Raw genomic sequence first — 45,626 nt, forward strand, 5'->3', positions numbered from 1 at the left:
CCACCGGCGTTACGCCACGGTCGAGCAGCTCGTCGGTGAGCGAGCGGTGAAATTCGAGTCTCCGCTGTACGGCCGGTCCGCGCCCCCCCCCCCCCCCCCCCCCCCCCCCCCCCCCCCCCCCCCCCCCCCCCCCCCCCCCCCCCCCCCCCCCCCCTTCACGTACTGCCGGGGGTCAGCCGCCCCCGCCGTTGCCGTTGCCGCCGACGGCGATCAGCTTGACCGGCTGGCCCTCGGAGAGCTGCGCGCCCGCTCCGGGGTCGACCGAGATGACCATGGCGTTGTCGCCGACCGGGTTGCCGCCGGGACCGACCGCGGAGACCTGGAGGTTCAGGCCGAGCCCGTCGAGTTCGGCCTTTGCCTGACCCACGGTCTTGCCACCCAGATCCCCGGGCATCTGCTTCTGCGGGTCCTGCGTCTGCGGCGGGCCGGACGAGACCGTCAGGACGATCGAGGTGTCCAGGGCGATCGGGCCCGCGCCCGGGTCCGGGGTCTGGGCGGTGACGCTGCCCTTGGCGGTCGTGTCCGAGGGGACGTCCTGCGGCGCGCGGGTGATGTTGGTGAAGCCCTGCGCCTTGAGCTGGGCGACCGCGTTGTCGTACGGGACGCCCTTGACGTCCGTGGGCGCCTTCTTCTCGGGGGCCACCGCGACGGTCAGCGTGATCGTCGTGCCCTTGGGCTGCTTCGTACCGGCCTTCGGGGTCTGGTCGAGGACGGTGTCCGGGTCTTCCGTGGTGGTCGTCTTGTTCTTGCGGTCGACCTCGAAGCCCTTGGCGGTGAGCTGGCTCGCCGCCGAGTCGTACTTGTCGTTCTTGACGTCCGGGACCTCGATCGGCGCCTGGCCCTTGGACAGGACGACCGTGACCGTCTTGTCGTCCGGGATCGCGGCGTCGGCGGCCGGGGTCTGCTTGCAGACGAGGTTCTTGTCGATGCTGTCGCAGAACTCGGCCGGACCCTGGACGATCTTCAGATCGACGTTGGTGGCCTTGGCCTGCGCGTCGGTGAGGGACGCGCCGACCAGATTCGGCACGGTGCCGTTGTCCGCGGCGCCGCTGCCGCTGAACAGCGCCTTGCCCAGGAAGATCGCGCCGACCAGGACCAGGATGCCCGCGACGACCAGCAGCACCGTGGAGGTGTTGTTGCCGCCCTTCTTCTGCCGGCGGCGGTCCGGGCGGTCGTCGTAGCCGTAACCGCCGTCCTCCTCGCGCAGCGGCGGAAGCATGGACGTGTGCTGGTCGTTCTGCGACGGCATCGCCGTGGTGGCCTGGCTGTCCGGGTAGCCGTACCCGTAGCCGACCGAGCCCATCGCCGCCGTGGCGGCCACCGGCTGCCCGTCGAGGGCCGCCTCGATGTCGGCCCGCATCTCGTCGGCCGACTGGTAGCGGTAGTTCGGGTCCTTGGTCAGCGCCTTGAGGACGATCGCGTCCATCGCGGGCGTGACCTCGGGGTCGTACACCGACGGCGGCTGCGGCTCCTCGCGCACGTGCTGGTAGGCCACCGCGACCGGGGAGTCGCCGACGAAGGGCGGCCGCACGGTCAGCAGTTCGTAGAGCAGGCAGCCGGTCGAGTACAGGTCGGAGCGGGCGTCGACCTGCTCGCCCTTGGCCTGCTCGGGGGAGAGGTACTGCGCGGTGCCGATCACGGCCGCGGTCTGCGTCATGGTCATACCGGAGTCGCCCATGGCGCGGGCGATGCCGAAGTCCATGACCTTGACCTGGCCGGTCCTGGTGAGCATGACGTTGGCGGGCTTGATGTCGCGGTGCACGATGCCGGCCCGGTGGCTGTACTCCAGGGCCTGGAGGATGCCGACCGTCATCTCCATGGCGCGCTCGGGCAGCAGCTTGCGTCCGGAGTGCAGCAGCTCACGCAGGGTGGAGCCGTCCACGTACTCCATGACGATGTACGGGATCGAGACCCCGTCGACGTAGTCCTCGCCGGTGTCGTACACGGCGACGATCGACGGGTGGTTGAGCGAGGCGGCCGACTGGGCCTCTCGGCGGAACCGGGCCTGGAACGACGGGTCGCGGGCGAGGTCCACCCGCAGCGTCTTCACGGCGACAGTGCGGCCGAGCCGGGTGTCATGGGCGAGGTACACCTCGGCCATGCCACCACGGCCGAGCACTGAGCCCAGCTCGTACCGGCCGCCGAGGCGACGCGGCTCTTCCATAGCTCTGCCCTCTCCTCAAACCCGTTCTTGACCCAAAACCGGTAATGCCGTGCCCTGCGGATGCTCGGGCATACGCTACCGGGCGTTTCTGGTCCCTTCGCGCCCTGCCCGCCCGCCGATACCCGACCGGTACCTGTCCGGTACGTGCGCCGGTCCCGGGGGCGGTGTCCGGACCGTTTCCGGCGCCGGGACCGGGCCTGACACCGGGTTCGACGCCGGGCCCGGGACCGTGCCGGGGGACCGGGCCTGCCGGGCGGCCGGCCCTCACTTGTTGAGGACGGCCTCCATGACCTTCTTGGCGATCGGCGCGGCCAGACCGCCACCGCTGACGTCGTCGTGGTTGGCCGCACCGTCCTCGACGACGACCGCGACGGCGACCGGCGACCCCTGGTCGGTCATCGCGTACGAGACGAACCAGGCGTACGGCGTGCCCTCGTTGTTGATGCCGTTCTGCGCGGTGCCGGTCTTGCCGCCGACCTTGACGCCGGAGATCTTGGCGTTGGTGCCGGTGCCGGAGTTGACCACCGTCTCCATCATCGTCTGGAGCTTCTGCGCGTTCTCCGGCGACAGCGGCTGCGACATCTCGCTCGGGTTGGTCTGCGAGATGGTGCTCAGATTCGGCGCCACCAGCTTGTCGACCATGTACGGCTTCATCAGCTTGCCGTTGTTGGCGATGGCCGAGGCGACCATCGCCATCTGGAGCGGAGTGGCCGCGGTGTCGAACTGGCCGATGGAGGAGAGCGCGACCTGGTCCTTGGTCATCTTGGTGTCGAAGTTGCTGGCGTTCGCGCGGACCGGGACGAACTGCTCCTTGTTGAAGCCGAACTTCTCCGCCTCGTCGACCATCGCCTGGAGGCCCACCTTGTCCGCGCCCAGGTGGCCGAAGACGGTGTTGCACGAAACCCGCAGGGCGTCGATCAGCGACGCTTCCTTGCAGGGGATGTTGCCCTCGTTCTTCAGCGGGGTCGTGGTGCCGGGAAGGATGTAGGGCAGCGGGGTGTCGGTCTTCGCGTTGATGTCGGTCACCGCGCCGTTCTCCAGCGCCGCGGCGGCCGTCACCAGCTTGAACGTCGAACCCGGCGGGTACGTCTGGCGCAGCGCGCGGTTCTGCGTCGGGTCGTCGGGGTCGTTCTTCTTGTCGAGCGCGACCCAGTTCTTCTCGTCGGTCTTGGAGTTGCCCGCGATGGTCGACGGGTCGTACGACGGGGTGCTCGCCATGGCCAGGATCGCGCCGGTGCCGGGGTCGAGCGCGACGACCGCGCCCTTCTTGTTCCCCAGGCCCTGGAACGCGGCCTTCTGCGCCTTGGCGTTCAGCGTCGTGACGACGTTGCCGCCCTGCTTCTCCTTGCCGGTCAGCAGGTCGATGGTGCGGTTGAAGAACAGCCGGTCGTCGTTGCCGGTGAGGAACTTGTCCTCGACGCCTTCGAGGAAGGTGGTGCCGAACGCCTGCGAGGCGTGGCCGGTGACCGGCGCCCACATCGGGCCGTCGACGTAGGTCCGCTTGAACTTGAAGTCGCTGCCCGTGGTCTCGGTGTGACCGGTGATCGCCTTGCCGCCGTCGACGATGATGTCGCCGCGCGGCTGGGCGTACTGGTTGATGGCGACCCGGCGGTTGTGCACGTCGTTGGAGAGCTGGTCGGCCTGGACGAACTGCACGTAGTTCACGCGCAGCAGAAGGGCGAGGACGAGCAGACCGCAGAAGACCGCGACCCGTCGGAGAGGCTTGTTCACTGGGTGCGCACCACCTGGGTCGGTTCGGCATCGGGGGAGGGGGCCGGGCTCGGGGCCGGACGGCGGGCGGTGTCGCTGATCCGCAGCAGGATCGCGACCAGCGCCCAGTTGGCGATCACCGAGGAGCCGCCCTGCGCCAGGAACGGCATGGTCATACCGGTCAGCGGGATGAGCCCGGTGACGCCGCCCGCGACCACGAAGACCTGGAGCGCGAAGGCGCCCGACAGGCCGATCGCCAGCAGCTTGCCGAACGGGTCGCGGGCCGCGAGGGCCGTCCGCACACCGCGCTCGATCAGCAGGGCGTACAGCAGCAGGACGGCCATCAGGCCCGCCAGGCCCAGCTCCTCGCCGACGGTGGCGAGGATGTAGTCGCTCTTCGGCGCGATGCCGCCGATCAGCCGGGAGTAGCCCTGGCCGAGTCCCGAGCCGAAGATGCCGCCGGAGCCGAACGCGTACATCGTCTGCGCGGTCTCGGTGACACCGCCGTTGGACGCCAGTTGCAGGGGGTGCAGCCAGTTGTGGACGCGCTCCTTGACGTGCGGCTCGATCGAGGAGACGACGACCGCGCCGCCCGCGCTGAGCAGCAGGCCGAAGACGATCCAGCTGGTCCGCTCGGTGGCGACGTACAGCATGATCACGAACAGGCCGAAGAAGAGCAGCGAGGTGCCGAGGTCGGTCTCGAAGACCAGGATCAGCAGGCTGATGCCCCAGATCACCAGGATCGGGCCGAGGTCGCGGCCACGCGGCAGGTACAGGCCCATGAAGCGGCGGCTGGCCAGCGCCAGCGCGTCCCGCTTGACCATCAGGTATCCGGCGAAGAAGACGGTGATGACGATCTTCGCGAACTCACCGGGCTGGAGCGAGCCGATGCCCGGCAGCGTGATCCAGATCTTCGCGCCGTTCACCCCGGGGAAGAAGATCGGCGCGACCAGCAGGGCCAGCGCCACCATCATCGAGATGTACGTGTACCGCTGGAGGATGCGGTGGTCCTTGAGGAAGACCAGCACGCCGACGAAGAGCGCCACTCCGAGCGTGGACCACATGAGCTGGTTGGGCGCCATGGCCTTGCCCAGCGACGGCTCCTGGTCGAGCCGCCAGATGAGCACCAGGCCGAGGCCGTTGAGCAGCGTGGCGATCGGCAGCATCAGCGGGTCGGCGTACGGCGCGAATTTACGGACCAGCAGGTGCGCGATCCCCGCGAGCAGGCCGAGGCCGAGGCCGTAGCTGAGCAGCCCCGCCGGGACCGAGTCGTTCTTGGCGAGCCCGACGTTGGCGTAGGCGAAGACCGGGATGAGCACCGCGAAGACCAGCAGCGCCAGTTCGGTGTTGCGACGGTTGGGCGCGCCGATCGACGTGATGGTGGTGGTGTTGCTGGCGCTCATGACGAGCCGACTCCTCCTGCTGGTCCCGCCGCCGGCGCGCTCGCCGGTCCCCGCGGGGCTTCCGGTGCGCGACCAGCCGCTACTGCTGGCTCGTACCGCACTGCTGGGCCAGCTTCTTCTCGTCGGGCGTCAGCGGCGGCGTGGGGTCCGCCGTCGGGGTGGCGCTGCTCTTCTTCGCGCCCGGCGTGCCGGTGGTGCCCGCTGCGGGCATCTTGTCCTCGGCGGCCTTCGCCGCCGCCTTGGCCTGGTCGGCGAGGGTCTTGGCCGTCGCGACCTTCTTGCAGACACCGGCCTGCGTCGCCAGCTCGTCGGCCTTGTCGGTGGCCTGGCCGAGGCTGCTGAGCGCGATGGTGTCCTGGACCTGCTTCTGCTGGTAGGCCGGTAGGTACTTGAGTTCGATGTCGGGGCGGTCCTTGTGGACCTTCGACAGCTTGATCCAGGCCAGCTTCTGGTCGATGCCCTGGTACACGGCGACGTGGTCGCCCTTGGCGCCGACGTAGTACTGCGTCTGCGTCCACGCGTAACCGCCGTACAGACCGCCGGCGATGACGGCGAGCACGATGACGGTGATCGCCGTGCGCTTGGGCCACTTACGGGTCTTGGCGGGCTTGGTCTGGCCGTCGTCGTCGTACGACCCGAAGGTGCCCAGCGGCGCGGCGCCGGCCGCGCCGGGTTCGCCGCTGCCGGGCGGGCCGAAGGAGCCCGCGGGGCCCTGCTGCTGCGGCGGGGGCGTACGGCCGAGCTCGGAGGCGCGCCCCGCCGGGGTCTGGAGGTGCCGCGGGTCGCTCAGCGGGAGCTGGGTCTCGGCGACCGCGCCGACGACCACCGGGGTGTCGTTGAGCTGTGCCGCCAGCGTGTCGCCGTCGTCGGTGTCCAGCACGTCCGCGACGATGCAGGTGATGTTGTCGGGTCCGCCGCCGCGCAGCGCGAGCTGGATCAGCTCCTGCACGGTCTCGTGCGGCGCCTGGTACCCGGCGAGGGTGTCCTCCAGCGTCTGGTGGCTGACGACGCCGGACAGGCCGTCGGAGCAGATCAGATACCGGTCGCCGACCCGCACCTCGCGGATCGACAGGTCGGGCTCGACGTGTTCGCCACTGCCCAGCGCGCGCATCAGCAGGGAGCGCTGCGGGTGGGTGGTGGCCTCCTCCTCGGTGATCCGGCCCTCGTCGACCAGCCGCTGCACCCAGGTGTGGTCCTGGGTGATCTGGGTGAGGACGCCGTCCCGGAGGAGATACGCGCGGGAGTCGCCGACGTGCACCAGGCCGAGCCGCTGGCCCGTCCACAGCAGCGCGGTCAGCGTGGTGCCCATGCCTTCGAGCTGCGGGTCCTCCTGGACCATGTGCAGCAGTTGGTCATTGGCCCGCTGCACGGCGGTGCCGAGCGAGGTGAGGATGTCGGAGCCGGGGATGTCGTCGTCGAGCGTGACGATGGTGGAGATCACCTCGGACGAGGCGACCTCGCCGGCGGCCTGTCCGCCCATGCCGTCGGCAATCGCGAGCAGACGCGGACCGGCGTAGCCGGAGTCCTCGTTCCCCTCGCGGATCATGCCCTTGTGCGAACCGGCGGCGAAACGCAGGCTCAAAGACATGCGCACCTCCCCCGTCGGCTCCGGGTACATCCGCACGCTGCCCACCCTCTCGCTCGCGCGTCGTGGCTCCGCTCGCCCATAGTGCGACTACTTCCGCAGCTCGATGACGGTCTTGCCGATGCGGATCGGCGCACCCAGCGGGACAGGGGTCGGCGTGGTCAGCCGGTTCCGGTCCAGATAGGTGCCGTTCGTGGATCCGAGGTCCTCGACGATCCACTGGCCGTCGCGGTCCGGGTAGATCCTGGCATGCCGACTGGACGCGTAGTCGTCGTCGAGCACAATCGTCGAGTCATGTGCCCGGCCGAGGGTGATCGTCTGGCCCTGCAACGCGACCGTCGTCCCCGCGAGCGAGCCCTCGGCGACCACCAGTTTGGTGGGGGCGCCGCGGCGCTGGCGGTTGTTCTGCGGCTGCTGCCGCGGCTGGGCCTGCGCGGCGGCGGCCTGCTGCTGGCGCTGCTGCGGAGGGCGCGACTGGCCGTCCCCGCGGCGCGCCGCTCGCTGGGTCACCCGGGTACCGAAGAGGTCGCTGCGGATGACCTGCACCGCGACGATCACGAACAGCCACAGAACGGCGAGGAAACCCAACCGCATGACCGTCAGGGTCAGCTCTGACATTGCCCCCGCTTCACCCTTCGGCTTGCCTGTACACGATGGTGGTGCTCCCCACGACAATGCGGGAGCCGTCGCGGAGCGTAGCGCGCGTGGTGTGCTGTCCGTCCACCACAATGCCGTTTGTCGACCCGAGGTCCTGGACCACGGACGGCGTTCCGACCCGGATCTCGCAGTGTTTGCGCGATACGCCCGGGTCGTCCACCCGCACGTCGGCCTCCGTGGAACGGCCGAGAACGAGCGTCGAGCGGGAGATCTGGTGGCGGTTGCCGTTGATCTCGATCCAGCGGCGGGTGGCCGCGCCGGGGGCCCCCGCGGGAGCGCCGGTGCCGGGCAGCCGCGTGACGGGCGCCACACCGTGACGGGCGCCACCGCCGCCGGGGGGCGGGGCCGCGGGCATCGGCGGCGGACCCGAGGGCCGCTGCGGTCCGCCGGGCTGCGCGTACGTCGGACGCTGCGGCGCCTGCGGCTGGTGCTGCGGGCTCTGCTGGTACGAGGGGGCGGCCGGGGCCTGGTGGGCGGCCTGGTGGGCGGCTTGGGGCGCGCCGCCCTGGTGCTGCGACTCGCTGGAGGCCAGCGTGCGGCTGCGCACCCGGTAGAGCCCGGTGTCCAGGTCGTCGGCCCGCTCCAGGTGCACCTTGATGGTGCCCATGAACGTGTAGCGCTGCTGCTTGGCGTAGTCGCGGACCATCCCGGCCAGCTCGTCGCCGAGCTGCACCGCGTACGGGCTCAGCCGCTCGAAGTCGCCGGAGCTGAGCTCCACGATGAAGTCGTTGGGCACGACGGTGCGGTCGCGGTTCCAGATCGTGGCGTTGTTGTCGCACTCGCGCTGGAGCGCGCCCGCGATCTCGACGGGCTGCACCTCGCTCTTGAACACTTTGGCGAAGGTGCCGTTCACCAGGCCCTCCAGGCGCTGCTCAAAGCGCTTCAGTACTCCCACGGGGCACCTCCCTCCTCGCGACCTTCCGGCCCAACGATTTCCGATACTGCTTACTGATCGTATCCACGCGCGGGAAAAACCTGTGGTTCCCCGAATCCCCTGGACCGGGCAGTGTCAACCCTCACACCGCCCGCGCCTCCTCCGCCGTCCCCCACTGGGATGGTAGATGCGCGTTCTGTCCATGGTGCCCGGTTCGCCGTCGTTCACCGCCGCCCTGTCCCCTCCCAGTGTCCCGCACCGCCCCCGGGTCCCTCTCCCACCTGCCCCCGCCCGGCTCCCGGCACTCCCCGGGCCGCCCGAACGCATGTGATTCCACCCCGGACCTCGTGCTAATCTTCTGCATGTCGGGAGGCCCTCCCACACCACTCGGACCCACCGGTCCGGACCGTGTGTGAGAATCAAACGGCAACACCCATGCGCGGGTGGCGGAATAGGCAGACGCGCTGGATTCAGGTTCCAGTGCCCGAAAGGGCGTGGGGGTTCAACTCCCCCCTCGCGCACAAAGAGGTACCGACGACACGGGCCTCCGGAAGTGACGAAAGTCGCGGCCGGGGGTCCGTTTCTCATTGCTCGGCGGGCCGCCTCCGGCCGGCAGGTCGCCTTCCCCCCGCCGATCCCCGCGGAGCGGTCACGGTGGACGGCCCCGCGCGGCGCATCCCGGTGACGTACTGAAGGCCCGGGGGATCGAACGGCGGCGAACGGTGGCATCGGGGCGGGAACCGGTGCAGGGTGGTGTGCGTTGGAGTCATTGGGCAAAGGAATCGTCAAGTGGCGCGGCCCGCGCCGGATTGAGCAGGGAGATACACCATGGGTGTCAGCCTCTCCAAGGGCGGCAATGTCTCACTGACCAAGGAGGCCCCCGGACTCACGGCGGTCACTGTCGGCCTGGGCTGGGACGTGCGCACGACCACCGGTTCGGACTTCGACCTGGACGCGAGCGCGCTGCTGCTCGACGCCACGGGCAAGGTCCTGTCGGACAAGCACTTCATCTTCTTCAACAATCTCAAGAGCCCGGACGGCTCCGTCGAGCACACCGGTGACAACCTCACCGGTGAGGGCGAGGGCGACGACGAGGCGGTCAAGGTCAATCTGGCCACCGTGCCCGCCGAGGTCGACAAGATCGTCTTCCCGGTCTCGATCTACGAGGGCGAGAGCCGTCAGCAGAGCTTCGGCCAGGTGCGCAACGCGTTCATCCGCGTCGTCAACCAGGCCGGCGGCGCCGAGATCGCCCGCTACGACCTCACCGAGGACGCCTCCACGGAGACCGCGATGGTCTTCGGCGAGCTGTACCGCAACGGCGCCGAGTGGAAGTTCCGGGCCGTCGGCCAGGGCTACGCCTCCGGTCTGCGCGGTATCGCCCAGGACTTCGGCGTCAACCTCTGACGTGACGCCGTCGTTTTCGACGCGGCGCTTGACGTAGAGTCGGGCTCGTAGCGGCCCCGCCCGCGACCGTGCAGGTCGCGGGCGGGGCCGTTTTCGCTTGTAGGGCCCGTGCTTTACGAGGCTGCGCGTGACGGGCCCGTGCGTGACGGGCCCCTGTGCGACGGGACCTTGTGAGGGGGCCTTGAAGGACGGGCCCTTGACGGACGGGACCTCGTAGGACGGGGCCGCCCGCGGGTTACGGCAGCGGGTGCGCCGCCGCGTCCGCGTTGTAGCGGACCAGATACGCGGCGAAGCGCGCCAGATCCTCCGGGTCCCAGGCGGCCAGCCGCTCCTGGAAGATCTCCTTGCGGCTGACCCGCGCCGCGGCCAGCGTCTCGATCCCGTGCTGCGCGAGGTGCAGCACCTGCACGCGGTGGTCGGTGGCGTCCACCCGGCGCTCGATGTACCCGAGCCGTTCCAGCGCGGCCACCTGGCGGCTGACCGTGGACTTGTCGAGCAGATAGTGCGCGGCGAGGTCCGTCGCCCGGCAGCCCTGCTGCTCCTCCAGGTGCGCGAGGATGGTGAACGACACCAGCGACAGTTCGGGGTGCATGCGCGCGGCCGTGGCACGCGCCCGGCGCGCGAAGGCGGTCAACTCCCGCTGGATGCTCTCCACGGACGCCTCCCGTGCGGACATCGCGGCCACTCCATCCCGTCTCCACCTGCGCCGTTGTGGGACGCAACGGTATCAAGCGGGCAACGGAAGTTCGAACCAGACGACCTTCCCGACCGCCTTCCTGCTGGTGCCCCAGCGCCGCGACAGATTCGACACCAGCGCCAGCCCGCGCCCCTGCTCGTCGTCGGCGTCCGCGCGCTGCAACTGGGGCAGATTGTGGTTGTCGTCGCTGACCTCGACCAGCAGCTTCCCGACCCGCATCAGCCGTAGCTCGACCTCGTACGAGGCGGCCCGGATCGCGTTGGTGACCAGCTCGCTGACCAGCAACTCCGTGGTGTCGCTGAGGCGTTCGAGGCCCCACGCGGCGAGCTGGCGGCGGGTCAGGTCGCGGGCGGTGGCGACCTCGGCGTGGTCGAGCCGCAGCGTCCACTCGGCCACGTCCCGCGGTGCGATGCCCTCGAACCGGGCGACGAGCAGCGCCACGTCGTCCCTGCGGTCCTCCGAGTGCAGGCGCGCGAGGATCTGCGCGCAGACGTCCTCGGGGGTCTGCTCCGGCTCGATGACGGTGGCGCACAGCGCGGCGAGCCCCGCGTCTATGCCCTGGCCGCGCACCTCGACGAGGCCGTCCGTGCACAGCACCAGCCAACTGCCGTCGGGCACCGGGATCTCCACCGTCTCGAACGGCACCCCGCCGACGCCGATCGGCGCGCCGCCGGGGATCTCCAGCAGCTCGGCCCGCCCGTCGTAACCGACCAGGACCGGCGGGATGTGACCGGCGTTGGCGAGAGTGAGGCTGCGGTGGATCGGGTCGTAGACGGCGTAGACGCAGGTGGCGAGGTGTTCGGTGCCGAGCCGGTGCGCGAGGTTGTCCAGGTGCCGCAGCAACTGGGCGGGCGGCAGGTCCAGGGCGGCCATGGTGATGACCGCCGTACGGAACTGGCCCATCACGGCCGCGGCCTGAAGGCCGTGGCCCATCACGTCGCCGACGATCAACGCCACACGCCCGCCGGGCAGTTGGATGGCGTCGAACCAGTCGCCGCCGACCTGGGCCTGCCGGTCGCCCGGCATGTAGTGGTGTGCGATCCGGACACCGGGAATCCGCGGCGGCCGGGTGGGCATCATCGAGCGTTGCAGCGTGGCGGCGGCGCGCGATTCCTGGCGGTGCAGGCGGGCGTTGTCGATGTGGACGGCGCCGCGCGCGACGACCTCGGTGGCCGTGGCGGCGTCCCGCGCGTCGAACGGGCGGCGGCCGGGGCCGCGCAGGAAGCAGACCCGGCCCAGTACGGTGCCGCGCGCGGTGAGCGGCGCCACGATCATCGAGTGTCCGGGCAGCAGCGGGCCGAGCGCGGGCACGCCGAGGTCGAGCGCTATGTCGGGTGCGACCGAGGAGTCCACGACGGGGACGAGGACGTGGTCGCCGAGCCGCGGCACGATCCCGTCGACGGCGAGGGAGAGCAACTCGCCCTCCGGCAGGGCCGTTTCCCACGGTCCGGGCGGTCCGTCGTGGGCGATGGCGACGCGCCGGACGAGCACGGTGGCGGCCGGGCGGTCGTCCTTGGGCGGTTCGGAGTCGGAGAAGAGCTGGTCCACGATCAGGACGGCCGCGAAGTCCGCGAAGCGCGGCACGGTCACCGCGCACAGCTCGCGGGCGGTGGTCTGGAGGTCGAGCGTGGAGCCGACCACCGCGCCGGTCTCGCGCAGCAGCGCCAACTGCTCGTCCAGCGCGGTGCCCGGCAGGTGGGAGCCGTAGGGGCGGCCGAGTACGTGGCCGCCGAGCGGGTGGGCGCCGGACGCGGGGCCGCCGGGTTCGGGTCCGAACGGGGCGTGTCCGTAGGGGGGTTGGCCGAAGGGGGCCTGGCCCGGTGGCGTGCCGAGCGGCTGGACGGACGGCGGGCCGCTGAGGACCGGGGCGAGGCCGGGCGCGAAGCCGGGGGCGAGACCAGGTGTGAACTCGGTCGGGGACAGCGGCTGTTGGCCGGTCAGGGCGTCCGCCGAGCCGTTGGGGCCGAGGTCGGAGGTCAGGGAGGTGAGGGAGGCGAAGGGCACGGCGGTCAGTGCCGAGGCGCTGGAACGGTCGCCTGCGGGGGCGGCCTCCGCGCCGCCGTTCGCCCCGTGGACGTACTCGGGGTCGTGGCCGGGGCCGTACGCGGCGGCGTGTCCGGGGGTCTGGTCGGGGGGCTGGTCGTGGCCGGGTCCGAGGCCGGGTCCGGGGCCGGGTCCGGGTGCGGGTCCGGGGCCGTGTTCCGCTCCGGGGCGCGGGCCGGGCAGCAACTCCCTGCGCAGGGACGGGTCCTGCTGGTCGGCGCGGGCGGCGGCGGCCATGCGGGCGTAGTCGTGCGGGGTGACCGGGAGCCGTGTGCCGCCGTCCACTTCGAGCGCCGGGGGACCGAGCGGCGCGATCTGCCGGACGAGCCGGTCGAGCCGTCCCGCGCTGACGCCGGGCAGTACGGTGCCCAGCCGGGCCGCGAGGGCCAGCGCCTGCGCCGGGTCGGCGACGCTGCCCAGGACGGCGGCCACCGAGATGTCCTGACGCTGCGGGCCTTCCGCGGTGTAGGGGAGTAAGCGACCGCCGAGCGCGATCCGCAGGCCGCCCGTGCGCAGCGGTTTGGCGTGCGCCGCGATGGCCAGCAGGCTGCGTCAGCCTGGCTCGGCGACGCGGTACGTCCACCACAGGACGTCCTTCAGCGCGCCGTCCCGGTCGGTGGCCGCGAGCGCGCCCGCCCACGCGGGCTGCGTGAGGTCGTCCAGCAGGTCGAGGGTGTCCTGGTGCGGCGAGGACGAGGTGCGCGCGACGCCCGCGGCGGACCGGGCGGGTGTCAGCAGCCCCGAGGCCCGGTGGCCGAAGACGTGATCCCAGCGGTGCCCGAACAGCTCCTCCGCGCCGCGGTTCCAGTACGAGATCCGGCCGTCGGGGTCGACGCAGAGGACGGCGAGGCGCAGCAGGGCGGCCACGCCGGTGAGGCCGTCGCCGAGGGGGCTCCGGCCGTTGGCGCTCCGGCCGCCGGGGACTTGGGTGGTGGGGCCCGGGGCGTTGGGGCCTTGGGCATGGGGACCCTGGCCGTCGGACTCTCGCGTGTGGGGACCCGCGCTGTCGTGACCTGCGCTTTCGTGACCTGCGCTTTCGTGACCTGCGCTGTGGGGCGCGTCGAGGCTCGTACGGACGCTGTCCGTACCGGCGTGCTCCGTACCGGCCCTGTCCGTATCGACGTCCTCCGTACGGCTGCTGGTGTCGCTGCCACCGGTCGGCGGGTGGTCGGAGGCATGGGGGTCGCGCCGTGGGTGCCGCTCGGTGCCCTGGCGCGGCCGGTCTGCCTGTGCCGACTCGTCGGCCCGGGGTTCCGGATGCTCCGGTTGGTCGTGGAGGTCCTGCTGTTCGCGCTGTTCGTAGCGGGCGGAGCGGTCCGTCCGGTGTTCTGCGTCGCTGGCTGCGGGCTGCCGGGTGATCTCGTCCAACGTCGTGCACCTGCGGTTCGGCGCTGAGTAGGGTCCTGACGTCAAGGCAAGCACGAAACCCTGTGCGGGGTCGACCTATTGGCCGGATTACCCCCGGCGGTGGGGATTTGGCGTCCGTCCGTTGACGTGGGCGGTGGGGAGGGTGACCGGTGGATTCGAGAGTGCCGCATGTGGCGGGATTCGCGCGATGGCCGCACGGGGCGTCGCCGAAGCGGGCGGGGAAGGCGCTGCGGGAGAAGGTGCCGCGCGCCGCGCACGGCCGGCCGCCCTCCGGCATGTGGCGCGACACGGCGGACGTCGTCCCCGCGGTGGCCGGCGCGCTCGCGGCGACCGTGCCCCGGACCTCGGCTGCCCCCTGGACTTCGACCGCGCCCTGGACCTCGGCCGCGCTCCGGGCCGTCCACGACTCCAACGCGGGCCGGATACCCGAGCTGATACCGCTGCGCGTCGGCCGTATGGCCGCGAGCCCCTTCGCCTTCCTGCGCGGGTCCGCCGGGCTGATGGCCGCCGACCTCGCCGACAGCCCGGTGACCGGTGTCGGCGCGCAGATCTGCGGTGACGCGCACGCCGCGAACTTCGGCCTCTACGGCGACGCCCGCGGCCGTCTCGTCATGGACATCAACGACTTCGACGAGACCGTCGTCGGCCCCTGGGAGTGGGACGTCAAACGGCTCGCGGCCTCGCTGGTGCTGGCCGGGCGGGAGGCGGGCGCGGCCGAGGACGTGTGCCGGGCGGCGGCGTACGGCGCGGTGGGCGCGTACCGGCGGACGATGCGGCTGCTGGCGACGCTGCCCGTGCTCGACGCGTGGAACGCCATCGCCGACGAGGAACTGGTCACCCACGCCGACGCCCGCGACCTGCTCGGCACGATCGAGCGGGTCTCGGCGAAGGCCATGGGCAACACCAGCGCCAGATTCGCGGCGAAGGCCACGGCGGCCGTGGACGGCGGCGGGCGGCGCTTCACCGACGCGCCGCCCGTGCTGCGCCGGGTCGCGGACCGCGAGGCGACGGCGGTCGCGGGCGCCCTGGACGGCTATCTGCGGACGGTCGGCGAGGACCGGCTGCCGCTGCTCGCCCGTTACTCCGTCCACGACGTGGCCTTCCGCGTCGTCGGCACCGGAAGCGTCGGCACCCGCTCGTACGTGGTGCTGCTCCTCGACCACCTGGGAGAGCCGCTGGTGCTCCAGATCAAGGAGGCCAGGGCGTCGGCGCTGCTGCCGTACGTGGCCAAGGCCGGATTTCCGGCCGGTCCGGTGGGGCACGAGGGCCGCAGAGTGGTGCTGGGCCAGAAACGTATGCAGGTGGTGAGCGACTTCCTGCTGGGGTGGACGGACGTGGACGCGGTGCCGTACCAGGTGCGGCAGTTCAGGAACCGCAAGGGCAGCGTCGATCCCGCCGGGCTGGAGCCGGGCCTGCTCGACGACTACGGGCGGATGACCGGCGCCCTGCTGGCCAGGGCGCACGCCCACAGCGCCGACCCCCGGCTGATCGCGGGCTACTGCGGCAAGGGCGAGGCGCTGGACGAGGCCGTCGCGGACTTCGCCGTCGGCTACGCGGACCGTACGGAGGCGGACCACGCGGAGCTGCTGGCGGCGGTCCGGTCGGGGCGGCTGCCGGCGGAGCTGGGGGTGTAGGGGGGTTCCCCGGCCGGGGTGTCCGGGGCGACCGGGGTGCCGGGGGCGTCCGGGTTGTCAGGGCGGTGTCAGGGCGGGGCGGTGCGAGCCCGTACGGGGGCGGGCGCGCGGGTCGGCGCAGGTGGGCGGGGCGCCGTGGCGTGATCCGTGCGGGCGGGTGCTGCCGTGCCCCGCGGCCCCGCGAAGATCGGCCGTGCAGGGCCTAGGCTGTCCGAGTGACGAACAGCTCAGGAACCGAGTCCTCCGCCTCTTCCGCCACCTTCGCCGGACCCTCCGAGCCCGGCTCGCAGGATCGGCTGGCGAAGGCGGTACGCGCGGCTGAGCAGGCGTTGATCGAATTCGAGATCGCGGTCGAGACCTTCCGGGTCGAGGTGGAGAACTTCTCCCGGCTGCACCACCAGCGGCTCGGCCCGATGTACGCGCGGCTGGACGAGCTGGACGCGCTGGTCGCGGAGGCCGTCGCCGCCCACAGCGGTGAGCGGGAGGACATCGAGCGCGCCTGGGAGGCCAGGGCGCTGGTGATGCCGATGCCGGGCGTCGAGGAGCTGTTCGGCGGGCTGCTCGGCACGGACGGGGTACGGCCGGTCGACGACCCGAACCCGCCGCGCCGCGTCCGCCCTGGCAAGGAGGCGCAGCGCCTCTACCGCGAGCTGGCCCGCAAGGCGCACCCCGACCTCGCCCAGGACGAGAAGGAGAAGGAGCGCCGCAGCGCCTTCATCGCCCGCGTCAACGAGGCGTACGCCTACGCCGACGAGGACACGCTGCGCGCCCTGTCCGCGGAGTGGGACGCGGGTCCCGTCGCGGACGAGGAGATGCCGAGCGAGGCCGAGGTCCTCTACGCCCGGCTGGAGTGGCTGGCCGAACGCAAGGAGAAGCTGGCCGCCATCGCCGTCGAGCTGGACGAGAGCGCCATCGGCCAGATGATGAAGCTCTCCCCGGACGACCCCGACGCCCTCCTCAACGAGATCGCCGAACAGCTCCTGACCCAGGTCGCCCAGCGCGAGGCCCGCCTGGCGGAACTGGTCCGCGACCCCGAATAGCGCCCTCTGCGGCCCGCTCGCACGACTCGCGCTTCCGTCCGGACGCCCCCTGCGGGCCCGGTCCCGGTGCGGGCGCCGGGGGACCCCGGGGAATCGGGCGGGGCGGGGGGTGGTTGGGGGCTGAGGTAGGTTTTTTCGGGTCAGCCAGTGATCTGGTGAGCCAAGGTGAGCGGGTCGCGGTTTCGCGGGCCGCGATTTCGTGCCCAGGAGGCCGCGTCCGATGTTCCGCTCTGAGCTGCCCGCGGTGGATGCCGCCGCCGTACCGGCCGACGCGATCCTGCTGGACGTGCGGGAGAACGAGGAATGGGCGGCCGGTCACGCCGAGGGCGCCGTGCACATCCCGATGGGCGAGGTCGTCTCGCGGATCGGTGAGGTGCCGGAGGGCGGCCGGGTGCACGTGGTGTGCCGCGTCGGCGGTCGCTCCGCCCAGGTCGCGCAGTACCTGATCGCCCAGGGCGTGGACGCGGTGAACGTCAGCGGCGGCATGCTCGACTGGGAGGCGGCCGGCCGCCCGGTGGTGGACGGCAGCGGCAGCGACGGCTTCGTCCTGTAAGCAGCCCCGCAGGGGTCACGTGGTCAGCGGATGGGCGGCGATCAGGTCGCCCAACGCCTCCTCGTGGGCCGCGGCCGGGCCCAGCGCCAGCTCCCACTGCTTGGCCCACGCGTGGTACCGGTGCAGCGGATAGTCGGTGTCCGCGCCGAATCCGCCGTGCAGGTGCTGCGCGGTCTGTACGACCCTGCGGACGCCCTCGGCCGCCCAGATCTTCGCCACCGCCACATCACCCGCGACCGGCAGGGGTCCGGGCGCCGAGGTGCTGAGCCGCCAGGCCGCCTGCCACAAGGTGGCCTCCATCGCCCGCAGGTCGATGTAACGGTCGGCGGACTGCACCGCGACCGCCTGGAACGTGGCGATCGGATACCCGAACTGCTGCCGCTTCGAGGCGTACGCGCTGGTCATCCCCAGCACCGCCTCCCCCAGCCCGAGCGCCAGCGCGCAGGTGCCGACGGTCAGCGCCTGCCGCAGCCACTCCCAGGCGCCGTCCGCGTCCAGCACATCCGTCGCGGGCACCCCCACACCGTCCAGCGTGACCTCGGCGAACCGCTCGCCGCTGGTGGAGACCTGCTCCGCCAGCGCCACCCCGTCCGCGTCCAGGGGAACGACGGCCACCACCGCCGCGCCGTCCGCCGTGTGCGCGGGCACCAGCACCAGGTCGCAGCTCCGCGCCCACGGCACCCCGGTCTGCACCCCGTCGAGCACGAAGCCGCCGCCGTCGGTGCCGCCGACGTCCACCCGCTGTGCCCGGACGGCGAGTTCGGCCCCGTCGTGCCCGCTGCGGCCGTTGGCGGCGACGGTGAGGACGGTCTCGCCGCGACCGGCCGCCGCCAGCAGCCGTTCGCGCAGGGGCGCGGAGCCGTAGCGCTGGACGGCGAGCGCCCCGGCGCAGCTCTCCAGCAGCGGGGCCCGCGCCAGCACCCGCCCCGCCTCGCGCAGTACGAGGCAGAGCGCGATGGGGTCGAGCCCCGCCCCGCCGTACGCCTCGTCCAGCGTCAGGCTCAGCAGGTCGCCGTCGGCGAGCTTGCGCCACAGCGCGCGGTCGAAGTCCTCGGCGACCGCGCCGGGGGTCAGCGCGGGGCTGGGCACCCCGTCCACCGCCACCCCGGAGAAGACGGACTTCGCCGCCTCGACCGCCGCCAATTGCTCCTCGGTGAAGCCGAAGTCCACGATCCGCTCCTCCCGCCACCAATTCTGACGATGCGTCAGATTAGGGCGGTCAGGCGTCGAAGTCCACCTCGACGACGGAAGTCACCGGGTGCGACTGACAGGCCAGCACATATCCGGCCTCCGTCTCCTCGGGCTCCAGCGCGTAGTTCCGGTCCATCCGCACCTCGCCGCTGACCAGCCGCGTCCGGCAGGTCCCGCAGACCCCGCCCTTGCAGGCGTACGGGGCGTCCGACCGGTTGCGCAGCACCGTCTCCAGCACCGACTCCCCTGCCAGGGACGGCCATTGACCGCCACGGCCGTCGAGCGTCGCCCGTACGGTGCCGCCGCCGGGTATCGGCTCGGCCGCGGTGACGGCCGCCGGTACCTCGTCCACATGGAAGATCTCCTGATGGACGCGGGACCGGGGGACGCCCAGCGTGCGCAGCGCCCGCTCGGCCGCGCCGACCAGTCCCAGCGGGCCGCACAGATACCAGCCGTCCACCGCCGCCACCGGCATCAGCGCCGGGAGCAGCGCCGTCAGCCGCTCCGCGTCCAGCCGCCCCGACGGCAGCCCCGCCTGCTGCTCCTCGCGGGACAGCGCGGACACCAGGTGGAAGCGGTCGGGCCAGCGGTCCTTGAGGTCCGCGACCTCCTCCAGGAACATCGTGGACGCCGCCGTACGGTCGCTGCGCACCAGGCAGAAACTCGCCCCCGGCTCACGCGCCAGCGCGGTGCCGATCTGCGACAGCACCGGTGTGATGCCGCTGCCGCCGACCACCGCGGCGAACCGCCCTGGCCTCGGCTCCAGCACGAACCGCCCCGCGGGCGTCATCACCTCCAGCACATCGCCCGCGGCCAGCTCCTTGAGCGCGTAGGTGGAGAACTCCCCCTGCTCGACCAGCCGCACCCCCACCCGCAGGGTCCGCGGCCCGGGCTCCACGCCGTCGTTCCCGAAACCCTCCTCGGGCAGCACCGGGTCGCACAGCGAATACGTGCGGCGGATCTCCACCCCGTCGGCGAACCGGCGGATCGCTATGTGCTGCCCCGGCGCGTACCGGTACTCCGCGCGCAGCTCCTCGGGGACCTCGAAGGCGATGGTCACCGAGTCGTCCGTGAGCGGGCTGACCTCCGTCACCCGGAGCGGATGGAACATTCACAGCTCCTTGAAGTGGTCGAAGGGCTCGCGGCAGGACTCGCAGCGGCGCAGCGCCTTGCAGGCGGTGGACGAGAACGGGCTGAGCAGCCGGGTGTCGGTGGAGCCGCAGTGCGGGCAGCGCACGGTCAGCTCCACGGCGACGGGCCCGCCGCCTGCCGGTCGCGCGCCGGCCAGCGGGCGGGGCGGCGCCACACCGTGCTCGGCGAGCTTGCGGCGGCCCTCCGCGCTGATCGCGTCGGTCGACCAGGCGGGGGAGAGCACGGTGCGCACCTCGACGTCCGACATGCCGTGCTCGGTCAGCACCTCGGTGATGTCGGTGGCCATCGTGTCCAGTGCCGGGCAGCCCGTCCACGTCGGCGTCAGCTCGACCTCGACCCGGCCGGGCCCGGTCACCCGCAGGTCGCGCAGCACCCCCAGCTCGGCCAGCGAGATCACCGGCAGCTCGGGATCCGGCACGGCTCCGGCCAGCCGCAGCAGCTCCTTCTCCAGCGCGCTCGTCGCCTCGGCGGCGGGCGCGCTTCCGGTCACCATGACGCACCCGGGTGAGCGCGGTGCAGGTGCTGCATCTCGGCGAGCATCCGGCCGAACGCCTCGGTGTGCACACCCTGCCGTCCGGCCCCCGCCGACCACGGCGTCCGGTCGACGCCCTGGGGTATCTCCAGCGTGGCCCGGTGCAGGACGTCGGTGACGCGCTCCAGCCACGGCTCGCGCAGCGCCGGAAGGTCGGTGCCGAGCCCGTCGAGCGGTTCGAACAGCTCCCCGGTGTAGCGCCACAGGCCGTCCACCGCGCGCTGCGTGCGCCGGTGACTCTCCTCGGTGCCGTCGCCCAGCCGCAGCGTCCAGTGCTCGGCGTGGTCGCGGTGGTAGGCGACCTCCTTCACCGCTTTCGCGGCCAGCGGCGCCAGCTCGCCGTCCCCGGACGCCAGGGCGGTGAACAGCAGCTCCTGGTGGACGGAGAAGAAGAGCTGCCGCACGATCGTCTCGGCGAAGTCCCCGTTGGGCCGCTCCACGAGCTGCACATTGCGGAATTCGTGCTCCTCGCGGCCGAACGCCAGCTCGTCCTCGTCGCCGACCAGCGAGAGCAGGGTGCGGGCCTGCCCCAGCAGGTCGAGCGCGATATTGGTGAGGGCGACGTCCTCCTCAAGCACCGGCGCGTTCCCCGCCCACTCCCCCAGCCGCTGGGCGAGCACGAGCGCGTCGTCGCCCAGCGCGAGCGCGGCGGAGGCGGAGGCCCGTGCGGGGCGCGCCGCGGTGGCCGATGCCGTGGCCGTAGACGAGGCCGTAGCCGATGCCGATGCCGATGCCGTAGCCGTGGCCGAGGCCGGGCCCGGTGCGGGGTTCGGTGCCGTGTTCACAGGTGCTTCACCCCTTCCGGGATCTCGTAGAACGTCGGGTGCCGGTACGGCTTGTCGGAGGCCGACTCGAAGAACGGGTCCTTCTCGTCGGGGGAGGAGGCGGTGACCGCGGACGACGGCACCACCCAGATCGAGACGCCCTCGGCCCGCCGGGTGTAGAGATCCCGCGCGTTGCGCAGCGCCATCTCCGCGTCGGGCGCGTGCAGGCTGCCCGCGTGGCTGTGGCTCAGACCGCGGCGGCTGCGGACGAAGACCTCCCACAGCGGCCAGTCGCCGCCCGTCTGCTCGGTCATGCCCGTGCCTCCCCGTGCTTGGCCGCGTATGCGGTGGCCGCCTCCCGGACCCAGGCGCCGTTGTCGTGTGCGGCGCGGCGCCGGTCGATCCGCTCCTCATTGCACGGCCCGTTGCCGCGCAGCACCTCCTGGAACTCCGTCCAGTCGAGCGCCCCGTAGTCGTAGCCGCCCCGCGACTCGTTCCACCGCAGGTCGGGGTCGGGGAGGGTGAGCCCCAGCACCTCGGCCTGCGGGACGCAGATGTCCACGAAGCGCTGCCGCAGCTCGTCGTTGGAGTGCCGCTTGATCTTCCAGGCCATGGACTGGGCGGAGTGCGCGGACTCGTCGTCGGGCGGGCCGAACATCATCAGCGAGGGCCACCACCAGCGGTCCACCGCGTCCTGCGCCATCGCGTGCTGCGCCGGGGTGCCGCGGCTGAGCGTCAGCAGCAGCTCGTAGCCCTGCCGCTGGTGGAAGGACTCCTCCTTGCAGATCCGCACCATCGCGCGGGCGTAGGGACCGTAGGAGCAGCGGCACAGCGGCACCTGGTTGGTGATCGCGGCGCCGTCCACCAGCCAGCCGATGGCACCGACGTCAGCCCAGCTCAGGGTGGGGTAGTTGAAGATCGAGGAGTAGCGCTGGCGGCCCGCGTGCAGCTTGTCGAGCAGCTCCTCGCGGCTGACTCCGAGGGTTTCCGCGGCGCTGTACAGATAGAGCCCGTGCCCGGCCTCGTCCTGCACCTTGGCCATCAGGATCGCCTTGCGGCGCAGCGAGGGCGCGCGGCTGATCCAGTTGGCCTCCGGCTGCATCCCGATGATTTCGGAGTGCGCGTGCTGGGCCATCTGGCGGACGAGGGTGGCGCGGTAGGCGTCCGGCATCCAGTCGCGCGGCTCGATCCTGGCGTCCTCGGCCACCGCGGCGTCGAACGCGGCCAGGAAGGCGTCCTGCCCTGCCGCCACCGCCTCCCCTGCGGTCGCCGCCGGCTCTGCCGTCGTCGTCATGCGGACCCCTCCTTCGTCATCACCGTCATCGGTGCCATCAGGCGTGCCATTCGGGCTTCGGCGCGGGTTCGGCCACCCGTCCCGTCACCGTCACCGGCTCCATCGGACGACCGGCCGGCCGACTCCTCAACCGACCGACCGATCGTTCGGTTCATTCCATGGTCGGTGGCGGGCCGAAGGGTGTCAAGGCCACCTCCCGCGCCTGTGGATAACTCGGTATGGTCCCCGCCGGGACCTGCGGTGGGTAGCGTGCTGCCCGGCAGGCGTGCGTGCCCGGCACGGGTGAGAGCGGAGAGACGATGGAGTCATTCGAGGGGCCGCCGCCCCGGACCGCGGCGCTGTCCACGCCCGCGCGCATAGCCGTCGCCCTGGCGATCGGCGCGGTCGTCGTGGGCGCGCTGTACCACCTCGGCATGGTGTTCCTGCACGTCGCGCCCTCGAACACGCTCAGCAGGGAGCACGGCGCGGCGGTCGACGACTACGTCTATCCGGAGTTCGAGCAGAACTGGAAGCTGTTCGCGCCCGACCCGCTGCAACAGAACATCCATGTGCAGGCCCGCGCCGAGGTCCGCAAGCCCGACGGCAGCCTCTCCACCACGGGCTGGGTCGACCTCACCGCGATGGACGTCGCCGCGATGCGGCACAACCCCGCCCCCAGTCACACCCAGCAGAACGAGCTGCGCCGCGCCTGGAGCTTCTACACCGACACTCACGACGACAAGGAGCAGCCCACCGGCGGCGACCGCAGCGACATGAGCCGTACGTATCTCCAGCGGATTTTGCAGGAGCGTTTCGGCCCGCGGCTCAACGGCGGTGACGTCGTCCGCGTGCAGGCACGTTCCGCCACCACCGCGGTCCCGCCGCCGTCGGGCAACGGGCAGCAGACCGGCACCCAGCCCTACTACCGGGAACTGCCCTGGTGGCCGGTCACCACCGCGCCCGCCGGTCAGGAGAACGCATCGTGAGCGCGCGCGACTCCTTCGTCCCCTCGCCGTTCGCCGGACTCGGCAAAGGACTCGACCGCGCCGTCGCGCGGGGGATCAACGCCATCACCGGCCGGGCCATCGGCCCGTACCAGAGCGCGATCATCCGGATTGGCTTCTCGCTGACCTGGCTGCTGTTCCTGCTGCGCGAATTCCCGCACCGCGCCGAGCTGTACGGCCCCGACGCGCCCTGGAGCTGGGACCTCGCCAAGCGGCTGGTCGCCGGGAACCACGCCTTCACCGTGCTGCTGTGGAACGACGGCCGCGCCTGGTTCGAGTGCGTCTACGCCTTCGCGATCGTCGCCAGCGCGATGCTGCTCCTGGGCTGGCGGACCCGTACCGCCTCGGTGTTCTTCATGATCGGCGTGCTGTCGCTCCAGAACCGCAGCGTCTTCGAGGGCGACGGCGGCGACAACGTCATCCACCTGATGGCGATCTACCTCGTCTTCACCCGCTGCGGCCAGGTCTGGTCGCTCGACCGGCGCCGCGCGGCCCGCGGGGAGGCGGCCGAGGCGGGTGCCGGACCGTCGGCCGCTTCCGCGTCCGACGCGGAGCCGGGCGCCGATCCGGTCGGCGTCGCCCTCTGGGCGGTGTTCGGCTTCGCGCTCGTGGCGGCGACGCTGTTCGGCAAGCTCAGCACCGGATGGGCGGTGCTGTTCTGGCTCTTCTGGCTGGTCCAGGCGCTGTGGTGGGCGGTGCGGCGGGTCGCGCCCGGCGAGCCGCGCACCGTGCTCGACATCGTCGCCAACGTCATCCACAACGGCGCGATGCTCGTGATCGTCGCCGAGGTCTGCCTGATCTACTCCACCGCGGGCTGGTACAAGATCCAGGGCAGCCGCTGGCAGGACGGCACCGCGCTCTACTACCCGCTCCATCTGGACGACTTCACCCCCTGGCCCGCCCTGTCGCACGCCCTGGCGGGCAATGAGCTGATGGTCATGCTCATCACCTACGGCACGGTCATCGTCCAGGTCGCCTTCCCCTTCACCCTGTTCAACCGCCGGGTGAAGAACGTGCTGCTGGTCGCGATGATGCTGGAGCACGCCTCGATCGCCGTCGTGCTCGGCCTGCCCTTCTTCTCGCTCGCGATGATCGCCGCCGACGCGGTGTTCCTGCCGACGGCCTTCCTGGTCTGGGCCGGTGACCGGCTCGTACGGCGGCTGCGGCCGGGTGCCGCGCGCCCGCGGCCGGTGGTCCACGGGCAGCGCACCGCCCCCGACGACGCGTCCGCCGGGCCGGGGGAACCGGCCGTGGGACCACCGCCGCCCAGCGCCGTGACATGACGTGATCGGGCAGACCTGCCGCACCGTACGCTGAGGCCATGACCGAGGACGAGGCCGCCCACCGACCCGGCGCCGCAGCCGAACCCGACCCGGCGACCGGAGCCGCTCAGGCCACCGGGGCCGACGTGGCCACCGCAAGCGCCACGGCCGCCGTCCTCGCCTGGCAGGCCGCCGCGCCGGACGCGGTGCTGCTCGACGGCTTCCACGCCCTCAAGCACGCGCTGCGCTTCGGCGCCCGCGTGCGCACCGCGGTCAGCAGCGACAAGGCGGCCGCGCTGCGCCTCGCGGCGGAGCTGGCCCCCGACCTGGCCGAGGAGCTGGCGGCGCGCGTCACCGAGATCCCCGCCGCGGCGCTGCGCGGGCTGGTGACGCGGGTGCACCCCACCGCGGTGGCCGCGCTCGCCGACCGGCGCGACCGGGCGGCCAATCTGGCGCTGCTGGCCGAACGGCCCCGGCAGGCACCGGTCGTCGTCCTGGACAGCCCGCGCAATCTCGGCAACGTCGGGGCGGTGATCCGGCTGGCGGCCGGATTCGGCGTCACCGGCGTGGTCAGCACCGGAGATCTCGACCCCTGGCACCCCAACGCCCTGCGCGCGGGCGCCGGACTGCACTACGCGACCGCGGTGGAACGTACGGCCGCCGACGCGCTGCCGCCGGGACCGCTGTACGTCCTCGACCCGGAGGGCAAGGACATCCGCTCCGTCGAACTCCCCGACGACGCGCTCGTCGTCTTCGGCTCGGAGCGGCACGGCGTCTCCGACGAACTGCGCGGACGCGCTGCCGAGTTGGTCGCGCTGCCGATGCGTCCGCAGGTCTCCAGCTACAACCTGGCCACCAGCGTCGGCATGGCGCTCTTCCACTGGGCGGCCACGTCCCGCTCGCCGCGGGTACCCGACCGCCCCTGAACCCCGCGATCAGGCGGGCCGCCGCACCTCCACCATCCGGAAGCGGCTCGCGACGAACGCGCCGTCGCACAGCGCCGCGTTGGCCGCCGGATTGCCGCCGGAGCCGTGGAAGTCGGAGAAGGCGGCCGTTTGGTTGACGTACACACCGCCGGTCAGATTGAGCGAGAGCTGCGCGCACTCCTCCCAGCAGACCTCCTCCAGGCCGCGCTCCACCTCGGCGGAGGTGGTGTAGCCGCCGACCGTCATCGCGCCCTTGTCGCGGACGGTACGGCGCAGCAGCTCCAGCGCGTCGGCGGTCGAGTCCACGGCCACGGCGAAGGCGACCGGGCCGAAGCACTCCGACAGATACGCCGCCTCGGCGTCCGGCTTGGCGCCGTCGAGCTTGACCAGCACCGGGGTGCGGACGACCGCGTCGGGGAAGTCCGGGTGGGTCACCGAGCGGGAGGCGAGGGCGACTTCGCCCAGCCCGGGGGCCGCGTCGAGCCGTGCCTTGACGTCCGGATTCACCAGGGCGCCGAGCAGCGCGTTGGCCCGCGCGTCGTCGCCGAGCAGCCCGTCGACCGCGCCCGCGATGTCGGCGACCACCTCGTCGTAACTCCGCCGTCCCGCGTCGGTGTCGATGCCGTCGCGCGGGATCAGCAGATTCTGCGGGGTGGTGCACATCTGGCCGCTGTAGAGGGACAGCGAGAAGGCGAGGTTGGAGAGCATGCCGCGGTAGTCGTCGGTGGAGTCGATCACCACGGTGTTGACGCCGGCCTTCTCGGTGAAGACCTGCGCCTGGCGGGCGTTGGCCTCCAGCCAGTCGCCGAAGGCGGTGGAGCCGGTGTAGTCGATGACCCGGACCTCGGGGCGCAGCGCCAGGGTCTTGGCCAGGCCCTCGCCGGGCCGCTCGACGGCCAGGCAGACCAGGTCGGGCGAGAAGCCCGCCTCGGCCAGCACCTCGCGCGCCACCCGTACGGTCAGGGCCAGCGGCAGCACCGCGCGCGGGTGCGGCTTGACCAGCACCGCGTTGCCGGTGGCCAGGGAGGCGAAGAGCCCCGGATAGCCGTTCCACGTCGGGAAGGTGTTGCAGCCGATCACCAGGCCGATGCCGCGCGGCACCGCGGTGAAGGACTTCCGCAGATTGAGCGGGTCGCGCTTGCCCTGCGGCTTGATCCACTCCGCGGTCTCCGGGGTGCGGACCTGCTCCACGTACGCGTACGCCACCGCTTCGAGGCCGCGGTCCTGCGCGTGCGGGCCGCCGGCCTGGAAGGACATCGTGAACGCCTGCCCGGAGGTGTGCATCACGGCGTGCGCGAACTCGTGCGTCCGCGCGTTGATCCGCGCCAGGATCTCCAGGCACACCATGGCGCGCGCCTCGGGTCCCGCGTCCCGCCAGGCGGGCATCGCGGCGCGCATCGCGGGCAGCAGCACGTCCGGATCGGGGTGCGGGTACTCCACACCGAGGTCCGGGCCGTACGGGGAGCGCTCGGTGCCCGTCCAGCCGTCCGTGCCGGGCTGGTCCAGCTCGAAGCGGTGGCCGAGCAGCGCGTCGAAGGCGGCCTTGCCCTCGTCGGCGTCGGCGTACGCCTTGGGGTGCTCGGGGTAGGGCGACCAGTACGCCCGGGTCCTGACGGCATCGAGCGCCTTGTCAAGCGTGTCACGATGGCGTTCGATCAAGGTCACGGCGGAGACAGTGGCGGACATGGCGGACCAACTCCTCGTCGAGCTGGGCTGAGTAGCAGAGACAACGCTAGATTAACCGAATGTTCGGTCGGGACAAGAGGGACGTCCCGGCCTGTGGATAACTCGGAAAGACCCGGCAGGATCTCCGCAGTACCTCGGGAAGGAGCTGTGCCACCGTGACCGCACTTGACCGCGGCGGTGTCGTCGCCGTCGTCGGCGCAGGCACCATGGGCCAGGGAATCGCGCAGGTCGCGCTGCTCGCGGGGCACCGCGTGCTGCTGTACGACGCCGCGCCGGGACTGGCCGCGAAGGCCGCGGCGGGCGTCGGGGCGCGGCTGGCCCGGCTGGCCGAGAAAGGCCGCCTCGACACGGCCGAACACCGGGCCGCGCTGGACCGGCTCGTCCCCGCCGACGGCATCGCGGACCTGGCACCGGCCGCGCTCGTCGTCGAGGCCGTCGTGGAGGATCTGGCCGTCAAGCGGCGGCTCTTCGCCGAACTGGAGGAGACCGTCGGCGACGGCTGCCTGCTGGCGACCAACACCTCCTCCCTGTCGGTGACCGCCGTCGCGGGCGTCCTGCGGCTGCCCGGCCGCCTCGTCGGCCTGCACTTCTTCAATCCGGCCCCGCTGCTCCCGCTGGTCGAGGTCGTCGCGGGCGCCGCCTCTGACCCCGCAGCCGTCGACACCGCCTACGACACGGCCGCCGCCTGGGGAAAGACCCCGGTGCGCTGCGCCGACACCCCGGGCTTCATCGTCAACCGGATCGCCCGTCCCTTCTACGCCGAGGCCCTGCGCGTCCACGAGGAGCGGGCCGCGGACCCCGCCACCATCGACGCGGTGCTGCGCGAATGCGGCGGCTTCGCCATGGGCCCCTTCGCGCTCACCGACCTGATCGGCCAGGACGTGAACGAGGCGGTCACCAGATCGGTGTGGGAATCGTTCTTCCACGACCCCAAATTCACGCCGTCGCTCGCCCAGCGCCGCCTGGTGGAGTCCGGCCGCCTCGGCCGCAAGACGGGCCGCGGCTGGTTCGTGTACGAACCGGCGCCGGAGCGTGGTGCCGCGCCAGGACCGCACACCGCGGAGCCCGCGGACGCGCCGCGGCGCGTGCTGCACGGCGATCTGGGTCCCGCGCAGGCCCTCGTCGGCCTGGTGCGCGCGGCCGGGATCGAGGTCACCGAGGACGACGGCGTCCAGGGCTTCGAGCTGAGTGACGGAACGTATCTCTACCCGGCGGACGGCACCCTGGAGCCGGGTATCCAGTTCGACCTGGCGGCCGATTACACGACGGCCACCAGGATGGCGCTCGCGCGGACCCCGGAGGTGCCGGACGCGGCGCTCGCGGAGGCCGTCGGGCTCTTCCAGGCGCTCGGCAAGAAGGTCAGCGTCATCCGGCTGGTCCCCGGACTGATCGTGGCGCGGACGGTCGCGATGCTGGTGGACCTCGCGGCCGACGCCGTCGCAAAGGAAGTGGCGTCCGCCGCCGACGTCGACACCGCCATGCGCCTCGGTGTGAACTACCCGCTGGGCCCGCTGCAATGGGGCGAGCGGCTCTCCCTGTCCTGGGTGCGCGAAACGCTGGAGTCGCTGCACTCGTACTACCCCAACGGCCGTTACGCGCCTTCGGTCGAAGTGCTGTGGCGCGCGAGGGCGGAGGAAGAATGATCTCCTCATGACCATGCCCAAGCGCGACACCTATACGCCGGATTCGCTGCTCGCCGTCGCCGTCGAGGTCTTCAACGAGCGCGGTTACGACGGCACGTCCATGGAGCATCTCTCGCGCGCCGCGGGCATCTCGAAGTCGTCGATCTACCACCATGTGCGCGGCAAGGAAGAACTGCTGAACAGGGCGGTGGGCCGCGCCCTTGAGGGGCTTTTCGGCATCCTGGAGGAGCCCGGAGCGGTCGACGGCCGCGCGGTGCGGCGCCTGGAGTACGTCACCCGGCGTACGACAGAGGTGCTGATGGCGGAACTTCCCTACGTCACCCTTCTGCTGCGGGTGCGCGGGAACACCGACACCGAGCGCTGGGCGATGGAGCGGCGCAGGGAGTTCGACCAGCGGGTGGCGGATCTGTTGAAGGCGGCGGTCGCGGACGGCGATCTGCGCGGCGACGTGGACGTCAGGCTGGCGACCAGGCTGCTTTTCGGGATGATCAACTCGATCGTGGAGTGGTACCGGCCGGAGGCCAAGGGCGCGCTCGACAGGCAGCAGGTGTCGGACGCGGTGGTGCGGCTGGCGTTCGACGGGCTGCGTACGTAGCGACGGCGAGCCGGGCGACCGTGCGGTCGGATGGTCCAGACCATTGACCCACCGGGGGTGGCCCCGGCACGATCCAGCCATGTTCTCCGCTGAGCGATCTGTCGCGCGATTCGGGCCGCCGGTGCGGGCGGTGGCCGCCTCCGCGCTGGCCGTCTCCCTCCTGCTGCTGGCCGGGTGCGGAGGAGGCGGGGGCGCCAAGGACAAGGACAGGGCCGCGCCCGCCCCCACGCCCACCGCCACGGCGAACGGCTTCGGCTGCCTGTCACCCGAACAGGCCAAGGCGGGCTCGGTGAGTTTCCCGGGCGGGGACGGCCAGGACGTCGAGGGCTATCTGACCGGCACCGGCGGCACCGGGCTGGTGCTGGCCCACCAGGCGGACGGGGACGTCTGCCAGTGGGTGCCGCACGCGCAGGACCTGGCCGCGGACGGCTACCGCGTGCTGGCCGTGAACTCCGCGGGCAGCGAGGTGCGGGAACTCACCGCGGCGGCGGCCTACCTGCGATCCAAGGGCGTGACGAAGCTGCTGCTGGTCGGCGCGTCCAAGGGCGGTACGGCGGTGCTGTCCGCCGCGGGCACCATCACGCCGCCGGTCGACGCCGTCGTCTCGCTGTCCGCGCCCTCGACGTACTCCGGCATGGACGCCTCGATGGTCGTACCGAATCTGACGATGCCCGTCTTCTACATGGCCGCCGAGTTGGACAGCCCCTTCCAGGACTCCACGAAGGAGCTGAGCAAGCTGACGAAGAAGGCGAAGGAGAACGACCTGACGATCGTCGGCGGCTTCAACCACGGCGTGAGCATGCTGTCCGACGAGGCGAACTACGCCAAGGTCAAGGCGTTCCTCAAGAAGTACGGCGGCTGACCGGAGGCGCTGGTCGCGGTCGCGGCCGGCACCGGTCCTCAGTCGCCGACGACCTGGTCGGTCTCCTCGAAGACCAGCAGGGTGCGGCTGCTGAGGACTTCCTCGATGGCCTGGAGCCGGGTGAGGACCAGTTCGCGCAGGGTCCGGTTGTCGGCGGTGTGGACCAGCAGCAAAACATCGAAATCACCACTTACCAGGGCAATGTGGGCAACACCCGGAAGAGTGATGAGTTGTTCACGGACGGTCCGCCAGGAATTCTGGACGATCTTGAGCGTGATGTACGCGGACGCGCCCTGGCCCGCGCGTTCGTGGTCGACGCGAGCGGTGAAACCTCGGATGACCCCGTCCTCGATGAGCCGGTTGATCCGGGCGTACGCGTTCGCCCGTGAGACGTGCACGCGCTCGGCGACGGAGCGTATCGAGGCCCTTCCGTCCTCCTGGAGCAGCCGCAGGATCGTGCGGTCGATCGGGTCCAGCGGTCGGACCTCCGGGTCCTGTGCGGCCATCTGTTCTCTCGCCATCCCCCCGTGCCTCCTTACCATGGACGTACTGGCTCCATCTCAGGCTGTGCAGAACCGTTTGTCCACAGGCGAAACCACCCTGTAGCCAAAATGCCTCCGGCGACCGAACAATCGGTAGGGAGCGACACCCGCTCACGCCCGATCGCTTTTTCGGTCACCGACCACAAGGAGGTGCTCGCGATGACCGTGCTGGACACCCCTGCCTGGCGCCCCCGCACCGAAGCCGCGCCGCTGCTGCCCGACCCGGAGCCGTACCGGCTGCTCGGCACCCCCGCTGCCGCGGAGCTCGACCCCGCCCTGCTCCGCACGCTATACGGGCAGCTCGTCCGCGGCCGGCGCTACAACCGGCAGGCCACCGCCCTCACCAAGCAGGGCAGGCTCGCCGTCTACCCGTCGAGCACCGGTCAGGAGGCCTGCGAGGTCGCCGCCGCTCTCGCGCTGCGGCCCCGTGACTGGCTGTTCCCCAGTTACCGCGACACCCTCGCGGTGGTCGCCAGAGGCGTGGACCCGGTCGAGGCGCTGACGCTGCTGCGCGGCGACTGGCACACCGGTTACGACCCGCACGAACACCGGGTGGCGCCGCTCAGCACCCCGCTGGCCACGCAGCTCCCGCACGCGGTCGGGCTGGCCCGCGCCGCCCGGCTGACCGGCGACGACGTCGTGGCGCTCGCCATGGTCGGCGACGGCGGCACCAGCGAGGGCGACTTCCACGAGGCGCTGAACTTCGCGGCCGTCTGGCAGGCCCCGGTGGTCTTCCTCGTGCAGAACAACGGCTTCGCGATCTCCGTGCCGCTCGCCAAGCAGACCGCGGCCCCTTCCTTCGCCCACAAGGCGGTCGGCTACGGGATGCCGGGACGGCTGGTCGACGGCAACGACGCGGCCGCCGTGCACGAGGTGCTGACCGAGGCCGTCGGGCGGGCCAGGGACGGCGGCGGCCCCACGCTCGTGGAGGCCGTCACCTACCGGATGGACGCGCACACCAACGCCGACGACGCCACCCGCTACCGCGACGACGACGAGGTCGCCGCCTGGCGCGCGCACGACCCGATCGCCCTGCTGGAACGGGAGCTGACCGGCCGCGGACTGCTCGACGACGACGTCAGGCGGAGCGCGGCCGACGAGGCCGAGACCATGGCGGCGGACCTGCGGGAGCGGATGAACGCCGATCCGCGGCTCGACCCGATGGAGCTGTTCGCCCACGTCTACGCCGAGCCCACCCAGCAACTGCGGCAGCAGGAGGCCCAGTTGCGGGCCGAGCTGGAAGCGGAGCGGCAGTCATGACCACCGTCGCACCGACCGCGGGCCGCGCCGCCGCGCCCATCCGTAGACCCGCCACCATGGCGCAGGCCCTCAACCAGGCGCTGCGTGACGCGCTCACGGCCGACGACTCCGTCCACGTCCTCGGCGAGGACATCGGCACCCTGGGCGGCGTCTTCCGGATCACCGACGGGCTCGCCGCCGAATTCGGCGACAGCCGCTGCACCGACACCCCGCTCGCCGAGGCGGGCATCCTCGGCGCGGCGGTCGGCATGGCGATGTACGGGCTCCGCCCGGTGGTCGAGATGCAGTTCGACGCCTTCGCCTACCCGTCGTTCGAGCAACTCGTCAGCCATGTGGCGAAGATGCGCAACCGCACGCGTGGCGCGCTGCCGCTGCCGATCACCATCCGCATCCCGTACGGCGGCGGAATCGGCGGCGTCGAGCACCACAGCGACTCCTCCGAGGCGTACTACGCGCACACCCCCGGCCTCCACGTGGTCACCCCGGCCACCGTCGAGGACGCCTACGGGCTGCTGCGGGCGGCCATCGCCTCCGACGACCCGGTGGTCTTCCTGGAGCCGAAGCGGCTCTACTGGTCCAAGTCCGACTGGTCGCCGGCCGCGCCGGCCGAGGTTCCGCCGATCGGCCGCGCCGTGGTGCGGCGCACCGGGCGCACCGCGACGCTGGTCACCTACGGCCCCTCGCTCCCGGTCTGCCTGGAGGCGGCGGAGGCCGCCAAGGAGGAGGGCTGGGACCTGGGCGTGGTCGATCTGCGCAGCCTCGTGCCCTTCGACGAGGAGACGGTCGCGGCGGCCGTACGCGGCACCGGGCGGGCGGTCGTCGTGCACGAGTCGTCCGGTTTCGGCGGCATGGGCGCCGAGATAGCGGCCCGGATCACCGAGCGCTGCTTCCACCACCTGGAGGCGCCGGTCCTGCGCGTCGCCGGATTCGACATCCCCTACCCGCCGCCGATGCTGGAACGGCACCATCTGCCGGGCGTCGACCGGATTCTCGACGCCGTCGGCCGCTTGCAGTGGGAGGGCTGATGGCCGTCGTCAAGGAATTCACGCTCCCCGACCTGGGCGAAGGGCTCACAGAGGCGGAGATCGTGCGCTGGCTGGTGGAGGTCGGCGAGGTCGTCGCCATCGACCAGCCGGTGGTCGAGGTCGAGACCGCGAAGGCCGTCGTCGAGGTCCCCTGCCCCTACGGCGGTGTCGTGACCGCCCGCTTCGGCGCCGAGGGCGACACCCTCGACGTGGGCCGCCCCCTGGTCACGGTCGCGGTGGGTTCGCACTCCGACGCGGCCGGGAACCCGGCGGGCCCGGACGCCTCGGGCGACTCGGACGCCTCGGGCGGCGGGGCCGATGAGGGCTCGGGCAATGTGCTGGTCGGTTACGGCACCGGTACGGCGGTGGCGCGGCGCCGCGGACGGGTGCGGGCGGTGGACGGTTCGGTGCAGGCGGCGGTTTCGGTCACCGAGGTGCCCGTCGCCGGGGCGCCTGTCGCAGGGACGCCTGTCGCCGACGGCCCGGTGGCCGTCATATCGCCGCTGGTACGGCGGCTGGCCAGGGAACACGGGCTGGACCTGCGGGCCCTAGCCGGTACGGGGCCCGACGGGCTGATCCTGCGGGCGGACGTCGAGCGCGCGGTGGCGGCTCCGGCGGCACCTGCCGTGGCCCCGGCCCCGGCTCCCGCGCCGGCGGGGGAGGAGCGGGTGCCGCTGCGCGGGGTACGCGGCATGGTCGCGGACAAGCTGGCCCGCAGTCGGCGGGAGATACCGGACGCCACGTGCTGGGTGGACGCCGACGCCACCGAACTGCTGGCCGCGCGGGCGGCGATGAACGCCTCGGGCGGCGAGCGGATCTCGGTGCTGGCCCTCTTCGCCAGGATCGTGACGGCCGGGCTGGCCCGTTACCCGGAGCTGAACGCCACGGTCGACACCGAGCGGCGCGAGATCGTACGGCTGCCGGCCGTCCACCTCGGCTTCGCGGCGCAGACCGAACGCGGCCTGGTCGTGCCTGTCGTGCGCGACGCCCACACCAGGTCCACGGCCGGGCTCTCCGCGGAGATCGGCCGCCTGACCGAGGCCGCTCGGACGGGGGCGCTGACGCCGCGGGACCTGACCGGCGGCACGGTCACGCTCAACAACTACGGGGTCTTCGGGGTGGACGGTTCCACCCCGATCCTCAACCATCCCGAGGCCGCCATGCTCGGTGTCGGCCGTATCGCCCCCAAGCCGTGGGTTCACCAGGGTGAGTTGGCCGTGCGTCACGTCGTGCAGCTCTCCTTCACCTTCGATCACCGGGTCTGCGACGGTGGGACCGCAGGGGGGTTCCTTCGCTTTGTCGCTGACTGCGTCGAGAGCCCGGCCGTTCTCCTCGCCGCCGTCTGACCCCCGGGCGCTGGGAGGTGCCCCCCGCGCCCCTTGCAAGATCGGCGCACCGTCCAGTGCAGGGGCGCGCCAAAAAAGATCGGGGTGCGCCGGGGCCGGGGATACTCGGGGGGTGGCGACTGGGTTTGATGCGGTGGTGTTGGCCGGGGGTGGGGCGAGGCGGCTCGGGGGGGTGGACAAGGCGGCGGTGGAGGTCGGGGGGCGGATGCTGCTCGACCGGGTGCTGGCGGCGTGCGCGGGGGCGGAGCGGACGGTGGTCGTGGGGCCGCGCCGCGGGACCGTTCGGCCGGTGAGCTGGGCGCGGGAGGAGCCGCCGGGGGGCGGGCCGCTGCCCGCGCTCGACGCCGGGCTGACCGCGTTGGCCCACTTGGCCCCATCCGGGCCGCCGCTTCCCGCGCCGGAAATCGTCGTCGTGCTGGCGGCCGATCTGCCGTTCTTGACGGTCGGCGCCGTGACCGGCCTGGTGGAGGCGCTGGGCGCGCTCGGCACCGGGACGGAAGGGGTGCTGCTCACCGACGCGGGAGGGCGGGATCAGCCGTTGGCGGGGGCGTATTGGGGGGATGCGCTGCGCCGGGAGATGGCGCTGCTCAAGGGGGAGCACGGCGGGCTGGCGGGGCTGCCGTTGCGGCTGCTGACACGGGAGCTGGTGGTGCGCAGGCGGGCCGATCCGACGGGGGACGCGTCGTTCGACTGCGATACGTGGGAGGACGTGGCGGTGGCGCGGGCACGGCTGGACGGGGTGTCCGAGGGGTGAGCCTGTCCCACAGCGAGCCAGGTTTCAGGGACCATGGCCCTGTGTTGGACGAATGGATCGCAGCAGCCAAGACCGAACTGGGTATCGAGCTGGACGTGGACACCGGCGTCCTGCTCGATCTGGCCCGCGACGCGGCGCACGGCGTCGCCCGTCCGGCCGCGCCGCTGACCACCTTCCTGGTGGGTTACGCGGCGGCGCGCGCGGGCGGCGGCCCCGAGGCCGTACGGGAGGCGGCCGACAAGGCCGCCGCCCTGGCCGTGCGCTGGGCGCAGGAGGCCGACGCGCAAGAGGCCGACGCGCGGAAACCAGGCACCCCCGGCACCCCCGGCACCCCCGGCACCCCAGGCACCCCCGGCACCCCCGGCACCGACCCGGAACCGGCGGAATGAGCGGCACCCGTCCCGGCGCGGGCGCCTTCGACCCGCGCGCCTTCGACCCGCGCGCCTCCGACGCGGCCGACCGCGCGCTCGACGACGCCCTCGCCCTGGCCAACGAGTCGCGCCGTACCGCCGCCGGCGCGGCCCGTCCCGGAGGCCAGGACCGTAACGACCCGCTGTCCGTCGCCCTCCGCCACGGCCGGGACGACACCGCCCCCACCCCGGAGGGCCCCGCGCCCCGGCCCCCCGTCCAGGGCCCGGCCCCCGCGCAGGCACCCGCCCAACCCCAGCGCCAGCCCCAGCCCCAGCCCCAACCCCCGCTCCCCTCCCCCGCCGACGCCGTGCCGTGGCCCGAGGCGCGGCGGATCGCGCGCCGCGTCGGCCGCCGACTCGGCTCCGAAACACGGGAGTTGGGAGAGGACCTGCTGGGCATGACGCTGGCCAGGGCGCTGACGGCGCTGACGGACCTGCCGTCGTTCGACTCCTCCGCGATGGACGGCTGGGCGGTGGCGGGCCCGGGCCCGTGGCGGCTGCGCGGCGCCTCGGTGCTCGCCGGACAGCAGCGCCCGGCGGAGCCGCTGCTCGTCGGCCACGCCGCCCCCATCGCGACCGGCGCCGCCGTGCCGACCGGCACCACCGCGGTGCTGCGCAGCGAACACGGCTGGACGCAGCGCCGCACGGACGGCGAGTGGTTGCAGGTGCGGTCGCCGCACCCCGCGCCCGCGCCGGGCCAGGAGGTCAGAACGCGCGGCCAGGAGTGCAGGGGCGGCGAGGAGTTGCTGCCCGCGGGCACCGTCGTGACGCCCGCCGTACTCGGCCTGGCCGCCGCCGCGGGCTACGACGAGCTGACCGTCACCGTACGGCCGCGCGTCGAAGTCCTGGTCCTCGGCGACGAGTTGCTGGACCACGGCCTGCCCAGGTCGGGGCGGGTACGGGACGCGCTCGGCCCGATGCTCCCGTCGTCGCTGCGCGCGCTCGGCTCCGAAGTGGTGGCGGTACGGCGGCTGGTGGACGACGCCGACCTCCTGCGCAGGGCGGTCCGCGAGAGCACCGCCGACCTCGTGGTCACCACCGGCGGCACCGCGGGCGGACCGGTCGACCACCTGCACCCGGTCCTCGCCGCGCTCGGCGCGAAACTGCTGGTCGACGGCGTCGCCGTCCGCCCGGGACACCCCATGGTGCTGGCCGAACTCCCCTCGGGCACCCACCTCATCGGGCTGCCCGGCAACCCGCTGGCCGCCGTGTCCGGCGTCCTGACCCTCGCCGCCCCCCTGCTGCGGACCCTCGCGGGCCGCCCCGTACCGGCCCCGTACGCGGCCCCGCTCACCGCCGACGTGCCGGGTCACCCGGTCGACACCCGGCTCGTCCCGGTCGTCTTCGACGACGACTCCGCCGCGCGCCCGCTCACCTACTCCGGCCCCGCCATGCTCCGCGGCCTCGCCGCCGCCGACGGCATGGCCGTGATCCCGCCCGGCGGCGCCCGCGCGGGCGACGACACGGCCGTACTCGACACCGGGGCGCTCGCGCTGGCGTGGGGGAGCGGCACGTGAGGGCACCCCGGTGCGTACGCGGTGGTGCTCGATACGTGAAGGTACGGGGTACGTGACCGCCGTCAGCCCATGTCACGTGGTACGTGATCCCGTACGCGAAGCGATACGTCGTCGGACCGGTGGACGACACCGGTATATGAAGGTGAGCGGCACATGATGGGGAGCGGGATATGAAACTGCCCCGGTACGACGCGGCGGCCGGTCGCGCCGATCCTCCCCCCGGCGGCGCGGACGGCGCCGACGGCACGGGCGACGGCAGCGCCTCGGCGGCGATCTCCGCCGGTACGGCGGGGTACCGCCGGGTGGCCTTCCCGCGTCCCGCCGCGGGCCCGCTGCTCCAGGTCTCGCGCCGCCTGCTGATGGCGCTGCTGGTCCTGCTCGCCACCGTCCTGATCGTCTACTTCGACCGCGGCGGCTACCACGACAACGCCAACGGCTCGGTGTCGTTCCTGGATTCGCTCTACTACGCGACGGTGACGCTGTCGACGACCGGCTACGGCGACATCGTCCCGTACAGTACGGGCGCCCGGCTCGCGAACACCTTCCTGGTGACGCCGTTGCGCGTGATCTTCCTGATCATCCTGGTCGGGACGACCCTGGAAGTGCTGACCGAGCGGACCCGCGAGCAGTTCCGCCTCAAGCGCTGGAGGAGAACCTTGCGCGATCATGTGGTCATCGTCGGATACGGGACCAAGGGCCGGTCGGCGGCCCAGACGTTGATCGGCCGCGGCATTCCGCAGAGCCGGATCGTGATCGTCGACCCGAGCCCCAAGGTCGTGCAGGCCGCGACGGACGAGGGGTACGTCGCCGTCGTCGGCGACGCCACCCGCAACGACGTGCTGCTGCGGGCCGAGGCCCAGGTCGCCAAGGAGATCGTCATCGCCGCGCAGCGCGACGACACCGCCGTGCTCGTCACGTTGACCGCGCGTCAGCTCAACAAGCGCGCCCATATCGTCGCGTCCGTCCGCGAGGAGGAGAACGCGCCGCTGCTGCGGCAGTCCGGGGCCAACGCCGTCATCACCAGCTCCAGTGCCGCCGGGCGGCTTCTCGGGCTGTCCATGCTCAGCCCCAGCGTCGGGGTCGTCATGGACGACCTCATCACTTACGGGAGCGGGCTCGATCTCATCGAACGGCCGGTGACCAAGGCCGAGGCGGGGCAGGCGCCGCGTGACCTTCACGACCTCGTCGTGTCGGTCAAGCGGGGGCATCGGCTTCTCGACCACGACGATCCGGAGGCTGCGCCTCTGCTTCTCACCGACCGCGTGATCGCCATCCACCGTGCCGGGCCCGCCGGCCCGCCCCTCGCCTAGGTCCCCCACCCGCACGTGCGCAGAACCCCCTTTTCAGGGGCGCGGCCCCTCGCGTCTCCTTCGCCTCGGCCGGTGCGCCAGGCGCGCAGGGCGTGTTTTTTTAGGGGCGCGGGGAACTGCGCGCTCAGCCCCCGCCGGGCTGTCAGCCCGAGAACGACGGCATCTGCCCCGCTGGGGCCGGTTTTTTGTCCGCGCCACGGTGGGGGGCTGGTCGCGCAGTTCCCCGCGCCCCTTAAAAGATCGGCTGGCCGTCCGGCGCAATGGAACCGGCGGGGCCGCGCCCCTTAAAAGCTCGGCGGGCCGTCCGGCGCAAAGGAACCGGCGGGGCCGCGCCCCTTAAAAGATCGGCGGGCCGTCCGGCGCAAAGGAACCGGCGGGCTGGGGGGCTGAGGGCAGCGGTAGCCTCGGGGGATGTATGCGATGACGATTCCGGAGCCGGGCGGGCCCGAGGTGTTGACGTGGGCGGAGGTGGGGGATCCGGTCGCGGGGGAGGGCGAGGTCGTCGTCGAGGTGGCGGCGACGGCGGTGAACCGGGCGGATCTGTTGCAGCGGCAGGGGTTCTACGAGCCGCCGCCGGGGGCGTCGCCGTATCCGGGTCTCGAGTGTTCGGGGCGGATCGTCGAGGTGGGCTCCGGGGTCGCGGGGTGGCGGGTCGGGGACGAGGTGTGCGGGCTGCTCGCGGGCGGCGGGTACGCGCAGAAGGTGGCGGTGCCGGCGGGCCAACTGCTGCCGGTGCCCAAGGGGATCGACCTGGTGACGGCGGCGGCGCTGCCCGAGGTGACGGCCACGGTGTGGTCGAACGTGTTCCTCACCGCGCACCTGCGCCCCGGTGAGACGCTGCTGGTGCACGGCGGCTCCAGCGGGATCGGCACGATGGCGGTCCAGCTCGGCAAGGCGGTGGGGGCGACGGTCGCCGTCACGGCGGGGAGCGCCGAGAAGCTGGCGGCCTGCCGGGAGTTGGGCGCGGACATCCTGATCAACTACCGCGAGCAGGAGTTCGAGAAGGCCGTCACGGCCGACGTGATCCTCGACATCATGGGCGCGAAGTACCTCGGGCGGAACGTGGACGCGCTCGCGGTCAACGGCCGCCTGGTCGTCATCGGCCTCCAGGGCGGCCTCGTGGGCGAGCTGAATCTGGCCACGCTGCTGAGCAAGCGCGCCGCCGTCGCCGCGACCTCGCTCCGGCCCCGGCCGCTGGACGAGAAGGCCACGATCGTGGCGGCGGTACGCGAGCACGTGTGGCCGCTGATCGAGGCCGGAACCGTACGGCCGGTCGTGGACCGTACGCTCCCGCTGCGGGACGCGGCCGAGGCGCACCGCGTGGTGGACGGCAGCACCCACATCGGAAAAGTGCTCCTGACCACGGCATGAACACGCCCTCTCGCGGATAACGGTCCGATACGGAGCCGGCCGTCCGGGATGCCGGAAATGTTGCCGCGTGTGACGCTGAATCCACACAGGGTTCGGTGGAGAGGCGGGACGTGTGCGGCGGGCACCCGACAGGCGATGCGCGATACGGAGGGCGGCGCCCGTGCTGCTCGCGGGGGCGCTGCTCGTTCCGGCGACGGCGACGGCGACGGTGATGGCGACGGGCTCCGCGTGGGCGGTCGCGCCCGGGCCCGACGAGCCCACGGCCCCGGCGGTCCGTCCGCTCCCGGCGCCGGGCGCGGACATCGTCACCGAGGTGCTCACCGGGCTGGTCCCCGGCCTCGTCGGCCGGCACGAGACGGTCGGCGCCCCCGGACACGGGGGACGCCAGGACGCCGCGCCGACCACCGGGCCCAGCGGGCCGCCGGTGACGGAGGAGCCCACCACCGAGCCGACCGCTCCGGCCACGCCCACGCCCACCCCCACCGCTCCGGCCGCCAAGCCGGCCCCCGACCCCACGGTCGGCGTCCGGCCCCCGGCCTCCCCCGCCGTTCCCGCCACCCCGGCGGGCCCGCTGCGGCCACCGGTCCCGACGCCGACACCGACGTCCGTACCGGGCGCCGGGGCCGCCAGGCCGCCGCTCACCCCGCCCGTACGGTCCACCTACGGCGCCGCGCGCTCCGCGCCCTTCCTGGTCCCCGACGGCGGGCCCGCCCAGGCCCCGCCGCGCCCTTCGGCGCCCGCAGGACCCGACGCCGCCCGCACCCAGGCCCGCGCGCAGACTCCCGCCGTCTACGAGCCCGGCCGCCGCGTCCTGCGCATCCTCCCCTTCGGCGCCGGCCTCGCCCTGGTCGGCCTGGGTCTCGGCTTCCTGGGCCTGCGCCTGCGCCGCGACTGACCCCGAGGCGGTCGCACGCGCCCCTCATGTCCCGTTGTGCCCGGTCGGACGGGTCGCCGCGGCCTTGAAAGGCGGGTCCATACTCGGTATACATACTCAGTATGTCGATCCGCCACGGCCTGCTGGCCCTCCTGGAGCGGGGGCCGCGATACGGCTTCCAGCTCAGAACAGAGTTCGAGTCCCGCACCGGTTCCACCTGGCCGCTGAACGTGGGGCAGGTGTACACGACGCTGGCGCGGCTGGAGCGCGACGGGCTGGTGGTGCCGGCGGGCGAGGACGACGCCGGACACGCGCTGTACGCCATCACGGAGGGCGGGCGGGGTGAGCTGCGGGAGTGGTTCGCCCGGCCCGTGGACCGGGCGAATCCGCCGCGGAACGAGCTGGCGATCAAGCTGGCCATGGCGGTCGGATCGCCGGAGGTGGACGTGCGGGCCGTCATCCAGGCGCAGCGCGCGCACACCATCCGGGCGATGCAGGACTACACCCGGCTGAAGGGCCAAGCGCTGGAGGCGGCGCCCGCGCAGAGCGGGGCGCCGGACCGCGACGACGTGGCCTGGCAGCTCGTTCTCGACCAGCTCATCTTCCAGGCGGAGGCCGAGGCGCGGTGGCTCGACCACTGCGAGACCCGGCTCGTACGGCTGACGGCGCTGGCCCCGGCGGCCGAGCCCGCCGCACCGGCCCCGACTCCCGACCCCGCCGGTTCCGCCGGTTCCGCCGACCCCGCCGACGGCGGCGGCCTGGACGACGGGAAGGGCGAGGAGAAGGACGCCGCGCCGGACGGGGTGCTGCGCGGCGCGCTGAGGCGGACACGGGCCCGCCGCTGAGCCGCGCGCCGACCGGCACCCGGCCCCGTACGCCTGACCGCGTACGTCCGGCCCGTACGTCCGGCCCGTACGCCCGGCCCGTACGTCCGGCACCTAAGCCCGACCCCGTACGCCCGACCCCGTACGCCCCACCCCTGCGCCCGGCCGCGTCGCGCGGCCACCTCCCGGCCAGGACCGGCCCGCCCGACCAGCGGCCGGACCACCGCCACCCGAGCACCCCGAAACCCGAGCACCCCGAAACCCGAGCACCCCGAAACCCGAGCACGCCAGCACCCGAGCACGCCAGCACCCGAGCACTTCGCCGCACGAGCACTCCACGACCCTGGGGGACGCACCGCCCATGTCCGTAAAGCCGCACACCGAAGCCGCGCCGCCGGAAGCGCCCGTCCTCCGCCTGGAAGCCCTCACCCGCGTGCACGGCACCGGAGCGACCGAGGTGCACGCGCTGCGCGGGATAGACCTGGACGTGCGTCCGGGGGAACTGGTCGCCGTGATGGGCCCCTCGGGCTCGGGCAAGTCCACGCTGCTGACCATCGCGGGCGGCCTCGACCTGCCGACGTCCGGCCGGGTGATCGTGGAGGGCACGGACCTGACCACGGCCAGCCGCAAGGAGATCGCGGCCCTGCGCCGCCGCAGCATCGGCTACGTCTTCCAGGACTACAACCTGATACCGGCGCTGACGGCCGCCGAGAACGTGGCACTCCCCCGCGAGCTGGACGGCACCGGCGCCCGCAAGGCGCGCCGCGAGGCGGTCGCCGCGCTGGAGGAGATGGGCCTGGGCGAGCTGGCCGACCGCTTCCCCGACGAGATGTCCGGCGGCCAGCAGCAGCGGGTGGCCATCGCCCGCGCGCTGGTCGGCGACCGCCGCCTCGTCCTGGCGGACGAGCCCACCGGCGCGCTGGACTCGGAGACCGGCGACACCGTACTGGCGCTGCTGCGCTCGCGCTGTGACGCGGGCGCCGCGGGCATCCTGGTGACGCACGAGCCGCGGTTCGCCGCGTGGGCGGACCGGGTGGTCTTCCTGCGGGACGGCTCCGTCGTGGACATGACGCTGCGCTCCTCCGCCGAGTCGCTGCTGACCGGCGGTGCGGCCCAGTGAGCGGCGCCGCCTCCCAGGACCGCGCCGCCTCCCAGGACCGCGGCCCCTCGCAGGACCCGGCCGCCTCGCAGGACCGCGGCCCGAGCGCCCGCGCGGGGAACCTCAACTCGTGGCGCGCCGCCATCCGCATCGCCCGCCGTGACGCCTGGCGCTCCAAGGGCCGCAGCGCGATGGTGCTGGCGATGATCGCGCTGCCGATCATCGGCGTGAGCGCCGCCGACATCACCATCCGCAGCTCCCAGTTGAGCCCGGAGCAGAAGCTGAGCCGAGACATCGGCGCCGCCGACGCGCGCCTTGCGGACGCCGACGCCAACGGGCGGCCGATCTACCAGGACCCGCCCGCGGACATCTGGACCTCGGTGAAGGACGCCACCGCGGACCCGGACGCCACGCCGTCGGCGGCGGACCTGGCGGAACAGCAGGAGACCCCGAAGCCGACCGACCCGCTGACCGCGCTGCCCCGGGGCGCGCGCTGGATCTCCGACTCCCAGACCTACGCCCGCTTCAAGACGAAGTACGGTCTGCTCGCCGCCCCCGTGCGGGAGTTGGAGGCGGGCGACCCGCTGGCGCGCGGCATCACCCACCTGGACCGCGGGCGCTACCCGGCGGCCGACCACGAGGTCATCGCCACCACCGCGTTCCTCAAGTCCGCCGGCCTGAAGGTCGGTTCGAAGCTTGTCGTCCGCGACGTGGACCGTACGTACAAGATCGTCGGCGCGTACGACCTGCCGGACACGCTCGGCACCGAGCAGGTCATCGCGCGGCCGGGCGCTTTCATCGCGCCCTACACCGCGGCGCGCAAGGCGCTGAACGGCGAGGACGACTCGGCCTACACCACCTACCTGGTGGGGTTGCCGAGCGGCGACTACTCCTGGCAGATGGTGCAGCAAGCCAACACCCGGGGCATCTACGTCAAGTCCCGCGCGGTGGTGCTGCACCCGCCCGCCGACTCCGAAGTGCCGCTCTACACGAAGTCGCGCAACGGCAGCGCCCCCTACCGCACCGGCGACACGGGGAAGGCCACGGCCGTCGCCGTGGCGGCGACCATCGTCGGCCTGTCGATGCTGGAGATCTGCCTGCTGGCCGGTCCCGCCTTCGCCGTCGGAGCGCGGCGCTCGCGCCGCCAGCTCGGTCTGGTCGGCGCCAACGGCGGCGACCGCCGCCACATCCGGGCGATCGTGCTCTCCGGCGGCCTGGTGATCGGCGTCGCCGCGGCCGTCGTCGGCACCCTGCTGGGCCTGCTGCTCACGGTCCTGCTCCGCTCCCCGCTGGAGGACTTCGTCGGCCGCCGCTTCGGCGGTCTGACGCTGCGCCCGCTCGAACTGCTCGGCATCGCGGGCCTGGCCGTACTCACCGGTCTGCTGGCCGCCGTCGTGCCCGCGGTCACCGCGTCCCGGCAGAGCGTGCTGGCGTCGCTGACCGGGCGGCGCGGTGTGCGGCACGCCAACCGCGTGCTGCCGGTCCTCGGCATCGGCGCGATCTGCCTCGGCGGCGGCATCGCGGTCTTCGGCTCGCTGCGCACCGACAGCACCCTCGCGGTCGGCGGCGGCTCCGGCATCGCGGAGCTGGGCATCGTCGCGCTCACCCCCACTCTGGTCGGCATGTTCGGCAGGACCGGCAAGTGGCTGCCGCTGTCCCCGCGGCTCGCGCTGCGCGACGCGGTGCGCAACCGGGGCCGTACGGCGCCCGCGGTCGCGGCCGTGCTGGCCGCCGTCGCCGGTACGGTCGCGGTCGCCACGTACTCCGCGAGCGCCGACCGGCAGGACAGGGACGCGTACGAGGCCCAACTGCCGCGCGGCGTCGTGGCGGTGGCGGCCTACAGCGACCGCGGGCGTGACCTGACCGCGGTGCGCGCGGCGGTCGAGAAGCGCTACCCGGTCTCCGGCCGCGCCGACGTGTCCGCGATGGTCGTCGGCGGCAAGAACTGCCAGGCGGGCGGCGGTGGCGGCGACGGCTGCGGCGACGTCCAGCCGGTGAAGCCGGCCGCCAACGTGTGCCCGACCGACCGGCCGGAGGGCGCGACCGCGCTCACCCTGGCCGAGCGCCGTGCCCTGGCCCACGACTGGCGCTGCGCGTACGTGGAGGGCCTGACCGCCATGCCCACCAGCAGCGCCGTCCTGATCGGCGGCCCGGCCGTCCTGCACGCCCTCGGCATCCGGGACGGGGACGCGGAACAGGCGCTGGCGCGCGGCGAGACCGTGCTGTTCGACAAGGGGTACCTCGACCGCGGCACGCTCAAGCTGAAGATCACCCTGGACACGAGCAAGGCGGTGCCCGACGGACAGGAGCCGGTCGGCCCGGTCAAGTCGGTGCCGGTGCACCTGGCGGGCGAGGGCCGTGACCGGACGTACGGGCTGCTGGCCGTGATGCCGCAACAGGCCGCCGACGGCGTCGGGATCGACACGATGCCGCTGGGCTCCTTCTACACCAACGCCCGGATGCCCAACGGCCCCGAGCGGCAGGCGCTGGACAGCGACCTCGCCAAGATCGGCACCGACACGGAGGTCTATCTGGAGCGCGGCTACACCAGGGACAACAGCCTGGTGCTGCTCGCCCTGACGCTCTTCGCGGGCCTGGTCACCATCGGCGCCGCGGGCATCGCCACCGGCCTCGCGCAGGCCGACGCCGAGCCCGATCTGAAGACGCTCGCCGCGATCGGCGCGCCGCCGCGGGTGCGGCGCACGCTCTCCGGCCTCCAGTGCGGGGTGATCGCCACGATGGGCGTGGTGCTCGGCTCGGCGGCGGGCGTGCTGCCCGCGGTGGGGCTGCGGCACACCGAGCGGCGCGAGCAGTGGAAGTACTACCACCAGGCGCTGGACGGGGGCTGGGGCGGCACGAGCAGGCTGCCGCACGTGCCGATCGTCGTCCCGTGGAGCACGCTGGCCCTGCTGATCGTCGCCGTGCCGCTCGGCGCCGCTCTGCTCGCGGCCCTGGTCACCCGCTCGCGCACCCAGCTCGCCCGCCGCGCGGAGCCGTAAACCGGGGCGCGCGCGGAGGAAGGCGGCGGGGGGGGGGGGGGGGGGGGGGGGGGGGGGGGGGGGGGGGGGGGGGGGAGGGTGGGGAGGGGGGGGGGGGGGGGGGGGGGGTGGGGGGGGGGGGGGCGCGGAATAGTCCCGGCCAACCAGCAGCGTCTTTTTACCGGGCCCTCTCCCCCCCTCCCCTCCCCCCCCGCTTCCGGTCACCATGACGCACCCGGGTGAGCGCGGTGCAGGTGCTGCATCTCGGCGAGCATCCGGCCGAACGCCTCGGTG

Annotated in this window: 37 protein-coding genes, 1 tRNA gene and 1 pseudogene; 22 read left to right on the forward strand and 17 right to left on the reverse strand. The window is 72.8% G+C overall.

Annotated elements, in window-relative coordinates; translation table 11 throughout:
* Positions 1 to 172: 172 nt before the first annotated feature.
* From pknB to ACZ4EF_RS35240, 6 genes are all read right to left on the reverse strand, one after another.
* The gene (pknB, locus tag ACZ4EF_RS35215; protein WP_391158751.1) at positions 173 to 2,164 is read right to left on the reverse strand and encodes a Stk1 family PASTA domain-containing Ser/Thr kinase; all 1,992 of its coding nucleotides are present in this window, start codon (positions 2,162 to 2,164) and stop codon (positions 173 to 175) included.
* Between the two features lie 264 nt (positions 2,165 to 2,428).
* Entirely contained in the window at positions 2,429 to 3,895 is a 1,467-nt protein-coding gene (locus ACZ4EF_RS35220; RefSeq protein ID WP_355336701.1) for a peptidoglycan D,D-transpeptidase FtsI family protein, read from the reverse strand.
* Positions 3,892 to 5,277, reverse strand: coding sequence for an FtsW/RodA/SpoVE family cell cycle protein (locus tag ACZ4EF_RS35225; RefSeq protein ID WP_355336702.1), 1,386 nt, complete (start codon positions 5,275 to 5,277; stop codon positions 3,892 to 3,894). Before ACZ4EF_RS35225 ends, ACZ4EF_RS35220 begins: the two co-directional genes overlap by 4 nt.
* Positions 5,278 to 5,356: 79 nt before the next feature.
* Positions 5,357 to 6,895, reverse strand: coding sequence for a Stp1/IreP family PP2C-type Ser/Thr phosphatase (locus tag ACZ4EF_RS35230; RefSeq protein WP_467508293.1), 1,539 nt, complete (start codon positions 6,893 to 6,895; stop codon positions 5,357 to 5,359).
* A gap of 57 nt (positions 6,896 to 6,952) precedes the next feature.
* Complete coding sequence (locus tag ACZ4EF_RS35235; RefSeq protein ID WP_355336703.1) at positions 6,953 to 7,480, reverse strand: FHA domain-containing protein FhaB/FipA; 528 nt, start codon at positions 7,478 to 7,480, stop codon at positions 6,953 to 6,955.
* 10 nt (positions 7,481 to 7,490) lie between these two features.
* Complete coding sequence (locus ACZ4EF_RS35240; protein ID WP_355336704.1) at positions 7,491 to 8,414, reverse strand: DUF3662 and FHA domain-containing protein; 924 nt, start codon at positions 8,412 to 8,414, stop codon at positions 7,491 to 7,493.
* 416 nt (positions 8,415 to 8,830) lie between these two features.
* Between ACZ4EF_RS35240 and ACZ4EF_RS35245 the strand changes: the two genes are divergently transcribed.
* Both ACZ4EF_RS35245 and ACZ4EF_RS35250 read left to right on the forward strand, forming a co-directional pair.
* Positions 8,831 to 8,914: transfer RNA gene (locus tag ACZ4EF_RS35245), tRNA-Leu, on the forward strand.
* 307 nt (positions 8,915 to 9,221) lie between these two features.
* Positions 9,222 to 9,797, forward strand: coding sequence for a TerD family protein (locus tag ACZ4EF_RS35250; protein WP_355336705.1), 576 nt, complete (start codon positions 9,222 to 9,224; stop codon positions 9,795 to 9,797).
* A gap of 235 nt (positions 9,798 to 10,032) precedes the next feature.
* On the opposite strand, the gene ACZ4EF_RS35255 is transcribed toward ACZ4EF_RS35250, so the two are convergent.
* The 3 genes from ACZ4EF_RS35255 to ACZ4EF_RS35265 form a co-directional block, all read right to left on the reverse strand.
* Positions 10,033 to 10,473 (reverse strand): MarR family winged helix-turn-helix transcriptional regulator, encoded by a 441-nt coding sequence (locus tag ACZ4EF_RS35255; protein ID WP_355336706.1) that lies wholly within the window; start codon positions 10,471 to 10,473, stop codon positions 10,033 to 10,035.
* Between the two features lie 51 nt (positions 10,474 to 10,524).
* Positions 10,525 to 12,969 (reverse strand): ATP-binding SpoIIE family protein phosphatase, encoded by a 2,445-nt coding sequence (locus tag ACZ4EF_RS35260; protein WP_467508255.1) that lies wholly within the window; start codon positions 12,967 to 12,969, stop codon positions 10,525 to 10,527.
* A 120-nt stretch (positions 12,970 to 13,089) separates the two neighbouring features.
* The gene (locus ACZ4EF_RS35265) at positions 13,090 to 13,905 is read right to left on the reverse strand and encodes a PAS domain-containing protein (protein WP_467508257.1); all 816 of its coding nucleotides are present in this window, start codon (positions 13,903 to 13,905) and stop codon (positions 13,090 to 13,092) included.
* Positions 13,906 to 14,054: 149 nt separating this feature from the next.
* Here ACZ4EF_RS35265 and ACZ4EF_RS35270 point away from each other — a divergent pair, with 149 nt between their 5' ends.
* The 3 genes from ACZ4EF_RS35270 to ACZ4EF_RS35280 all read left to right on the forward strand — a co-directional run bounded on the left by ACZ4EF_RS35270 (position 14,055) and on the right by ACZ4EF_RS35280 (position 17,132).
* A complete protein-coding gene (locus tag ACZ4EF_RS35270) occupies positions 14,055 to 15,539 on the forward strand; it encodes a DUF2252 domain-containing protein (protein WP_467508259.1) in 1,485 nt (494 codons plus the stop codon).
* Between the two features lie 215 nt (positions 15,540 to 15,754).
* Positions 15,755 to 16,579 carry a hypothetical protein gene (locus ACZ4EF_RS35275; protein ID WP_467508261.1) on the forward strand — a complete coding sequence of 275 codons (825 nt, stop codon included), beginning with the start codon at positions 15,755 to 15,757 and terminating at the stop codon, positions 16,577 to 16,579.
* A 220-nt stretch (positions 16,580 to 16,799) separates the two neighbouring features.
* Positions 16,800 to 17,132: a rhodanese-like domain-containing protein gene (locus ACZ4EF_RS35280; protein WP_355336710.1), complete on the forward strand. Its 333-nt coding sequence runs from the start codon at positions 16,800 to 16,802 to the stop codon at positions 17,130 to 17,132.
* A 15-nt stretch (positions 17,133 to 17,147) separates the two neighbouring features.
* Here the strand turns inward: ACZ4EF_RS35280 and ACZ4EF_RS35285 are convergent, their stop codons facing one another.
* The 6 genes from ACZ4EF_RS35285 to paaA form a co-directional block, all read right to left on the reverse strand.
* Positions 17,148 to 18,302 carry an acyl-CoA dehydrogenase family protein gene (locus ACZ4EF_RS35285; protein WP_467508263.1) on the reverse strand — a complete coding sequence of 385 codons (1,155 nt, stop codon included), beginning with the start codon at positions 18,300 to 18,302 and terminating at the stop codon, positions 17,148 to 17,150.
* A gap of 49 nt (positions 18,303 to 18,351) precedes the next feature.
* On the reverse strand, positions 18,352 to 19,434 hold the full coding sequence (locus tag ACZ4EF_RS35290; protein ID WP_391041942.1) for a 2Fe-2S iron-sulfur cluster-binding protein: 1,083 nt from the start codon (positions 19,432 to 19,434) through the stop codon (positions 18,352 to 18,354).
* Entirely contained in the window at positions 19,435 to 19,968 is a 534-nt protein-coding gene (gene paaD / locus ACZ4EF_RS35295; protein ID WP_391041941.1) for a 1,2-phenylacetyl-CoA epoxidase subunit PaaD, read from the reverse strand.
* A complete protein-coding gene (gene paaC, locus ACZ4EF_RS35300; protein WP_467508295.1) occupies positions 19,962 to 20,645 on the reverse strand; it encodes a 1,2-phenylacetyl-CoA epoxidase subunit PaaC in 684 nt (227 codons plus the stop codon). The genes paaD and paaC overlap by 7 nt, the downstream gene beginning before the upstream one ends.
* Positions 20,646 to 20,788: 143 nt before the next feature.
* Positions 20,789 to 21,085, reverse strand: coding sequence for a 1,2-phenylacetyl-CoA epoxidase subunit PaaB (gene paaB / locus ACZ4EF_RS35305; protein ID WP_188279883.1), 297 nt, complete (start codon positions 21,083 to 21,085; stop codon positions 20,789 to 20,791).
* Complete coding sequence (gene paaA / locus ACZ4EF_RS35310; protein WP_467508266.1) at positions 21,082 to 22,065, reverse strand: 1,2-phenylacetyl-CoA epoxidase subunit PaaA; 984 nt, start codon at positions 22,063 to 22,065, stop codon at positions 21,082 to 21,084. The genes paaB and paaA overlap by 4 nt, the downstream gene beginning before the upstream one ends.
* Before the next feature lie 299 nt (positions 22,066 to 22,364).
* Between paaA and ACZ4EF_RS35315 the strand changes: the two genes are divergently transcribed.
* Genes ACZ4EF_RS35315 through ACZ4EF_RS35325 form a run of 3 tightly spaced genes read left to right on the forward strand, consistent with a single transcriptional unit; the run spans position 22,365 to position 25,236 of the window.
* Positions 22,365 to 23,030: a DUF5819 family protein gene (locus ACZ4EF_RS35315; protein ID WP_355336715.1), complete on the forward strand. Its 666-nt coding sequence runs from the start codon at positions 22,365 to 22,367 to the stop codon at positions 23,028 to 23,030.
* Positions 23,027 to 24,331, forward strand: coding sequence for an HTTM domain-containing protein (locus tag ACZ4EF_RS35320; protein ID WP_467508268.1), 1,305 nt, complete (start codon positions 23,027 to 23,029; stop codon positions 24,329 to 24,331). The genes ACZ4EF_RS35315 and ACZ4EF_RS35320 overlap by 4 nt, the downstream gene beginning before the upstream one ends.
* Before the next feature lie 38 nt (positions 24,332 to 24,369).
* Positions 24,370 to 25,236 (forward strand): TrmH family RNA methyltransferase, encoded by an 867-nt coding sequence (locus tag ACZ4EF_RS35325; RefSeq protein WP_467508270.1) that lies wholly within the window; start codon positions 24,370 to 24,372, stop codon positions 25,234 to 25,236.
* Between the two features lie 9 nt (positions 25,237 to 25,245).
* Here ACZ4EF_RS35325 and paaN read toward each other — a convergent pair whose 3' ends face one another.
* A complete protein-coding gene (gene paaN, locus ACZ4EF_RS35330) occupies positions 25,246 to 26,922 on the reverse strand; it encodes a phenylacetic acid degradation protein PaaN (protein ID WP_467508272.1) in 1,677 nt (558 codons plus the stop codon).
* A 155-nt stretch (positions 26,923 to 27,077) separates the two neighbouring features.
* On the opposite strand from paaN, the gene ACZ4EF_RS35335 reads away from it, so the two are divergent.
* The 3 genes from ACZ4EF_RS35335 to ACZ4EF_RS35345 all read left to right on the forward strand — a co-directional run bounded on the left by ACZ4EF_RS35335 (position 27,078) and on the right by ACZ4EF_RS35345 (position 30,022).
* Positions 27,078 to 28,565: a 3-hydroxyacyl-CoA dehydrogenase gene (locus ACZ4EF_RS35335; protein WP_467508274.1), complete on the forward strand. Its 1,488-nt coding sequence runs from the start codon at positions 27,078 to 27,080 to the stop codon at positions 28,563 to 28,565.
* A gap of 7 nt (positions 28,566 to 28,572) precedes the next feature.
* The gene (locus ACZ4EF_RS35340; protein ID WP_467508276.1) at positions 28,573 to 29,160 is read left to right on the forward strand and encodes a TetR/AcrR family transcriptional regulator; all 588 of its coding nucleotides are present in this window, start codon (positions 28,573 to 28,575) and stop codon (positions 29,158 to 29,160) included.
* A gap of 79 nt (positions 29,161 to 29,239) precedes the next feature.
* Positions 29,240 to 30,022: an alpha/beta hydrolase family protein gene (locus ACZ4EF_RS35345; protein WP_467508278.1), complete on the forward strand. Its 783-nt coding sequence runs from the start codon at positions 29,240 to 29,242 to the stop codon at positions 30,020 to 30,022.
* A gap of 38 nt (positions 30,023 to 30,060) precedes the next feature.
* On the opposite strand, the gene ACZ4EF_RS35350 is transcribed toward ACZ4EF_RS35345, so the two are convergent.
* A complete protein-coding gene (locus ACZ4EF_RS35350) occupies positions 30,061 to 30,543 on the reverse strand; it encodes an Lrp/AsnC family transcriptional regulator (RefSeq protein ID WP_188279875.1) in 483 nt (160 codons plus the stop codon).
* A gap of 180 nt (positions 30,544 to 30,723) precedes the next feature.
* On the opposite strand from ACZ4EF_RS35350, the gene pdhA reads away from it, so the two are divergent.
* The 11 genes and pseudogenes from pdhA to ACZ4EF_RS35405 all read left to right on the forward strand — a co-directional run bounded on the left by pdhA (position 30,724) and on the right by ACZ4EF_RS35405 (position 45,353).
* On the forward strand, positions 30,724 to 31,824 hold the full coding sequence (gene pdhA / locus ACZ4EF_RS35355; protein ID WP_355336722.1) for a pyruvate dehydrogenase (acetyl-transferring) E1 component subunit alpha: 1,101 nt from the start codon (positions 30,724 to 30,726) through the stop codon (positions 31,822 to 31,824).
* Complete coding sequence (locus ACZ4EF_RS35360) at positions 31,821 to 32,849, forward strand: alpha-ketoacid dehydrogenase subunit beta (RefSeq protein ID WP_467508281.1); 1,029 nt, start codon at positions 31,821 to 31,823, stop codon at positions 32,847 to 32,849. The genes pdhA and ACZ4EF_RS35360 overlap by 4 nt, the downstream gene beginning before the upstream one ends.
* Complete coding sequence (locus tag ACZ4EF_RS35365; RefSeq protein ID WP_467508283.1) at positions 32,849 to 34,195, forward strand: dihydrolipoamide acetyltransferase family protein; 1,347 nt, start codon at positions 32,849 to 32,851, stop codon at positions 34,193 to 34,195. The genes ACZ4EF_RS35360 and ACZ4EF_RS35365 overlap by 1 nt, the downstream gene beginning before the upstream one ends.
* A gap of 136 nt (positions 34,196 to 34,331) precedes the next feature.
* A pseudogene (locus ACZ4EF_RS35370) lies at positions 34,332 to 35,338 on the forward strand (DUF6457 domain-containing protein).
* The gene (locus ACZ4EF_RS35375) at positions 35,335 to 36,876 is read left to right on the forward strand and encodes a molybdopterin molybdotransferase MoeA (RefSeq protein ID WP_467508285.1); all 1,542 of its coding nucleotides are present in this window, start codon (positions 35,335 to 35,337) and stop codon (positions 36,874 to 36,876) included. Before ACZ4EF_RS35370 ends, ACZ4EF_RS35375 begins: the two are co-directional and overlap by 4 nt.
* A gap of 170 nt (positions 36,877 to 37,046) precedes the next feature.
* Positions 37,047 to 38,186, forward strand: coding sequence for a potassium channel family protein (locus ACZ4EF_RS35380; RefSeq protein WP_188279870.1), 1,140 nt, complete (start codon positions 37,047 to 37,049; stop codon positions 38,184 to 38,186).
* A gap of 411 nt (positions 38,187 to 38,597) precedes the next feature.
* On the forward strand, positions 38,598 to 39,557 hold the full coding sequence (locus ACZ4EF_RS35385) for an NAD(P)H-quinone oxidoreductase (protein ID WP_467508287.1): 960 nt from the start codon (positions 38,598 to 38,600) through the stop codon (positions 39,555 to 39,557).
* A gap of 160 nt (positions 39,558 to 39,717) precedes the next feature.
* Entirely contained in the window at positions 39,718 to 40,452 is a 735-nt protein-coding gene (locus ACZ4EF_RS35390; protein ID WP_467508289.1) for a hypothetical protein, read from the forward strand.
* Positions 40,453 to 40,553: 101 nt separating this feature from the next.
* Positions 40,554 to 41,276 carry a PadR family transcriptional regulator gene (locus ACZ4EF_RS35395; protein ID WP_467508291.1) on the forward strand — a complete coding sequence of 241 codons (723 nt, stop codon included), beginning with the start codon at positions 40,554 to 40,556 and terminating at the stop codon, positions 41,274 to 41,276.
* Between the two features lie 340 nt (positions 41,277 to 41,616).
* Entirely contained in the window at positions 41,617 to 42,375 is a 759-nt protein-coding gene (locus tag ACZ4EF_RS35400) for an ABC transporter ATP-binding protein (protein WP_355336729.1), read from the forward strand.
* 182 nt (positions 42,376 to 42,557) lie between these two features.
* Positions 42,558 to 45,353, forward strand: coding sequence for an FtsX-like permease family protein (locus tag ACZ4EF_RS35405; RefSeq protein ID WP_467508297.1), 2,796 nt, complete (start codon positions 42,558 to 42,560; stop codon positions 45,351 to 45,353).
* Positions 45,354 to 45,626 lie beyond the last annotated feature (273 nt).

This window comes from Streptomyces sp. NPDC025721 (assembly GCF_055558595.1).

What these genes read in the sequence shown, in the direction of transcription:
- ACZ4EF_RS35345 (WP_467508278.1), top strand. Translation starts at nt 29,240, where the DNA reads ATGTTCTCCGCTGAGCGATCTGTCGCGCGATTCGGGCCGCCGGTGCGG.
- ACZ4EF_RS35255 (WP_355336706.1), bottom strand. Translation starts at nt 10,473, where the DNA reads ATGTCCGCACGGGAGGCGTCCGTGGAGAGCATCCAGCGGGAGTTGACC.
- ACZ4EF_RS35225 (WP_355336702.1), bottom strand. Translation starts at nt 5,277, where the DNA reads ATGAGCGCCAGCAACACCACCACCATCACGTCGATCGGCGCGCCCAAC.
- ACZ4EF_RS35325 (WP_467508270.1), top strand. Translation starts at nt 24,370, where the DNA reads ATGACCGAGGACGAGGCCGCCCACCGACCCGGCGCCGCAGCCGAACCC.
- ACZ4EF_RS35380 (WP_188279870.1), top strand. Translation starts at nt 37,047, where the DNA reads ATGAAACTGCCCCGGTACGACGCGGCGGCCGGTCGCGCCGATCCTCCC.
- ACZ4EF_RS35385 (WP_467508287.1), top strand. Translation starts at nt 38,598, where the DNA reads ATGTATGCGATGACGATTCCGGAGCCGGGCGGGCCCGAGGTGTTGACG.
- ACZ4EF_RS35290 (WP_391041942.1), bottom strand. Translation starts at nt 19,434, where the DNA reads ATGTTCCATCCGCTCCGGGTGACGGAGGTCAGCCCGCTCACGGACGAC.
- ACZ4EF_RS35315 (WP_355336715.1), top strand. Translation starts at nt 22,365, where the DNA reads ATGGAGTCATTCGAGGGGCCGCCGCCCCGGACCGCGGCGCTGTCCACG.
- pknB (WP_391158751.1), bottom strand. Translation starts at nt 2,164, where the DNA reads ATGGAAGAGCCGCGTCGCCTCGGCGGCCGGTACGAGCTGGGCTCAGTG.
- ACZ4EF_RS35405 (WP_467508297.1), top strand. Translation starts at nt 42,558, where the DNA reads ATGATCGCGCTGCCGATCATCGGCGTGAGCGCCGCCGACATCACCATC.
- ACZ4EF_RS35280 (WP_355336710.1), top strand. Translation starts at nt 16,800, where the DNA reads ATGTTCCGCTCTGAGCTGCCCGCGGTGGATGCCGCCGCCGTACCGGCC.
- ACZ4EF_RS35350 (WP_188279875.1), bottom strand. Translation starts at nt 30,543, where the DNA reads ATGGCGAGAGAACAGATGGCCGCACAGGACCCGGAGGTCCGACCGCTG.
- ACZ4EF_RS35230 (WP_467508293.1), bottom strand. Translation starts at nt 6,895, where the DNA reads ATGTACCCGGAGCCGACGGGGGAGGTGCGCATGTCTTTGAGCCTGCGT.
- ACZ4EF_RS35360 (WP_467508281.1), top strand. Translation starts at nt 31,821, where the DNA reads ATGACCACCGTCGCACCGACCGCGGGCCGCGCCGCCGCGCCCATCCGT.
- paaD (WP_391041941.1), bottom strand. Translation starts at nt 19,968, where the DNA reads ATGGTGACCGGAAGCGCGCCCGCCGCCGAGGCGACGAGCGCGCTGGAG.
- paaA (WP_467508266.1), bottom strand. Translation starts at nt 22,065, where the DNA reads ATGACGACGACGGCAGAGCCGGCGGCGACCGCAGGGGAGGCGGTGGCG.
- ACZ4EF_RS35235 (WP_355336703.1), bottom strand. Translation starts at nt 7,480, where the DNA reads ATGTCAGAGCTGACCCTGACGGTCATGCGGTTGGGTTTCCTCGCCGTT.
- ACZ4EF_RS35365 (WP_467508283.1), top strand. Translation starts at nt 32,849, where the DNA reads ATGGCCGTCGTCAAGGAATTCACGCTCCCCGACCTGGGCGAAGGGCTC.
- paaN (WP_467508272.1), bottom strand. Translation starts at nt 26,922, where the DNA reads ATGTCCGCCACTGTCTCCGCCGTGACCTTGATCGAACGCCATCGTGAC.
- ACZ4EF_RS35250 (WP_355336705.1), top strand. Translation starts at nt 9,222, where the DNA reads ATGGGTGTCAGCCTCTCCAAGGGCGGCAATGTCTCACTGACCAAGGAG.
- paaB (WP_188279883.1), bottom strand. Translation starts at nt 21,085, where the DNA reads ATGACCGAGCAGACGGGCGGCGACTGGCCGCTGTGGGAGGTCTTCGTC.
- ACZ4EF_RS35395 (WP_467508291.1), top strand. Translation starts at nt 40,554, where the DNA reads ATGTCGATCCGCCACGGCCTGCTGGCCCTCCTGGAGCGGGGGCCGCGA.
- ACZ4EF_RS35340 (WP_467508276.1), top strand. Translation starts at nt 28,573, where the DNA reads ATGACCATGCCCAAGCGCGACACCTATACGCCGGATTCGCTGCTCGCC.
- pdhA (WP_355336722.1), top strand. Translation starts at nt 30,724, where the DNA reads ATGACCGTGCTGGACACCCCTGCCTGGCGCCCCCGCACCGAAGCCGCG.
- ACZ4EF_RS35375 (WP_467508285.1), top strand. Translation starts at nt 35,335, where the DNA reads ATGAGCGGCACCCGTCCCGGCGCGGGCGCCTTCGACCCGCGCGCCTTC.
- ACZ4EF_RS35400 (WP_355336729.1), top strand. Translation starts at nt 41,617, where the DNA reads ATGTCCGTAAAGCCGCACACCGAAGCCGCGCCGCCGGAAGCGCCCGTC.